This is a genomic window from Nocardioidaceae bacterium (assembly GCA_018672315.1).
In the GTDB taxonomy this organism is placed as follows: Bacteria; Actinomycetota; Actinomycetes; order Propionibacteriales; family Nocardioidaceae; genus TYQ2.
Genome location: CP076053.1, coordinates 3432398 through 3489178, shown reverse-complemented (window position 1 = coordinate 3489178; position 56781 = coordinate 3432398). Strand labels below are relative to the sequence as shown.

The 56781-nt window shown below is 73.2% G+C and carries 53 protein-coding genes and 1 riboswitch (1 of these 54 running past the window's edge); of the genes, 30 read left to right on the top strand and 23 right to left on the bottom strand.

The genetic code is table 11. From position 1 onward, the window contains the following. Window positions 1-19: 19 nt before the first annotated feature. Complete coding sequence (locus tag KLP28_16720; protein ID QWC85138.1) at window positions 20-1108, top strand: FAD-dependent oxidoreductase; 1089 nt, start codon at window positions 20-22, stop codon at window positions 1106-1108. 11 nt (window positions 1109-1119) lie between these two features. Here the strand turns inward: KLP28_16720 and KLP28_16715 are convergent, their stop codons facing one another. After that, a complete protein-coding gene (locus KLP28_16715) occupies window positions 1120-1947 on the bottom strand; it encodes an SDR family NAD(P)-dependent oxidoreductase (protein ID QWC85137.1) in 828 nt (275 codons plus the stop codon). 72 nt (window positions 1948-2019) lie between these two features. Here KLP28_16715 and KLP28_16710 point away from each other — a divergent pair, with 72 nt between their 5' ends. The 7 genes from KLP28_16710 to KLP28_16680 all read left to right on the top strand — a co-directional run bounded on the left by KLP28_16710 (window position 2020) and on the right by KLP28_16680 (window position 7710). Then, complete coding sequence (locus tag KLP28_16710; GenBank protein ID QWC85136.1) at window positions 2020-3270, top strand: NADH:flavin oxidoreductase/NADH oxidase family protein; 1251 nt, start codon at window positions 2020-2022, stop codon at window positions 3268-3270. Between the two features lie 20 nt (window positions 3271-3290). After that, window positions 3291-4121, top strand: a complete 831-nt coding sequence (locus KLP28_16705; GenBank protein ID QWC85135.1) for an alpha/beta hydrolase — start codon at window positions 3291-3293, stop codon at window positions 4119-4121. Window positions 4122-4143: 22 nt separating this feature from the next. Further along, window positions 4144-4545: a DUF2237 domain-containing protein gene (locus KLP28_16700; protein QWC85134.1), complete on the top strand. Its 402-nt coding sequence runs from the start codon at window positions 4144-4146 to the stop codon at window positions 4543-4545. Window positions 4546-4619: 74 nt separating this feature from the next. Next, window positions 4620-5063, top strand: a complete 444-nt coding sequence (locus tag KLP28_16695; GenBank protein QWC85133.1) for a MarR family transcriptional regulator — start codon at window positions 4620-4622, stop codon at window positions 5061-5063. A gap of 28 nt (window positions 5064-5091) precedes the next feature. Further along, window positions 5092-5778, top strand: a complete 687-nt coding sequence (locus KLP28_16690) for a hypothetical protein (GenBank protein ID QWC85132.1) — start codon at window positions 5092-5094, stop codon at window positions 5776-5778. Continuing rightward, window positions 5772-6794, top strand: coding sequence for a mechanosensitive ion channel (locus tag KLP28_16685; GenBank protein QWC85131.1), 1023 nt, complete (start codon window positions 5772-5774; stop codon window positions 6792-6794). Before KLP28_16690 ends, KLP28_16685 begins: the two co-directional genes overlap by 7 nt. A gap of 28 nt (window positions 6795-6822) precedes the next feature. Continuing rightward, window positions 6823-7710, top strand: coding sequence for an aldo/keto reductase (locus KLP28_16680; protein QWC85130.1), 888 nt, complete (start codon window positions 6823-6825; stop codon window positions 7708-7710). 56 nt (window positions 7711-7766) lie between these two features. Here the strand turns inward: KLP28_16680 and KLP28_16675 are convergent, their stop codons facing one another. Together KLP28_16675 and KLP28_16670 are read right to left on the bottom strand one after the other, a co-directional pair. Next, on the bottom strand, window positions 7767-9107 hold the full coding sequence (locus tag KLP28_16675; GenBank protein ID QWC87059.1) for an MFS transporter: 1341 nt from the start codon (window positions 9105-9107) through the stop codon (window positions 7767-7769). 151 nt (window positions 9108-9258) lie between these two features. Continuing rightward, complete coding sequence (locus tag KLP28_16670; GenBank protein QWC85129.1) at window positions 9259-10335, bottom strand: lipase; 1077 nt, start codon at window positions 10333-10335, stop codon at window positions 9259-9261. A gap of 108 nt (window positions 10336-10443) precedes the next feature. On the opposite strand from KLP28_16670, the gene KLP28_16665 reads away from it, so the two are divergent. Both KLP28_16665 and KLP28_16660 read left to right on the top strand, forming a co-directional pair. Then, window positions 10444-11184, top strand: coding sequence for an enoyl-CoA hydratase (locus tag KLP28_16665; GenBank protein ID QWC85128.1), 741 nt, complete (start codon window positions 10444-10446; stop codon window positions 11182-11184). Next, the gene (locus tag KLP28_16660) at window positions 11123-12520 is read left to right on the top strand and encodes a glycosyl hyrolase family 3 (protein ID QWC85127.1); all 1398 of its coding nucleotides are present in this window, start codon (window positions 11123-11125) and stop codon (window positions 12518-12520) included. The genes KLP28_16665 and KLP28_16660 overlap by 62 nt, the downstream gene beginning before the upstream one ends. A 426-nt stretch (window positions 12521-12946) precedes the next feature. Here the strand turns inward: KLP28_16660 and KLP28_16655 are convergent, their stop codons facing one another. Beyond that, entirely contained in the window at window positions 12947-15127 is a 2181-nt protein-coding gene (locus tag KLP28_16655; GenBank protein QWC85126.1) for a hypothetical protein, read from the bottom strand. A 290-nt stretch (window positions 15128-15417) separates the two neighbouring features. Here KLP28_16655 and KLP28_16650 point away from each other — a divergent pair, with 290 nt between their 5' ends. The 11 genes from KLP28_16650 to KLP28_16600 all read left to right on the top strand — a co-directional run bounded on the left by KLP28_16650 (window position 15418) and on the right by KLP28_16600 (window position 25643). Next, the gene (locus tag KLP28_16650; GenBank protein QWC85125.1) at window positions 15418-16245 is read left to right on the top strand and encodes a DUF881 domain-containing protein; all 828 of its coding nucleotides are present in this window, start codon (window positions 15418-15420) and stop codon (window positions 16243-16245) included. Continuing rightward, entirely contained in the window at window positions 16242-16574 is a 333-nt protein-coding gene (locus KLP28_16645) for a small basic family protein (GenBank protein QWC85124.1), read from the top strand. The genes KLP28_16650 and KLP28_16645 overlap by 4 nt, the downstream gene beginning before the upstream one ends. Further along, complete coding sequence (locus tag KLP28_16640) at window positions 16571-17266, top strand: DUF881 domain-containing protein (protein ID QWC85123.1); 696 nt, start codon at window positions 16571-16573, stop codon at window positions 17264-17266. The genes KLP28_16645 and KLP28_16640 overlap by 4 nt, the downstream gene beginning before the upstream one ends. Before the next feature lie 39 nt (window positions 17267-17305). Next, window positions 17306-17683, top strand: coding sequence for a glycine cleavage system protein GcvH (gcvH, locus tag KLP28_16635; protein ID QWC85122.1), 378 nt, complete (start codon window positions 17306-17308; stop codon window positions 17681-17683). A gap of 199 nt (window positions 17684-17882) precedes the next feature. Then, window positions 17883-18425 (top strand): zinc-ribbon and FHA domain-containing protein, encoded by a 543-nt coding sequence (locus KLP28_16630; GenBank protein QWC85121.1) that lies wholly within the window; start codon window positions 17883-17885, stop codon window positions 18423-18425. 9 nt (window positions 18426-18434) lie between these two features. Next, the gene (locus tag KLP28_16625) at window positions 18435-19193 is read left to right on the top strand and encodes a MerR family transcriptional regulator (GenBank protein QWC85120.1); all 759 of its coding nucleotides are present in this window, start codon (window positions 18435-18437) and stop codon (window positions 19191-19193) included. A gap of 35 nt (window positions 19194-19228) precedes the next feature. Next, window positions 19229-19699 (top strand): bifunctional nuclease family protein, encoded by a 471-nt coding sequence (locus KLP28_16620; GenBank protein QWC85119.1) that lies wholly within the window; start codon window positions 19229-19231, stop codon window positions 19697-19699. A 272-nt stretch (window positions 19700-19971) separates the two neighbouring features. After that, window positions 19972-20538 carry a MerR family transcriptional regulator gene (locus tag KLP28_16615; protein QWC87058.1) on the top strand — a complete coding sequence of 189 codons (567 nt, stop codon included), beginning with the start codon at window positions 19972-19974 and terminating at the stop codon, window positions 20536-20538. Window positions 20539-20623: 85 nt separating this feature from the next. After that, window positions 20624-20719, top strand: a riboswitch (glycine riboswitch). 85 nt (window positions 20720-20804) lie between these two features. Then, complete coding sequence (gene gcvP, locus KLP28_16610; GenBank protein QWC85118.1) at window positions 20805-23732, top strand: aminomethyl-transferring glycine dehydrogenase; 2928 nt, start codon at window positions 20805-20807, stop codon at window positions 23730-23732. Window positions 23733-23801: 69 nt separating this feature from the next. Beyond that, window positions 23802-25160, top strand: coding sequence for a beta-lactamase family protein (locus KLP28_16605; protein ID QWC87057.1), 1359 nt, complete (start codon window positions 23802-23804; stop codon window positions 25158-25160). A 9-nt stretch (window positions 25161-25169) separates the two neighbouring features. Continuing rightward, window positions 25170-25643 (top strand): SRPBCC family protein, encoded by a 474-nt coding sequence (locus tag KLP28_16600; protein ID QWC85117.1) that lies wholly within the window; start codon window positions 25170-25172, stop codon window positions 25641-25643. Window positions 25644-25697: 54 nt separating this feature from the next. Here the strand turns inward: KLP28_16600 and KLP28_16595 are convergent, their stop codons facing one another. The 5 genes from KLP28_16595 to KLP28_16575 all read right to left on the bottom strand — a co-directional run bounded on the left by KLP28_16595 (window position 25698) and on the right by KLP28_16575 (window position 34080). After that, window positions 25698-27098, bottom strand: coding sequence for a TldD/PmbA family protein (locus KLP28_16595; protein ID QWC85116.1), 1401 nt, complete (start codon window positions 27096-27098; stop codon window positions 25698-25700). Further along, on the bottom strand, window positions 27095-28615 hold the full coding sequence (locus KLP28_16590) for a TldD/PmbA family protein (protein ID QWC85115.1): 1521 nt from the start codon (window positions 28613-28615) through the stop codon (window positions 27095-27097). Before KLP28_16590 ends, KLP28_16595 begins: the two co-directional genes overlap by 4 nt. A gap of 29 nt (window positions 28616-28644) precedes the next feature. Next, a complete protein-coding gene (locus KLP28_16585) occupies window positions 28645-31752 on the bottom strand; it encodes an SMC family ATPase (protein QWC85114.1) in 3108 nt (1035 codons plus the stop codon). Further along, a complete protein-coding gene (locus KLP28_16580) occupies window positions 31752-32933 on the bottom strand; it encodes an exonuclease SbcCD subunit D (protein QWC85113.1) in 1182 nt (393 codons plus the stop codon). The genes KLP28_16585 and KLP28_16580 overlap by 1 nt, the downstream gene beginning before the upstream one ends. A 214-nt stretch (window positions 32934-33147) precedes the next feature. Beyond that, window positions 33148-34080, bottom strand: coding sequence for a formate dehydrogenase accessory sulfurtransferase FdhD (locus KLP28_16575; GenBank protein QWC87056.1), 933 nt, complete (start codon window positions 34078-34080; stop codon window positions 33148-33150). 99 nt (window positions 34081-34179) lie between these two features. On the opposite strand from KLP28_16575, the gene KLP28_16570 reads away from it, so the two are divergent. Then, complete coding sequence (locus tag KLP28_16570) at window positions 34180-34938, top strand: phosphatase PAP2 family protein (protein QWC85112.1); 759 nt, start codon at window positions 34180-34182, stop codon at window positions 34936-34938. A gap of 18 nt (window positions 34939-34956) precedes the next feature. Here KLP28_16570 and pepN read toward each other — a convergent pair whose 3' ends face one another. Then, on the bottom strand, window positions 34957-37416 hold the full coding sequence (gene pepN / locus KLP28_16565) for an aminopeptidase N (GenBank protein ID QWC85111.1): 2460 nt from the start codon (window positions 37414-37416) through the stop codon (window positions 34957-34959). Between the two features lie 3 nt (window positions 37417-37419). Then, a complete protein-coding gene (locus tag KLP28_16560; GenBank protein QWC85110.1) occupies window positions 37420-38466 on the bottom strand; it encodes an NADP-dependent oxidoreductase in 1047 nt (348 codons plus the stop codon). Window positions 38467-38545: 79 nt separating this feature from the next. Between KLP28_16560 and KLP28_16555 the strand changes: the two genes are divergently transcribed. Together KLP28_16555 and KLP28_16550 are read left to right on the top strand one after the other, a co-directional pair. After that, complete coding sequence (locus KLP28_16555) at window positions 38546-39370, top strand: hypothetical protein (protein QWC85109.1); 825 nt, start codon at window positions 38546-38548, stop codon at window positions 39368-39370. 108 nt (window positions 39371-39478) lie between these two features. Continuing rightward, window positions 39479-40624 (top strand): acyl-CoA dehydrogenase family protein, encoded by a 1146-nt coding sequence (locus KLP28_16550; GenBank protein QWC87055.1) that lies wholly within the window; start codon window positions 39479-39481, stop codon window positions 40622-40624. A 132-nt stretch (window positions 40625-40756) separates the two neighbouring features. Here KLP28_16550 and KLP28_16545 read toward each other — a convergent pair whose 3' ends face one another. Then, window positions 40757-41350, bottom strand: a complete 594-nt coding sequence (locus tag KLP28_16545; protein ID QWC85108.1) for a flavin reductase family protein — start codon at window positions 41348-41350, stop codon at window positions 40757-40759. A 64-nt stretch (window positions 41351-41414) separates the two neighbouring features. Here KLP28_16545 and KLP28_16540 point away from each other — a divergent pair, with 64 nt between their 5' ends. Beyond that, window positions 41415-42176, top strand: a complete 762-nt coding sequence (locus KLP28_16540; GenBank protein QWC85107.1) for a hypothetical protein — start codon at window positions 41415-41417, stop codon at window positions 42174-42176. Between the two features lie 141 nt (window positions 42177-42317). On the opposite strand, the gene KLP28_16535 is transcribed toward KLP28_16540, so the two are convergent. The 3 genes from KLP28_16535 to KLP28_16525 all read right to left on the bottom strand — a co-directional run bounded on the left by KLP28_16535 (window position 42318) and on the right by KLP28_16525 (window position 44748). Next, on the bottom strand, window positions 42318-42863 hold the full coding sequence (locus tag KLP28_16535) for a type 1 glutamine amidotransferase (protein ID QWC87054.1): 546 nt from the start codon (window positions 42861-42863) through the stop codon (window positions 42318-42320). Window positions 42864-42994: 131 nt separating this feature from the next. After that, complete coding sequence (locus KLP28_16530; GenBank protein ID QWC85106.1) at window positions 42995-43735, bottom strand: peptidylprolyl isomerase; 741 nt, start codon at window positions 43733-43735, stop codon at window positions 42995-42997. An 11-nt stretch (window positions 43736-43746) separates the two neighbouring features. Continuing rightward, the gene (locus tag KLP28_16525) at window positions 43747-44748 is read right to left on the bottom strand and encodes a S9 family peptidase (protein QWC85105.1); all 1002 of its coding nucleotides are present in this window, start codon (window positions 44746-44748) and stop codon (window positions 43747-43749) included. Window positions 44749-44824: 76 nt separating this feature from the next. On the opposite strand from KLP28_16525, the gene KLP28_16520 reads away from it, so the two are divergent. Then, window positions 44825-46324 carry a hypothetical protein gene (locus KLP28_16520; GenBank protein QWC85104.1) on the top strand — a complete coding sequence of 500 codons (1500 nt, stop codon included), beginning with the start codon at window positions 44825-44827 and terminating at the stop codon, window positions 46322-46324. Window positions 46325-46357: 33 nt separating this feature from the next. Here KLP28_16520 and KLP28_16515 read toward each other — a convergent pair whose 3' ends face one another. Next, window positions 46358-46840 (bottom strand): MOSC domain-containing protein, encoded by a 483-nt coding sequence (locus tag KLP28_16515; GenBank protein QWC85103.1) that lies wholly within the window; start codon window positions 46838-46840, stop codon window positions 46358-46360. 88 nt (window positions 46841-46928) lie between these two features. Here KLP28_16515 and KLP28_16510 point away from each other — a divergent pair, with 88 nt between their 5' ends. After that, window positions 46929-48554, top strand: a complete 1626-nt coding sequence (locus KLP28_16510) for a dihydroxyacetone kinase subunit DhaK (GenBank protein ID QWC85102.1) — start codon at window positions 46929-46931, stop codon at window positions 48552-48554. 33 nt (window positions 48555-48587) lie between these two features. Here the strand turns inward: KLP28_16510 and KLP28_16505 are convergent, their stop codons facing one another. Further along, complete coding sequence (locus KLP28_16505; protein ID QWC85101.1) at window positions 48588-49625, bottom strand: alcohol dehydrogenase catalytic domain-containing protein; 1038 nt, start codon at window positions 49623-49625, stop codon at window positions 48588-48590. A gap of 188 nt (window positions 49626-49813) precedes the next feature. On the opposite strand from KLP28_16505, the gene KLP28_16500 reads away from it, so the two are divergent. Beyond that, window positions 49814-50299: a DUF2695 domain-containing protein gene (locus KLP28_16500; GenBank protein ID QWC85100.1), complete on the top strand. Its 486-nt coding sequence runs from the start codon at window positions 49814-49816 to the stop codon at window positions 50297-50299. Here KLP28_16500 and KLP28_16495 read toward each other — a convergent pair. The 6 genes from KLP28_16495 to KLP28_16470 form a co-directional block, all read right to left on the bottom strand. Next, window positions 50230-50994, bottom strand: coding sequence for an SGNH/GDSL hydrolase family protein (locus KLP28_16495; GenBank protein QWC85099.1), 765 nt, complete (start codon window positions 50992-50994; stop codon window positions 50230-50232). The two genes, KLP28_16500 and KLP28_16495, sit on opposite strands and share 70 nt — an antisense overlap. A 25-nt stretch (window positions 50995-51019) precedes the next feature. After that, entirely contained in the window at window positions 51020-51967 is a 948-nt protein-coding gene (locus KLP28_16490; GenBank protein ID QWC85098.1) for a pirin family protein, read from the bottom strand. A gap of 84 nt (window positions 51968-52051) precedes the next feature. After that, a complete protein-coding gene (locus KLP28_16485; protein ID QWC85097.1) occupies window positions 52052-52849 on the bottom strand; it encodes an SDR family oxidoreductase in 798 nt (265 codons plus the stop codon). A gap of 81 nt (window positions 52850-52930) precedes the next feature. Further along, the gene (locus KLP28_16480; protein ID QWC87053.1) at window positions 52931-53563 is read right to left on the bottom strand and encodes a vitamin K epoxide reductase family protein; all 633 of its coding nucleotides are present in this window, start codon (window positions 53561-53563) and stop codon (window positions 52931-52933) included. Between the two features lie 62 nt (window positions 53564-53625). Further along, window positions 53626-54948: a competence/damage-inducible protein A gene (locus KLP28_16475; GenBank protein ID QWC85096.1), complete on the bottom strand. Its 1323-nt coding sequence runs from the start codon at window positions 54946-54948 to the stop codon at window positions 53626-53628. Window positions 54949-54957: 9 nt separating this feature from the next. Continuing rightward, complete coding sequence (locus KLP28_16470) at window positions 54958-56055, bottom strand: hypothetical protein (GenBank protein QWC85095.1); 1098 nt, start codon at window positions 56053-56055, stop codon at window positions 54958-54960. A 116-nt stretch (window positions 56056-56171) separates the two neighbouring features. Here KLP28_16470 and KLP28_16465 point away from each other — a divergent pair, with 116 nt between their 5' ends. Further along, entirely contained in the window at window positions 56172-56483 is a 312-nt protein-coding gene (locus tag KLP28_16465) for a Dabb family protein (GenBank protein ID QWC85094.1), read from the top strand. Then, window positions 56480-56781 carry the beginning of a hypothetical protein gene (locus tag KLP28_16460; protein ID QWC85093.1) on the top strand. It continues 532 nt past the right edge of the window, so 302 of the gene's 834 nt are visible here — the first part of the coding sequence; the start codon lies at window positions 56480-56482; the stop codon falls past the right edge of the window. Before KLP28_16465 ends, KLP28_16460 begins: the two co-directional genes overlap by 4 nt.

Genomic DNA, 56781 nt, shown 5'->3' with positions numbered 1-56781 from the left:
GCCCGGCAGGATGACCAGCGTGGACCTCCTCCTCGTCGGCGCCGGCCACGCGCACCTGCACCTGATCGACCAGGCACCACGGCTGCGGGCCGCGGGCTGGCGCCTGCGGCTGCTGTCACCGGCGACGTTCCACTACTCCGGCGTCGCCTCCGCGGTCGCGGCCGGTGCGCTGCCGCCGGACGCGGGGCGGGTCGACGTACGAGGTCTCGCCGCCCGGCGCGGTGTCCCGCACACGCTGGGACGGCTGACCGGGCTCGACGTGGGGTCGCGGGAGGCCCTCACCGACGCCGGTGACCTGCTGCGCTACGACGTCATCAGCCTCAACGTCGGCTCGGAGAGCGCCTCGCCGGGCGTCGCACCCGGGCACGACGACGCAGGCCTGCTGCGCGTGAAACCGCTCGCCGATCTCGACGCGTTGCAGGGGAGGATCCGCCGCGCCGCGCAGGGCCCCGGCGGCGCCACCGTCACCGTGGTCGGCGCCGGCTCCTCCGGGGTCGAGCTGGCCGCGCACCTGGCGACACGCACCGACGTGGCGCGCGTCCAGCTGCTCGAGGCCGGCGAGCAGGTCGTCCCGGGCCTGCCCGGTGGCGCCCGCCGCCACCTGCGGCGGCTGCTCGACCACCGCGGGGTCGACGTACGCACCGGCGCCTCCGTGGTCGAGCTGACCGGCAGCGTGGCCGTGACCGCGGACGGCACGACGCTGCGCCACGACGTGGTGCTGCTCGCCGCCGGACTCCGGGCGCCCGCCGTGGTCGCCGACGCCGGCTTGGGGGACACCGACGGCGTCCCGGTGCGCGCGACGTTGCAGCACCGCGACCTCGACGAGGTGTACGCCGTCGGCGACTGCGCACACTTCCTGCCGCGCCCGCTGCCCCGGGTGGGCGTCCACGGGGTGCGCCAGGGGCCGGTGCTGCTCAGCTCGCTGCTGGCGCGCGCGGCGGGTGAGCCGCTGCCCACCTACACGCCGCAGCGCCGATGGCTCGCCGTGCTGGACCTCGGCGGCGGCCGCGGGCTGGCGACCCGGGGCGGCTGGTGGTGGTCGGGCCGGTCGGCGTGGTGGCTGAAGCGGTGGATCGACCGGCGGTGGATCGCGACCTACCAGGGGTGAGGCGGCGGAGGTCAGCGTGGCCGGAACGGGAGCCCGATCGCCCGCCGCAGGGCGGCGTCGAAGACCGGCCGCGGGGCGAGGCGGTGGGCTGCCGCGGCGACGTGGGCCAGCCTCCCGGCGGGGAACCGTACGGTCCAGACGGCGCCGGTCGCGGCCTTCCACACCACCGCGGCGACCACCTCGGGGCTGTCGCCGGAGCGCAGGGCGCGCGTCAGGAACGCCTCGAGCGCCTCGACCCGGCGGTCGTACGCCCCGGTCGCCTCGGCCGGACGCAGCACCGCGTCGTCGAAGCCGGTGTCGGTGTAGCCGGGCTCCACGAGGAGCACCCGGACACCGTGCTCGCGCGTCTCGTGGTCGACCGAGACCGACCAGCCCTCCAGGGCGTGCTTGCTGGCGGCGTACGCGGCCATGTAGGGCGCGGGCACCAGTCCGACGGCCGAGGAGACGTTGACCACCCGGCCCGTGCCGCGGTCACGCATGCCGGGCAGCAGCGCCCGGGTGAGGCGGGCGACGCCGGTGAGGTTCACCTGCAGGACGCGCTCGAGGATCTCGACCTCGGTGTCCTCGGCCGCTCCGACGGCGCCGATGCCCGCGTTGTTGACGAGCACGTCGACGCGTCCGTGCGCGCCGAGCACCTCGTGCACGAACGACCGCACCGAGGCGGCGTCGGCGACGTCCAGGTCGCGCATGGCCACTCCCTCCGGCGCCGGCGCGGACGCGGCGTCGCGGCTCGTGCCCACCACGGTCCACCCCTCCCGGGCGAAGCGTCGACAGATCGCGGCGCCGATGCCGCCCGAAGCTCCGGTGACCACGACGACGCCCGGGGTGCTGCTGCTCACGGTGACTCCTGATGACGTGGGTGCGGCGCGGATAGTGTGCCGGGCACCAGCCTCCCCCGACAGGAGCCCTCCATGGCCCAGCTCGCCGACCCGCTCCGCCTGCCCGGTGGACTCACGCTGCCGAACCGGATCGCGAAGGCCGCGATGACCGAGAACCTGGCCGATGCCGACAACCAGCCCACCGAGGCCCTGCAGCGCCTGTACGCCCGGTGGGCCCGAGGCGGGGCCGGGCTGCTGGTCACCGGCAACCTGATGGTCGACCGGCGGTTCCTCGAGCGCAGCCGCAACGTGGTCGCCGACGACCACCTCGATGTCTCGCGTCTCGCAGCGGTGCGCGAGGCCGCGGCGGGCGTCCCGGTGCTGGCGCAGGTGAACCACCCGGGGCGCCAGACCAACCGCTTCGTCGCGTGGCAGCCCGTGGCCCCGAGCGCGGTCGACGCGGTGCCGATGATGGGACTGTTCGGCAAGCCGCGCGCCCTGGGTGCCGAGGAGGTCGAGCGGGTGGTCGCCGGCTTCGCCCGGGCCGCGCGCCTCAGCGTCGAGGCGGGCCTGGACGGCGTGCAGGTGCACGCCGCCCACGGGTACCTCCTCGCCCAGTTCCTCTCACCCCGCGTCAACCGGCGCTCGGACCGCTGGGGCGGCGGGGTCGCGGACCGGGCCCGTGCGCTCCTCGCGTGCGTGCGGGCCTCCCGCGAGGCGGTGGGGGACGGCACGGTGGCGGTGAAGCTGAACTCCTCGGACTTCCGGCACGGTGGCTTCACCGAGGACGACGCCGAGCAGGTCGTCGGGCTCCTGGTCGAGGAGGGCGTCGACCTGCTGGAGGTCTCCGGCGGAACCTACGAGGACCCGGCACTCTTCGGCCTGGAGAGCGGCGACCAGCGCAGCGACCGGGCCCGCGGTGAGAAGGAGGCGTACTTCGCCTCCTTCGCGCGTCGGGCCCGGGGCGCGGCCCCGGACACGCCCATCATGCTGACCGGCGGCATCCGTACGCGCAGCGTCATGGAGGAGCTGCTCGCCTCGGGTCACGTCGACGTGATCGGCCTCGGTCGTCCGCTGGCCATCGACCCCGACCTGCCGACGAAGCTGCTCGAGGGGCACGAGGGTGGCGAGCTGCCCTCCTACGACCTCCCGACCGTGGCAGGGATGGCGGGCGAGTCGGAGTGGTACGAGGCGCAGATCGGTCGCATGGGGCAGGGACGCGAACCCGACCCCGACCTCTCGGCGGTCAGGGCGGCCTCGGGGTTCGTGCTCGGTGAGATGGTGCGCGGCCTGGGCGGCCGTCGCCGTCGCGCCAAGCTGGTCGAGCGGAGCGAGGCGTCGTGACCGGGCACCGCGTCCTCTCCGTGGAACGGCCTGTCGGGACGCTGCCGCTGCACCTGTGGGGACCCGACGACGGCATCCCGGTGCTGCTCCTGCACGGCTTCCCCCAGACCTCGCGGTCCTGGCACGCCGTCGTGGACCGGCTGCTCGCTGCGCGGGACGACCTGCTCCTGGCCGCGCCCGACCAGCGCGGCTACGCACCGGACGCTCGACCCGACGACGTCGCGGCGTACGCCATCGGCGAGCTCACCGACGACGTGCTGGCCATGGCCGACGCACTCGGGGCCGGGACCTTCCACCTCGTCGGGCACGACTGGGGCGCCTCGCTCGGCTGGCACCTCGCCGCTCATCACGCCGAGCGGGTCCGCAGTCTCACCGCGCTGTCGATCCCGCACCTGGCAGCGTACGGCTGGGCGATCCGCCACGACCCGGAGCAGCAGCGGCTCGGCTCCTACCTGCGGGTGTTCCGCACCCCGGGCCACGGCGAGACCGCGCTGCTCCAGCACGACGCCCGCCGCCTGCGGGAGATCTACGACGGTCGGGTGTCGGCCGAGGACGTCGAGGCGTACGTCGAGCTGATGCGCGACGGTGCGCTCACACCTGCGCTCGGCTGGTACCGCGCGATGGGCGGCGAGCTCGCCCGCACTCCCGCGGTCGACGTCGCGACGACCTATGTCTGGGGCAGCCAGGACCAGGCCGTCTCCCGAGCGGCCAGCGACCGCTGCGGGGAGTTCGTACGCGGGGCGTTCCGCCACGTCGAGCTCGGCGGGGCCTCGCACTGGACGCCCGACGAGCGTCCGGACGACGTCGCCCGGGCCGTGCTCGAGACGATCGCCCGGGGGTGTCCGGGCTGACCGGGATGGGCACCGGAGCCCCGTGGTCGACGAACGCAATGTGCTCGGGGAGCGTCTGGCCGCCTGCCCGCTCGAGCCGCTCGCAGGGTCGGCCGACGCACGGTCCTGCGGGCACCCGGGTCCGGGGAACGGCGCTGCTCGGCCGATGGTCTGCGCGGTGATGACGCAGGAGTTCCTCCGGCACCAGCGCTCCGTCGGCAACGAGCTGTCCACCCCGCAGACCCCGTCGCGCTTCCCGGGGCTGGCCCCCGGGGACAGCTGGTGCGTGCCCGCCACCAGGTGGCGTCAGGCGTACGAGGCGGGGGTGGCCCCGCCGGTCCTGCTCGGTGCGACGCCGCGGCTGGCTCTGGAGCAGGTCGGTCTCGAGGCCCTCCTCGCGTACGCCGTGGACGTGCCTCCGGACCCCGGGACGCTCCTCGGCTGAGCCGGGTGGAGGCCGGCCGCGACGAACCTGTGCGCAGCGCTGCAACCGTGTGCGCCGTCAACTAGGGTGCGCCCATGGCTGCCGAGGACCAGATGACTCTGGAGGACCAGCTCTGCTTCGCGTTGTACGACGCGTCGCGGGCCGTGATGGGGCAGTACCGAGCCGGGCTGGCGGAGCTCGGGCTCACCTACACCCAGTACGTCGTGCTGCTCGTGCTGTGGGCGGACTCCGAGGCCACGGTCAGCAGCCTGGGGGACCGTCTCAACCTCGACTCGGGCACCCTGTCGCCGCTGCTGAAGCGCCTCGAGGCCCAGGGACTCGTCCGACGGGTTCGCTCAAGCACCGATGAGCGGGTGGTGCACGTGCACCTCACCCAGGCCGGCGCCGCCCTCGAGCACGACGTGAACCTGGTGCGGTGCGAGGTGGAGGCAGCGGTCGACATCGAGCCGGGGGAGATGGCACGGCTGCGAGAACAGCTGCACGACCTCAGCGCCCGGCTGCGCAGCGCGCAGGGCTGACCCCCGGCGGATGTGCCAGGCTCGAGCCATGCACGACGTCGCCGACCTCGATCCCGTCGCCGTGTGGGGGGAGACGCAGGAACGCGTGTGCGTGCTGGCGCTCGGACTCGACGCCGACGCCGCGGCGCGTACGGTGCCGGCCACCCCGGACTGGACCGTCCGGGACCTCCTGGCGCACATGGTCGGTGTGGGCGCCGACGTCCTCGCGGACGAGGAGGACCCCGACCACGCCCCGTGGTGGACGCAGAAGCACGTGACCGAGCGTGCAGGCCGTGACATCGGGCAGCTCGTCGGGGAGTGGCGCGACCTCGCCCCAGGGCTCATGGGCCACATGCGTGAGCACGGGGCGCGGCCCCTCGCCGACGTCACCATCCACGAGCACGACCTGCGCGGGGCCGTCGGCCGCCCCGGCGCCCAGCACGACCCAGGCCTCGCCTGGGTCACCGAGAGGATGCTCGAGCGCGTCCGGCCCGCCCTCGCGGCGGGTCCGTCGCTGGCACTCGTCTCCCCGACCGCCACATGGACCTCCCACGACGGCCCGGTGGAGAGCGCCGACGTCGAGCTGCACGCCGAGGACTTCGACATCGCCCGGGCCCTGACGACCCGTCGGACGGAGAGGCAGCTGCGCCGCTGGACGGTGCGGGGCGATCTCGACGACGTGCTCGCGGCCTTCACCCTGCTGGGTCCGCTGCCTGCGCGGGAGCTGCCGTGCTGACCACGCTCTTCCTCGGGCAGGAGCTGTTCCGGTTCGGACAGACGGTCATCACCACCGGCAGTGTCGCGGCCGCCCTGGTGGCGCTGCTCGTGACCGGCGTGCTGATCCTGGCGATGCGGCGCTCGATCCGGCGCTACCGACGCGGCCGCGGCCAGCAGTACCGCTCGACCCTCTACACGGTGCAGCGCATCGGCACCTACACGCTGCTCGCACTGGGCTTCTTCGTCGCGATCAGCCTGCTCGGCGTGCCGATCTCGCGGCTCGCGGTCGTCGCCGGCGCGCTGGGCATCGGCCTCGGCTTCGGTCTGCAGACGATCTTCTCGAACTTCATCTCCGGGCTCATCCTGCTCTTCGACAAGTCGCTGAAGGTGGGCGACTTCGTCGAGCTCGAGTCCGGGGTGACCGGCGAGGTCCGCGACATCAAGATCAGGTCGACCACCATCGTCACCAACGACAACATCGACATCCTGGTGCCGAACTCGGAGTTCGTGGAGGGACGTGTCGTCAACTGGACCTACCGCGAGGTGTCGCGTCGCATGCGCATCCCCTTCGGGGTGGCGTACGGCACCGACAAGGAGGTCGTGAAGGAGGCGGCGCTGAAGGCCGCAGGTGAGGTGCCCTTCACGCTGGCCCTGGAGGGGGCCCGCCGACCGCAGGTGTGGCTGAGCGAGTTCGGGGACTCCTCGCTGAACTTCGAGCTCGTCGTGTGGCTCAACGCCGAGGCGACCAAGCGACCGGCGGCGGTGAAGGCGGCCTACAACTGGGCACTGCACACCGCGCTGGCCGAGCGGGAGCTCGAGATCCCCTTCCCGCAGCGAGACCTGAACGTGCGCTCGTTCTTCGGGCTCGCGGAGGACGACGCGCTCGAGGCGCTGAACCTGGAGCGACCCGAGGAGACCGGGACGGGCACGACGGGACCTCCTGCGTCCGCCGCGTCCGAGGATCCGCCGGCCAACGACGCGATCGAGGACGTGAGGTCGGAGGCGGGGGACCTGCCGGCGTTCGAGAGCGAGTAGCCACCCCGGGTCGGGGGACGCTGCGCCCATGAGCGACATCGAGAACGGCGCCGCCGTCGGTGACGAACAAGGCGATCCCTGGGCCGTCCCCACCCACCAGCTGCTCGACGACCGCAGCATCCCCGCGATCGGGCTGGGCACCTACCCGATGCGCGGCGAGGAGTGCGTCGAGGCCGTGATGTCGGCGTTGAGCCTGGGCTACCGCCTGGTCGACACCGCGGTGAACTACGAGAACGAGGACGCGGTCGGACAGGCAGTACGCCGGTCGGGGGTCGCCCGGGAGGACGTGTTCCTCACCAGCAAGCTGCCCGGCCGGCACCACGCGTACGACGACGCCGTCGCCTCCGTGGAGGCGTCGCTGGAGCGGTTGGGCACCGACTACCTCGATCTGCACCTCATCCACTGGCCGAACCCGAGCGTGGGACGTTACCGCGAGGCCTGGCAGGCCCTGGTGGACTGTCGGGACCGCGGGCTCATCCGTTCCGTCGGCGTCTCGAACTTCACCGCCGAGCACCTCGACGCGATCATCGAGGACTCCGGGGTGGTCCCGGTGGTCAACCAGATCGAGCTGCACCCGCTCTTCCCCCAGGGGCCGCAGCGCGCCGACCACGAGGAGCGCGGCATCCGCACCGAGGCCTGGAGCCCGTTGGGCAAGCGGGACGCGCCGTTCGAGGAGGAGGCGGTCGCCCAGGCCGCCATGCGGCTCGGCGTCACCCCGGCGCAGGTCATCCTGCGCTGGCACGTGCAGCTCGGCACCGTGCCGGTGCCGAAGTCCGGCGACCCCGTGCGGCAGCGACAGAACCTCGACGTCTTCGACATCGAGCTCACCGAGCACGAGATGGCGGGCATCTGCCGGCTCGGCCGGGACGACGGGCGTCTCTTCGGGGGCGACCCCGACACGCACGAGGAGATGTAGAGCCGAGCCGAGCCGAGCCGGGCCGAGCGGGTCCGGCCGGGGCGGACCCCCACAGCTCAGCCGGGGGCCTCGTCGTGACGCCAGGCGCGGACGGCCACCACCAGCGCGAGCGCGAGCGTCGCGACGCCCACCCCCAGGGCCAGCCGCAGCGCCGTGTCGGGCGCGGTGCCGGAGACCGTCGTGGTGTAGACGGTGAGCAGCAGCGCGGTGCCGATCGCGCCGCCGACCCGGTTGCCCGTGAGCAGCGCGCCGCTGGCCGCGCCGCCCATCTCCGTGGGCACGTTGTCGAGCGTCAGGGTGGTGTTGGGGGAGATGAGGCAGCCGCCGCCGACCCCGGCGACGAAGAGCGGGACCCCCACCTGGACCCACCCCCAGCCCTCGAGCCGATCCGGTGCCAGCAGTCCGACACCGCTGAGGCCGACGATGATGATCACGAGGGCGACGATCGTCAGCGGGCGGCCCAGGCGCGACGTGGCCCGGCCGGCGAGGGGCGCCGCGATGGCGGCGCCGGTCGCGAAGGCGGCCAGCGCGGCGCCGGCACGCAGGGCCGTGGCGCCCAACCCCTCCTGCAGCCAGACGGAGAGCACCAGGATCACACCGGTGAAACCGGTGAAGTACAGCGCGGCGACGGTCATGCCGTCGCCGTAGCCGGGCGTACGCCGCAGCAGGTCGATGTCCAGCAGGGGCATGCCGCCGACCGCCTTGACCCGACGCTCCCAGTGCACGAAGGCCCACACCCCCACCGGTACGCCCAGCAGCAGGAGGAGGGGGAGCACGAGACCGGCCTCGACGCTGATGACGGGGAACATCAGGCACAGCACGGTGACACCGAGGATCAAGGAGCCCACCGGGTCCAACGACGTGTCGCCTGGGGGTTCGACGCGGCGCGGCACGACCCGCCAGATGGCGGCGAACCCGAGGACTCCGATCGGCACGTTGACCAGGAACACCCAGCGCCACCCGTCGGCCTCGCCGAGGGCGAAGATGAGCAGACCACCGAGCAGGGGCCCTGTGGCGGCTGCCAGCTCGGCGGTGAACCCGAAGAGCCCGAAGGCCTTGCCCCGCTCGGCGCCGGAGAACAGCGACTGGATCAGCCCTGCGTTCTGCGGTGCCAGCATCCCGGACCCGACGCCCTGCACCAGGCGCGCCGCGATGAGCATGCCCGTGGAGGTCGCGAGCCCGGCTGCCGCCGAGGCACCGACGAAGACGACGAGACCGATCAGGAGCAGGCGGCGTCTGCCGTACGCGTCCCCCAGACGACCACCCATGACCAGCGTGAGCCCGAAGGTCAGCGCGTAGCCGCTGACGACCCACTGGATGGTCGCGGGGCTCGCGTCGAGCGACTGCCGGATCGAGGGGATCGCGATGTTCACGATGGTGACGTCGAGCAGCGCCATGAAGATGACGAACAGGGTGACGGCGAGGATCCGCCATCGCCTCGGATCCGGGTCTTCGGCGGTGGCAGCCGTGCCCTGGGCGTGCTCGGGTCGTTCCTTCACCCGCTCCGACTACCCGTGCGGAGACCCCGTCACGTGGTGACGGGCGTCATCATCTGGCGTACGCCGGGAGCCGCGGCTCCCGACGCACCCGCGGGGCGAGCGCAACGGCCGAGGCGATCTGCTCGGTGACGCGGAGGACGTTCACCGGCAGCTGGACGCGGCGGACCCCCGGCATGACGTCGCGCAGGCACAACCGCGGGTCCCGCGACACCACGCGGTCCGGGTCGGCGGGCCCGCGGAAGCGCAGGGCGTCGGCGACCACCGCGTACCCCACGGGGTCGGTGGTGCCCATCGAGAGGTGCTCGGCCACGTGCACGGGACAGAGCTGCTGGACGGCGATGTTCGTGACGCGGTCGGCCGGGCCCCGCAGCTCCGAGGACGCCACGGGCGGCAGGTTCGGCGTCACCACCTCGTCGGTGATCGTGTAGACGACCGTGTAGTCGATGCCCGGGAATGTCTCGCGGCCCGCGTTGAGGGTCGTGATGAAGTCGCTGAAGCTGGCCTGCTGCCAGAACGCGGCGGGGCAGCCGACCAGCGGCTGGCAGATCAGCTGGGAGTCCAGGGTGCCGTGGTTGGACGGGTCGATGCCGACGACGTCGTCGACACGGTCGCGGGTGTCCGGCCAGTACGTCAGCGACCACCGGGGGAGCATGCCGCCCTGGCTGTAGCCGACGACGTCGACGAGGCGGTCGCTGCGCCGGTTCATGCGACGGATCGCGTAGGTGACGTACTCGGCGTTGTCGGCGACGTCGAGCATGCCGCTGCCGGGCAGGTCGACCGTGCACGTCACCCGTCCGAGGCGGCGGGGGAGTGCCCGCTCGTAGTTCCAGTCGAAGTTCACGTCCGCGGTGAACGCGGTGCCGTGGACCAGGAGCACCGGCTGGCGGTCGGCGCCGCGGAGGCGGCCACGGCAGCTGAAGGCCTCACGCAGCGTCGAGACGGGCACAGAGTAAGCGGGTCCGCGTGCCGTCCTGGCGGCCTGGGTGGTCGCGGTGGTCGCGGTGGCGGGAGAGGTGGTGGCGGGAGAGGCGGTGGCGGGGGAGGCGGACCAGAGCACCGTCAGCAGCGAGGCGGCGAGAGCCAGCACCGCGACGAGGACGCCGGGGACCCGAGCGGAGGAGACCATGTCGGACATCGTCCCACCGGGTGAGGCCTGTCACACGCCCCACCGGGCGGCGCGGTCCCGACACGCGCCGACGTGGCGCGAGCCGGTCCCGCTCCTAGAGTGGTGCGCATGCTCAGCACCCGGCGCGAGGACCGCGTCTCGATCCTGACCCTGCAGCGCGAGCACCGTCGCAACGCGTTGGACCTGGACCTGTGCACGGCCATCCACGAGACCGTGGACCGCGAGGTCGACGCCGGTGCCCGGGTGCTGGTGGTGACGGGGGAGGGCAGCTCGTTCTGCTCGGGCGCCGACCTCGGCGGTGTGTACGGCGACGCGTTCCTCGAGGCCCTGTACGGCATGCTCCACCGGCTCACGGCACTGCCGGTCCCGCTGATCGCGGCAGTGAACGGGCCCGCCATCGGAGCCGGCACCCAGCTGGCGATGGCCTGCGACCTGCGCGTGGCTGCTGCGACGGCGCGGTTCGCCGTGCCGACGGCCCGCAACGGCATGGCGGTCGACGCCTGGACCATCCGTACGCTCGCTGCCCTGGCCGGTCACGGTCCCGCCCGTCGGCTGATGCTCGCTGCTGAGCAGCTGGACGTCGAGGAAGCCACCGCCACCGGCCTGGTCGACCGGCGTGGCGACCTCGGCGACGCCGTCGCCTGGGCTCACGAGATCGCCGCGCTCGCCCCCCTGACGCTGGCCCACAACAAGCTGGTCCTGAACGCCGACCGCCGTGAGGACCGCAGCCCCTCCGAGCTCGACGACGAGATCGGACGGTCGTTCTCGCGCTGCTGGTCCAGCGCCGATGTCGCCGAGGCCGCCGCGGCGCGGTCCGAGAAGCGCGTCCCCGCGTTCGAGGGCCACTGAGGTGCGGCGTACGAGGATCGCGCTCGCGGTCGGTTCCCTGGCCCTGGCCACGGCCTGCGCGGGGACTCCCGCCGAGAGCCCCGGGGGCACGGCCACCCCGACGGGGGGCGACCCGACGGCGGCGACCGAGTCCGCCGGAGCTCCCGACGAGTCCGACGGCTCCGACGGCTCCGACGGTGAGGACGCGGCTGCCCCGGCGGACCCGGACGCGCCCACGGGGTGGGGCCCCACCGAGAGCGAGCTGGCGCAGGCCCGCGCCGAGGTCGCCGACTGGGAGCTCGACCGGCTCGCGGGCCAGGTGATCGTCGGTCGCTACTACGGCACCGACCCGAGCATCCCGGCCGAGATGGTCGAGCGGCTGCACCTCGCCGGGGTCTCGGTGACCGCCGAGAACGCCGTCGACGAGGCGCAGGTGCGGGCGACGACCGCTGCGGTCAGTGAGGCCGTCGCCGCCGACGGCCGCGACTTCCCTGCCGTGATCGGGGTCGACGAGGAGGGTGGCGTCGTCTCGCACCTCCGCGGCATCGCCACCGGCTTCCCCGCCTTCGCCGAGGCGGGGGAACGCATCGAGGAGCAGTCGCGGACGGGACGGCGCGTCGTGCGCGAGGCGGCAGCGGCGCTCGCGCTGGAGCTGCGCGACCTCGGATTCACGTGGGTCTTCGCGCCCGTGGCCGATGTGACGATCGGCTCCGGCGACGTCACCATCGGGTCGCGCTCACCCTCCACGGACCCCGAGATCGCCGCGGAGGCGGTCAGCGCGGCCGTCGCCGGCTACGACGACGTCGGCGTCGTCGCGACGGTCAAGCACTTCCCCGGCCACGGCGGCGTGACCGCGGACTCCCACCTGACGCTGCCCGAGCTCGGTCTCTCGCGCGCGGCGCTGGAGGAGCGCGAGCTGGTTCCCTTCCGGGCCGCGGCCGCGGACGGCGCGACATCGGTGATGATGAGCCACATCGCCGTCGACGCGCTGGCGCCCGGTCGTCCGGCGAGCATCGCCTCGAGGGTCTACCGCTTCCTGCGGGAGGACGTCGGCTTCGAGGGCGTCGCGATCACCGACTCGATGGGCATGGGGGCGGTCAGCAGCAGGACACGACCTGTCATGCAGGCCTTACGCGCCGGTGCGGACCTGGTGCTGATGCCCATCGACAGCGACGTGGCGCACGCGACGATCGTCTCCGCGGTCGAGGACGGCACGCTGTCGCGCGAGCGGCTCGAGGACGCGGCGGCCAAGGTCGTGGCCTTGCAGCGCTGGCAGCAGCGGGTGGCCGAGCAGGTCCCGGTGCCGGAAGACCTGGCAGCCCGCGTGCAGGAGGCGGCGGCCGCGCTCGACGGCTGACGCCGTCGGCTGCTGAGGCTTGCCGGGATCAGCCGGGGTCAGCCCGGGTGAGCCGGTGACTCAGCGACCGCAACGCGTGCAGCGCTGGTGACGGTTGTCGAGGGCCTGGCCGCAGCCGCAGGTCGCCGTCGCGTCGACGACGGAGGTGGGGCCCGGCTGTGCCGGGATGGTCGCGCGACCTGAGCGCGTGGTGACAGTGGTGTGCATGATCTCTCCCTGATGTCGTCCGTGACATCGCCGTGATGTGCTCGTGCTCCCGATGGAAGCGTGTGAGTTACATGACACGTCATCGGCCGGCATGCGTGCGGGATTTCGCGGCAAGTCGCGGTCCGCATGTCTCGGAATGATCACTAAGCAGTGTCGGCGGGCTGGTCTGGCCCACGGCCCGCACCACCCGTTGGGACTAGCACCCGGACTCGGGACGGTTCAGCGACGACGGACGCGACGCTTCTTCTCCACGGCCAGCTGGAAGCCGCCGACGACGGATGCGCCCGTCACGTCGGTGACGCGCAGCCGGAAGGACTGGACGCCCGCGCGGCGAGGACGGCCCTTGACGACCGCGAGCGTCCCGGCACTGTTCGTGCGCAGCCGCAGGCCGCGGGGGAGGCGCCCCTGCACGGTCCAGGTGCGCGCCTCGACGCCGCCGTCGACGGCGAGCAGCGCGCGGTAGCGGGTGCGCTGCTTCGCCGCGGGGAGCATCCCGGTGCGCCGCAGGGTCAGGGGCTCGGCCGCTTGCACGAGCAGACGCGAGGACTGCGTGCGTCGGGTGCCGCCGGCGTCGGTGACGGTCACGGCCGGGGTGTAGACGCCAGGCGCGGTCGGGGCGCCCCTCACCGTGCCGGCCGGCGTCATCGTCAGGCCGTCCGGGAGACCCGTCGCGGACCAGAGGTAGGGCGCCTCACCTCCCCAGGCTCTGCCGGCGGCAGCGTCGTACGCCTGGTTCTGGACGACCTTTCCGGGCAGCAGGACGTCGAGGCCCAGGGGGTCCGGTGCGGGGGAGGACCCGGGTTCGGGCTCGGTCCCCGGCTCGGGGCCGGGCTCGGTCCCGGGCTCGTTCACCGTGTTGTCGTCAGGGTCCGAGGAGGTGCCGGACGCCGGCGGTTGCGCGTCCTCGGGCTCGGGTTCCGGCGCCGGCGCAGGCGTCTGCGGCGCCTGGGTGGTCACGGTGAGGGCGTAGCGGCCCAGGGAGCCGTAGTCGGAGTAGCCGCCCTCGCGGCGGGGGTCGCCGTGGCCGACACCGTCCACCTGCGCGGTGAGCGTCGTACCTGCGGGTGCGATGTCGCCGGTCCAGGTCGCGCCGAGCCCGCCGGCGTCGCTGGCGGAGGAGCGGGCGACCGGTGGGTCGACCCGTGCGATGCGGCGGCCGTCGGCATCGAGCACGGTGAGCTCGATGTCGAGGTTGGCGAAGGCGGCGGCCGGGGTGACGCTGATCCTGGTGCGGCCGGCGGCCTCGATGCGGAAGGCGTCCACGTCGTCGCGGGTGGAGATGAGGCCGCGGACGGTGCTCGACAGTCCGGACAGCGGCGTGGCGGTCGAGGGGGTGCCGCCGTGGTCGTCGACGAGCAGGGGCGCGCCGGTGCCGATGATCTGGAGGTCGTCCTGGTCCTGGTTGGCGCCGCCGTACTCGCCTGCGGACCACTGGGACATCGGCTGGTAGTAGCCGACGCCCATCACGGGAGCCCACGGGTCCGCTCCGCCGTAGTAGCCGCGGTCGGACGTGCCGTCGTGGCTGAGCCCGAAGTTGTGACCGACCTCGTGCGAGATCGCCTCGCCCACGCTCTTGCCGCTGGTCCCGGTGCCGTTCGTGAAAACCCAGGCCGGCCCGTAGTACTCGCGCCGCGGTCCGGCGACGTTGAAGGTGTTGACGTACGCCACGCCACCGCAGCGACAGGCGTCGAAGATGGGCCCGCCGCCGGTGACCTGCACACGGACCCCGTACGCGAGGTCGGTCGAGGAGTCGCGACGCAGGGCGTCGGACGCCGGCTCACGGGTCGTGACGTTGACGTCGAAGGGGGCGTAGTCCTCCGAGACGACCTGCCAGGCGCGCTGGATCTCGCGGAGCTCGGCGTCGCTGAAGGCGTCGTCGGCACGGTCATCGAGGGAGTAGGCGCTCACCGCGATCGAGCTGCCGTAGCTCTCGTTCCACGCCGTCTCGGTGACACGGTCACCGCCGAAGTCGAGATAGATCGTGCGGGACGCACCCGGCCGTGACTGCAGGGTGAAGGTCGAGTCCAGCGGCGCGAGGGCCATGGGGGCACCGACGTCCGCCGCCCCGACCACCTCGGTCCGGTCCTCCTGGGCGTACGCGGGCGTCGCCTCGTCGACGTAGAAGGCGAGGCCGCAGCGGTCCGCCCACAGGGCCCCGACGTCGGCTCGCGCGCGCGAGTCCAGCGAGCTGACCGAGGTCCGGTTGGCACGAGCGAGCGCGCGGTCGTCGACCTGCGACGAGGCGAGGGCCTTCGCCATCGGCACCGGCCGGTCGAAGAGCGGGTCCTGGCAGGCCAGTGCCTCGCGCTCGGCCAGGGTCAGGGCTCCGGCGCCGGCGACCAGGGCGACCGGGACCGCGATGGCGAGCGTGCGCCGCGTCCGCCGCGCGACCTGACCCATGACCCCTCCTCCACGCGATCGACACGAGACCCGCGATCGACGTCTCGACGGTAGGCGCGCGACGGGGTCCCCCGGGCCGGATCGCGAAGGGTTTACCGTCCGATGCCCGTGGTCTGGTCCGCAGGGCTGCCGGCTCCTCCCGGTTCGTCCCACGACGTCGCGATGGTGAGCTCCGGGCGAGTGGTGCGGAGGATCCCCGGGTGTCCGGTACGACCCGGACGTCTCGGTGCCTACGCTGGTGACCGACCGGTCCCTCGACGCGCCGGGTCCGATCGACCAGGGAGGTGGCTGTGGAGTCTCCGTCCGCCACCCGGCACTCCCCGGCCCTGTTGGACATGCTCGCCGACACCGCCCTCGACGCCGACTACGCCAGGGCCGCGGATCAGGGTGGACGTCCGCCCCGGCCGGGGCTGCGGCTGCTCGTGGTGGTCCTGCTCGGCATCATGACCGCGGTCGGCATCGTGCAGACCGCCCGCAGCGAGCCGGCAGCCCGTCAGGGCAGGGCCGACCTCGTCGCGCAGCTCGCGGAAGGACAGGACGGGCTCGCGGCCCGGCGTACGCGTCTGGCGGGCCTCGAGCGGGACCTGCGCCGACTCTCCGACGATGCCTCGGCCCTCGCCGCCGACCGGCTGCGCGTCCTGACCCAGGAGCAGCGCGCGGAGCGTCTCGCAGCGGCCAGACCGGAGAGCGGTCCCGGGTTGCTCGTGGTCGCCGACGACGCGCCGGACGCGGACGCGGTGGAGCAGCGCGTCCTGGACAAGGACCTCCAGCGTCTGGTGAACGGTCTCTGGACGGCCGGCGCACGGGCGGTCGCGGTCAACGGCGTCCGGCTGAGCGCCCTCAGCTCGATCCGTACGGCCGGTGAGGCTGTCACCGTCGACTACCGCTCGGTGCGACCGCCGTACGAGGTGATCGCGCTCGGAGACGCGAACGAGCTCGAGACGGGCTTCGTGACCTCGACACACGGCAGGTACTGGTACGAGCTGGAGCAGGCGGTGGGTGTCATCCTCGAGGTCGAGCCGCGCGAGCGGCTGTCGGTCCCGCCCGCACAGCGGCTGGGACTGCGACAGGCGGTCGCCCTGACCGCACCCGGGCCCGTCGAGGGGAGGACACCGTGATCGCCGTGCTCGGGCTCGTCGTGGGCGTGGTGGTGGGCCTCGTGCTGCAGCCGGAGGTGCCGGCCGCCCTCGAGCCGTACCTGCCGATCGCCGTGGTGGCCGCGCTGGACGCCGCCTTCGGCGGCCTCCGCGCCCACCTCGACGGCATCTTCGACGACCGCGTGTTCGTGGTCTCCTTCGTCTCCAACGTGGTCATCGCGGCACTGATCGTCTTCCTCGGCGACCAGCTCGGCGTCGGTGGTCAGCTCTCCACGGGTGTCGTGGTGGTGCTCGGCATCCGCATCTTCACCAACGTCGCCGCCATCCGGCGCCACCTGCTGCACGCATGAGCGCCCACGACCCGTCCGAGGGGGCGTCCGGCCCGTCCGGCCCGCCCCGCTCCCGGGGGCGGCAGCTCGTGGTGGCGGTCCTGCTCGGGGCGCTCGGTCTGGCGGCTGCCACGCAGATCACTTCGCGCTCGGACGAGGCCGCCTACACCGATGCCCGCACCGACGAGCTCGTGTCGCTCCTGGCGGGCCAGGCGGCGGCGCGTGAGCGGCTCGAGACCGAGATCGCCGAGCTGGAACGCGACCGCGAGGCGCTGTCGAACAGCTTCGACTCCCGCGCCGCGGCGCTGCGGCGGTCCCGGGAGGAGGCGTACCGGCTCGGGGTGCTGGCCGGCACCGTGCCCGCGGTCGGTCCGGGCGTCCGCGTGAGCGTGGAGGACGCGGAGGGGGCCGTGGGCATCAACCAGCTGCTGAACGCGGTCCAGGAGCTGCGCGACTCCGGCGCCGAGGTCATCGAGGTCGACCAGCGCATCCGGCTCGTGGCGTCGTCGTGGTTCGAGGACGACCCCGAGGGCGTGGTGGTGGACGGGCAGCTCGTGAGGCCGCCGTACGTGCTCGAGGCCATCGGCGAACCGGGCACGCTGGCCGGTGGTCTGGACTTCACCGGCGGGTTCATCGACGACGTGCTGGCGCGCGGCGGCACGGTCGACGTCGAGCAGCTCGGTGAGGTCAGGGTCGACGCCGTCGTGGACTAGCCTGCAGAGGTCGACCGACACCCCGCACCAGGAGGCGCCGTGATCCCGCAGGACCTGTCCTACACCGAGGAGCACGAGTGGGTGCGCACGCCCGAGGGTGGGGGCAGCGTCCGCCTCGGCATCACCGACTACGCACAGGACTCCCTCGGCGACATCGTCTACGTCGAGCTGCCCGAGGTGGGCACCGAGGTCACCGCGGGCGAGGCCATCGGTGAGCTGGAGTCGACGAAGTCCGTCAGCGAGGTCTACGCGCCGGTGAGCGGCACGGTCACGGCGCGCAACGACCAGCTCGAGGGCACCCCCGAGCTGGTGAACTCCGACGCGTACGGCGAAGGCTGGCTGCTCGAGGTCGAGGTCGCCGGCGAGCTCCCCGCGATGCTCGACGCCGATGCGTACGCGGCACTCGTCTCGCACTGACCCCTCCACCCTGGACCTCGACGTGAGGTCGAGGGTTGTCGACGGACACGCGCCCCGGCACGCCGTGCGCCTGTGGTGAGCCGTCCTTTCACGTTGGTAGGTTGACGCGAACCATCAACCTCGACTGGCACGTGAGGGTGCCTGCCGTCGAGACGACGTCCGTCCGCGAGGGCCGGAAGGCCGGAGGAAGGTCCAGCGCATGCCGTTCTGCACCCAGTGCGGGAACCGCAACCCCGACGACGCGCGCTTCTGCGCCCAGTGCGGCACGCGACTCGTGACGCCGGACGCCGGGGCGGCCGCCGAGCAGCCGAGGGAGCCGGTGGGGCGGCCCTCGGAGAACACCGCGACGATCACCTTCGGCGAGCCCCAGAGCGTGACCGAGACCGGCGAGCGTGAGCTGGCACCCGCTGACGCGGCCGCGGTCGACGCGCTCCCACGCGGGTCCGCGCTGCTCGTGGTGCAGCGGGGGCCGGGCGCCGGCAGCCGGTTCCTGCTCGACACCGACACCGTCGCGGCGGGACGTCACCCCGACTGCGAGATCTTCCTCGACGACGTGACGGTCTCGCGGCGGCACGCGGAGTTCCTGCGGGAAGGGGACGGGTTCCGGGTCCGCGACGCCGGCAGCCTCAACGGCACCTACGTCAACCGGGACCGCATCGACGACGTCGTGCTGCAAGGTGGTGACGAGGTCCAGATCGGCAAGTTCCGGCTGGTCTACTTCGCCAGCTCGCGCCGGGGCTGAGGCGGTCGCATGAGTGAGGCGAGCGCCAGGGCGGCCCGGCCGACCGGCATGAGGCAGCGGGTGAGCATCGGTGAGGTGATCGCCGAGCTCGGGCCCGACTTCCCCGGGCTGACGATCTCCAAGATTCGCTTCCTGGAGTCCGAGGGGCTGGTCGAGCCCGAACGCACCTCCTCGGGCTACCGCAAGTTCAGCCGGGCCGACGTCGACCGGCTGCGGTACGTGCTGACCGCCCAGCGCGACCACTACCTCCCTCTGAAGGTGATCCGGGAGCACCTGGACGCCATGGACCGCGGGCTCGCCCCGCCGCCGCTGGTGGCCGGCGAGCCGCAGGTGCCGGAGGAGGCCCGTGACGCGGGTGCGGCGCTGACGGCGCCCGGCTCGTTCACCGGTGAACGCTCGCGGCTCCGGGTCTCGCGCAGCGAGCTGCTGCAGGCCGCGGCAGTGGACGAGGACCTCCTGCGTGAGCTGGAGGACACGAAGCTGGTGGTGCCCGGACCGGGTGGGCACTACGACTCCGACGCCCTCGACGTCGCCACGGTCGCCGGCGAGCTGGCGGCGTACGGCATCGGGCCGCGTCACCTGCGCATGTTCCGGACGGCCGCCGACCGCGACGTGGGCACGATCGACCAGATCGTCTCCACCGTCCGGCGTGGACGCGAGCCCGACGCGGCGGCGCGCGCCGAGCAGGCCACGGGCGAGCTCGCCTCGCTCATGGTGAGGTTCTACGGCGCCGTGCTGCGCGACAAGGTGCGGGACCTCGGCAGGTGAGCGTCGGATGACCCCGGCGGGGCTAGGCTGAGGGTGTGCGTGAGGTCGAAGTCGTCGGAGTGAGGGTCGAGATGCCCTCGAACAGCCCCGTGGTGCTGCTGCGGGAGACCTCGGGCGAGCGGTACGTGCCGATCTGGATCGGCGCCGTCGAGGCGACGGCCATCGCGTTCGCCCAACAGGGTGTCGTGCCGCCACGGCCACTGACGCACGACCTCCTCCGCGGAGTGCTCGAGGCCACCGGTCGCACGCTCGAGGAGGTGCGCATCACCGAGATGGTCGACGGTGTCTTCTACGCGACGCTGGTGCTCGACGGCGGCGTCGAGATCTCCGCGCGTCCCTCGGACTCGATCGCTCTCGCGCTGCGTACGGGCTCGCGCATCGTCTGCGCCGAGGACCTGCTCGCCGATGTCGGCCTGGCGGTGCCGGAGGAGCAGGAGGAGGAGGTCGAGAAGTTCCGCGAGTTCCTCGACCAGGTGAGCCCGGAGGACTTCGAGAGCGACTCCTGACCGTCAGGTCACAGAAGAGTCTCAACCTCAGGTTCAGGTTCCGACACGCCCCTCGAGGGTTCGTGATGTGATTGACCACCCCCACCCCCGCACCTACGGTGAGGGAGATGTCTTCGCTGTAACTCCACTGTCGTGACTCGCACACCCGTGCGGACCTCGATCTGCTTCCCCGGCACGGAGCGACCAGACGGAGCGAGACCAGGAGGACCGTGGTGAGCAGCTTCGAAGGACCCCGCGAGGGTGTCGGCGCCGAGGCCGTCGACGACGCCAGGGTGCGCGAGGAGGCCGCTGCCGCCGCGGCGGCAGCCGACGAGCAGGGTCTGCTCTTCGACGACGACGTCTCGCCGCTTCCCAGCGACACGGGCTACCGCGGTCCCACCGCCTGCAACGCCGCCGGCATCACCTACCGCCAGCTCGACTACTGGGCGCGCACCGGGCTGGTCGAGCCGACCGTCCGCGGTGCGAAGGGGTCCGGCAGCCAGCGGCTCTACTCCTTCCGCGACATCCTCATCCTCAAGGTCATCAAGCGGCTCCTCGATGCGGGCATCAGCCTGCAGCAGATCCGTACCGCGGTCGCCCACCTGCGCGAGCGCGGCACCGACGACCTCACGCGCGTCACCCTCATGAGCGACGGCGCCACGGTCTACGAGTGCACCAGCAACGACGAGGTCATCGACCTGCTCCAGGGCGGCCAGGGTGTCTTCGGCATCGCCATCGGCGGTGTCTGGCGCGAGATCGAGGGCGATCTCGCCTCGCTGCCGAGTGAGCGCACCGAGGACCTCGCGGGGGAGCCCACCGACGAGCTCTCCGCCCGACGTCGCGCGCGGACGGCGGGCTGACCGGCAGCTGACCGGGTGCTCACGCGCCGTCGTCCGCGTCGCTGTTCCGCGTACGCGCCACCGCTTGTTAGCCTGGGCGTGCCCGTGATCCCGCGCGGGAGAGACCGTGTCGCACCAGGCGCGGCGCCGACGGGGCAACTCCTCCCGGAACCTCTCAGGCACCCAGGACCGCGCGGACCAGGCAGCTCTGGAGGCCGCAGCGTCGCGACCGACTGAGGGGAGGCCGCCCCGGCGTGCGCCGGGGTCCCCCGACGGAAGGCCTCCTAATGACCGTGACGCGTACGCAGCCCAGTCGACCGCTCACCGTGCCTGACCCGCGCGACCTGTCCCACAGCCCGGCCGCCGCGGCGCGCACCTTCACCGAGCGTCACATCGGCCCCGACGCCGCGTCGGTCGCTCGCATGCTCGAGGCCGTGGGTCACCCCTCCCTCGACTCGCTGATGAAGGCCGCCGTGCCGCCGGCGATCGCGCAGGACACCTCGCTCGCGCACTCCGAGGCGCTGCCCGCGCCCCTGGACGAGCGCGCGACCGCGGCAGCGCTCCGTGAGCTGGCCGCCATGAACCGTCCCGCCGAGGCGATGATCGGCCTGGGCTACCACGCGACGATCACCCCCGCGGTCATCCGACGCAACGTGCTGGAGGACCCGGCGTGGTACACCGCGTACACGCCGTACCAGCCCGAGATCTCCCAGGGACGCCTCGAGGCGCTGCTGAACTTCCAGACCGTGGTCGGCGACCTGACCGGCCTGCCGACGGCCAACGCCTCGCTGCTCGACGAGGGCACCGCCGCGGCCGAGGCGATGACGCTGGCCAGGCGCGCGGACCGCAAGGCAGAGGGCCGCTTCGTGGTCGACACCGGGGTCCTGCCCCAGACGATCGAGGTGGTGCGTACGCGTGCGGAGGCGCTCGGCATCGAGGTCGACGTGCGGGACTGCTGGGCCGGGCTGGGGGAGGAGCCGGCATACGCGGTGCTGGTGCAGTACCCGACCACCGACGGGCCCGTGCGTGACCCGCGTCCCGTGATCGAGCAGGCGCACGAGCGGGGCATGACCGCCGTCGTCGCCGCAGACCTGCTCGCCCTCACGCTGCTCGAGGCACCGGGCACCATGGGAGCCGACGTCGTCGTCGGCTCCTCCCAGCGCTTCGGCGTGCCGCTCTTCTACGGCGGACCCCACGCCGGCTTCATGGCCGTCCGCGACGGCCTCGAGCGGCACCTGCCCGGCCGTCTCGTCGGGGTCAGCAAGGACGCCGAGGACCGGCCCGCCTACCGCCTCGCCCTGCAGACCCGCGAGCAGCACATCCGCCGCGACAAGGCGACCTCCAACATCTGCACCGCGCAGGTGCTGCTCGCCGTGACCGCCGCGATGTACGCCGTCTACCACGGTCCGATCGGCTTGCGGACGATCGCCGAGCGCATCCGCGGGCAGGCGTACGCGCTGCGAGACGAGCTCGCCGTGCTCGGCTGCACGGTCGACGACGCCCCGATCTTCGACACGGTCACCGTGACCGTCTCCAACCCGTCCGACGTCGTGGCTGCGGCGCGCGAGCGCGGGATCCACCTGCGGCACGCGGGGGTGGACCGTGTCGGCATCTCGATCGGGGAGTCGGCGACGGCCGCGACCCTGCTGTCGGTGCTCGACGCCTTCGGCGCCGAGGACGCCGTGGTGCCGAGCGAGGTCGCCGCGCCCGCCCTCCCCGAGCAGCTGGCGCGCACCACGGCCTACCTGACCCACGAGACCTTCTCGGCGTACCGCTCCGAGACCTCGATGCTGCGCTACCTCGCGCGGCTCTCCGGCCGGGACTACGCGCTCGACCGCGGCATGATCCCGCTGGGCTCGTGCACGATGAAGCTGAACGCGACCACCGAGATGGAGCCGGTCAGCCTGCCCGGCTTCGCCGACCTGCACCCCTTCGCCCCCGCTGAGGACGCCGCGGGCTACCTCCGCCTGATCGGAGACCTCGAGGGCTGGCTCTGCGAGGTGACGGGCTACGACAGCGTCTCGCTGCAGCCGAACGCCGGTTCCCAGGGTGAGCTCGCCGGCCTTCTCGCCATCCGGGGCTGGCAGCGCGCCCGCGGCGAGACCGGCCGCGACGTCTGCCTGATCCCGTCCTCCGCCCACGGCACCAACGCCGCCTCCGCGGTGCTCGCCGGGATGCGGGTCGTCGTGGTGAAGGCCTCCGACGACGGCACCGTCGACCTGGCGGACCTGCGCGCCAAGTGCGCGGACCACGCCGAGACCCTGGCCGCGATCATGGTGACCTACCCCTCGACCCACGGCGTCTACGAGGAAGGCATCACCGAGCTCTGCGAGATCGTGCACGAGCACGGCGGTCAGGTCTACGTGGACGGTGCCAACCTCAACGCGCTGGTCGGCCACGCGAGGCCCGGGGAGTTCGGTGGGGACGTCAGCCACCTCAACCTCCACAAGACCTTCTGCATCCCCCACGGCGGCGGCGGTCCCGGCGTCGGGCCGGTCGCGGTGCGCGCCCACCTCGCCGAGCACCTGCCCAGCCACGCCATGCACCCCGAGGAGCGGGGCCGCACCGGCATCGGCGCGATCAGCGCGGCACCGTACGGGTCGGCCGGGATCCTGCCGATCTCCTGGGCGTACGTGCGGATGATGGGCGGCGAGGGCCTGACCCGCGCGACGTCGGTCGCCGTGCTCGCGGCGAACTACGTCGCCCAGCGGCTCGCCGAGCACTACCCGGTGCTCTACACCGGTCGCGACGGGCTGGTCGCCCACGAGTGCATCATCGATCTGCGCGGCATCACCAAGGAGACCGGGGTGAGCGTCGACGACGTGGCCAAGCGGCTGGTCGACTACGGCTTCCACGCGCCGACGATGAGCTTCCCCGTCGCAGGCACGTTCATGGTCGAGCCCACCGAGTCCGAGGACCTCGCCGAGCTCGACCGCTTCTGCGACGCCATGATCGCGATCCGGGGTGAGATCGACGCCGTCGGTGACTCCTGGCCGCTCGAGGACTCGCCGCTGCGGCACGCACCCCACACCGCCCACGCGCTGGTGGGGGAGTGGGACCGGGCCTACACGCGTGAGGTCGGCGTCTTCCCGACCGGCATCGACCCCGACAAGTACTGGCCGCCCGTGGCGCGCATCGACCAGGCGTACGGGGACCGCAACCTCATGTGCAGCTGCCCGCCGCTCGACGCCTTCGAGGAGCAGCACACGACCTAGGGTTGCGGTGTGACCGAGAGCCCGCCACGCCCCGCCGCACCGCAGGTCGCCGCGACGACCGGCAGACACCTGCATGCGGTGATCGCGCACGCCCAGGTCGCCGGACGGCTGCCGTCGGTGGCCGCCGGGGTCGTACGCCACGGACAGCTGGTCTGGAACGGCGGCCACGGCCTGCACGTCGACGCCGAGCGCCGGTGGGCCGCGGGCCCGGACACCGCCTACCGGATCGGGTCGATCACCAAGACCATGACCGCGGTGCTCGTGATGCGGTTGCGGGACGACGGTCTGCTCGACCTCGGCGACGCCGTCGGACGACACCTGCGCGAGAGTCCGTTCGGCGACACCACCGTCCGCGGGCTGCTCGACCACACCGGCGGGCTCCCGGCCGAGCCCCGCGGGCCCTGGTGGGAGCGCGCCCCCGGCGTGTCGTGGTCCGACCTCGTCGAGACCCACCGTTCGGCCTCGACGGTGCTGCCGCGTGGCGGGCCCCACCACTACAGCAACCTGGCGTACGCCGTGCTCGGGGAGCTGGTCGCCCGCAAGCGCGACGCGACGTGGTGGGACTGCGTCCGGGACGAGCTGCTGGGCCCGCTCGGGATGACCGCCACGACGTACGCGCCGCAGCCGCCCCACGCCGACGGCTTCAGCGTCGACCCGTGGGAGGGCACCCTGCTGCGCGAGCCGCACGCCGACACCGGGGCCATGGCTCCGGCCGGCCAGGCCTGGTCCACGGTCGCCGACCTCGCTGTCTGGGCGGGCTTCCTCGCGGCCGGACACGACGACGTGCTCGGTGCGGCGTCGCTGCAGGAGATGCGCACCCCACCCGGTGGCCGGGTGAGCTCGACCGGCGCCGGCACGGGATCGGGCGGCTACGGGCTCGGGCTGCGGCTCCTCGACGCCGACGGTCGCCGGCTCGCCGGGCACACCGGGTCGATGCCGGGCTTCCTCGCCTCGCTGTTCGTCGACCCCGAGCGGCGCACCGGTGCCGTCGTGCTCGCCAACGGCACCCTCGGCCTGGCCACCGAGCAGGTGGCCCCGCGGCTGCTGGCGACGCTGCAGCAGCACGAGCCGCACGTGCCGACGCCGTGGCGGCCATCCGCCCCGGCGCCGGACTGGCTGCGCGAGGTGCTCGGCGTGTGGCACTGGGGCACCAGCCCCCTCGAACTCACCTGGGACGGGACGCGCGCCCTGCTGCACCGGGCCGGATCCGCCACCACGGCCCGCACCGAGTTCTCCGTGCTCGAGGTGGCCGGGCCCGACCGGCTGCGGGGCATCGGCGGCTACCTGCACGGCGAGACGCTCCTCGTACGCCGTGACGAGGACGGGTCCGTCAGCCACCTGGACGCCGCGACCTTCGTGTTCACCCGTCGCGCGTACGACCCGAGGCTGCCCGAGGGCACCATCCCCGGCGGGCTGCCCCCGGGCTAGCGTGCGGTCATGAACAGGGACCTGCCGCTCACCCACAGCGACTCCGTGCACGTCGACGCCGCACCGGCCGCGGTGTACGACCTCGTCAGCGACCAGACCCGCGTCGGGGAGTGGTCACCGCAGTGCGTGCGCTGCGAGTGGGAGGACCCCGCGCACGCCGGAGAGGTCGGCGCCGTGTTCGTCGGCCACAACGAGACCGCGGACCGGTCCTGGTCGACGCGGTCGACCGTGGTCGTGGCCGACCGACCGCGCGAGTTCGCCTGGGAGGTCGGGCCCGGGCTCGTGCGCTGGGCCTTCGAGATCGACGCGGACGGGCACGGGTCGAGGTTGACCGAGAGCTGGCGCTTCCTCGACGACGGGCTGGCGATGTTCCGGCAGCGCTACGGCGAGGACGCCGACGCCCAGGTCGCGGACCGGACGCAGGCCGCGCACGCCGGGATCCCGCGGACCCTCGAGGCGATCAAGCACATCCTCGAGCGCTGAGCCGCCCGCCGGCGCCCGTCACAACGCCTGACACAGGGCCTGTCACGAGGCCTGTCACAATGCCTGGGAGACGCTCGACATCGCGAAGTCGGGGATGCGCAGCGCAGGCATGCGCGTCCGCGAGAAGTAGTCGTCGCCCCACTCGCGGCTGAAGGCGGACACCGATTCCCCGGCCTCAGAGAACCGACGCAGCAGGCTCAGCGGGGACTCGTTGAAACGGAAGTTGTTGGCCATGCCCACCACCTCGCCGCCCTCCACCAGGTAGGTGCCGTCCCGGGTCAGTCCCGTCAGCAGCAGTCGCTGGTCGTCGACCATGCGGATGTACCACAGGCACGTCACCAGCACCCCGCGGTCGACGCCGCGCACCAGGTCGTCGGTGGAGCCCGACCCGCCCGCGACGTCGAGCACCAGGTTGTCGATGACCGGGGTGGGCGGCTGCCCGGTCAGCGACGCGGTGCGCCGCGACTGCAGCAGCGACGTGACCCGCCCGCCGCGGATCCAGTCCGTCGCCGAGAGCGGCAGACCGTTGTCGAAGACGCTCACCGAGCTGCCCGACGTACGCGCGACGTGGAAGGGCGAGGCGCCCAGACCGGCGGCACGGGGATCGGACCACAGGTGGACGCCGTCGTGCGCCATGCTCTCACCCAACCGGGTGCCGCCGCCCGGCCTGCCGAACGCAGTCTGGCCGTCGAGGGCCTCCCGCGCGCCCATCGACCAGTACGTGTAGATCATGAGGTCGGCCACCGAGGTCGGCGGCAGCACCGTGTCGTAGCGGCCGGCCGACAGGTCGACCCGGCGGCGCGACCAGCCCAGGCGGCGGACGAGCTCGTCGTCGACCGCCAGCGGGTCGACGTCGGTGAAGTCGCGGGTCGCGCCACCGACCCAGGCGCTCGCGGTCAGGTCCGCCGGCTTGCCGGTGAAGCCGTAGTGCCCGGTCGGCTGCTCGTGCCGCAGCCGCAGCCCGGTGCTGGACCCCAGGTAGGTCGTGTCGACCTCGTGGTTCACGAAGCCGTAGTGCACCCGGTCGCTGCCCTCCGCGCGCGAGAACGCCTCACCGAGGCGGGGTGCGACCTCGGCGTACACACCGACCGAGGTGCGACCCGGCGGCTCGTCCCACTCGGCTGCGGCGTCACCGGTCACCAGCGGCGCAGCGTCCTCGGCACGGCTCGCGGTCTCGCTCGCGGCGTCCGCGGCCGCCACGAGCCGTTCGACCTCCGCGACGGTGCCGACCGAGCCGCTGACCGACGCCGACCGGTCACCCCGGAGGGAGACGACCGTGACCTCGACACCCTGCATCTCGCCGTTCGTGGTCAACGTGTTGTTGGCCCACCGCAGGTTCGCCGAGCTCGACACGGTGACGACCACGACGCAGTCCGAGGCCGTGCTGGCGGCGAGGCCGCGCTCGACGAGGTCCTGGGGACGGGGCGCGGACTCGGTGCTGCTCACGGGGCTCACTCCGACTCGCTGGTGTTGAGGACGTTCACGTCGCGGAACCGCGCCACGGGGCACCCGTGGCTGACGGCCGCGACCTGGCCCGGCTGGGCCTTGCCGCAGTTGAAGGCCCCGCCGAGCTCGTACGTCGAGGGTCCCCCCACCGCGTCCATGGATCCCCAGAAGTCCGTGGTCGTGGCCTGGTAGGCCGCGTCACGGACCTGGCCGACGAGCTCGCCGTCGCGGATCAGGTGGAACTGCTGTCCGGTGAACTGGAAGTTGTAGCGCTGCATGTCGATGGACCAGGACCGGTCACCGATCACGTACAGGCCGCGCTCGACGTCGCCGATCAGGTCCTCGACGCCCAGGTCAGCCGTGCCCGGCTGGAGCGAGACGTTCGCCATGCGCTGGATCGGGACGTGCCCGGGGGAGTCGGCGTACGCGCAGCCGTTCGACCGGCCCTCGTTGAGCTCGGCCCCGTAGGTGTGGGCCATGGCGCGGTCGAGCTGGTAGCCCACGAGCACGCCGTCACGCACGAGGTCCCAGGACTGGCCCTCGACGCCGTCGTCGTCGTAGCCGATCGTGGCGAGCCCGTGCTGTTGCGTGCGGTCGCCCGTCACGTGCATCAGGTCACTGCCGTAACGCAGCGAGCCGAGCTTGTCGGGGGTGGCGAAGGAGGTGCCGGCGTAGTTCGCCTCGTAGCCGAGAGCCCGGTCGAGCTCGGTCGCGTGCCCGATGGACTCGTGGATCGTCAGCCACAGGTTCGAGGGGTGGACCACGAGGTCGTAGCTGCCCGCCTCGACGCTGGGAGCGGCGAGCTTGTCGCCCAGCAGGCCGGGCAGGGCGCTGAGCTCCCGGTCCCAGCGGTCCATCGCGTCGGGGGCCGACATGTGCTCCCACCCGCGGCCGACCGGTGGCGCGACCGTGCGCATCGAGTCCGCCACGCCGCGGGCCGTGTCGGAGCCGAAGACCTCGACCTGGCTCAGGAGGCGTACGCGCTGCTGCGTGGTCGAGGTGCCCGCGAGGTCGGCGTAGAACTTGTTCTCGTGCACCTGGGCGAGGTGTGCGACCGCGTGGGCGACCGGGTCGCTCGCCACGAGCCGCTCGGTCCAGCCCGTCAGCAGCGAGGTCTTCTCGTCCAGGCCGACGGTGAAGGGGTCGATGTCGTACGCCGAGACCCAGGTGCGGTCGGCGTGCACCGGCTCGGCGGCGAGGCGTACGCGTCGCGAGGTCATGGCGGCGGCGACCCGGGCGACCTCGAGGGCGCGCTGCGCGGTCACCGCGGCACGCTCGGTCGTGAGCACGACGTCGGAGGCGAAGCCCCACACGCCGTCCAGCAGGACGCGGACGGCGTAGCCGACCTCGGTGCGCTCCGCGACGCCCTGCACCTCACCGTCGCGCGCGGAGACGTCCTGGGTCCGCAGGCGCTCGAACCGGAAGTCGGCGTGCTCGGCCCCCGCCTGCTCGGCGACCGCCAGCGCGGACTCCGCGAGCGGACCGAAGTCCAACGCGAGGAAGGACGCATCGATGTCGTGGGGCATGCGGAGAACCTAGCGGGCAGGGGCGACGCTCAGACGAGCGCGCCCGGCGCGATCAGCGCTGTCGGCTCGCCCGCCGCGGCGAGGTCGGCGTGCACCGCGCGCACCTGCGACCCACGCGGCGTCTTGACCACGTGCAGCTGGTCGGGGATGCGATCCTTCAGCTCCGCCACGTGGCTCACGACGCCCACGGCCCGCCCTCCTGAGCGCAGGTCGTCGAGACAGTCCATGACACGGTCCAGGGTGTGGGGGTCCAGCGACCCGAACCCCTCGTCCACGAACAGCGTGTCGATCTCGGCGCCGCCCGCCTCGGCCGTGACGACGTCGGCGAGTCCCAGCGCGAGCGCCAGCGCCACGACGAAGGTCTCTCCGCCCGACAGGGTCGCCGGGTCGCGCGCCTCGCCGGTCCAGGAGTCGACGACGCGCAGCGACAGGCCACCGCGCCGGTCGCCGGCGCCCTTGAAAGCGGTGTGCTCGAGCTCGTAGCGCTGCTCCGCCATCGTCTCGAGCCGCGCGTTGGCGGCGGCCACGACCTGGCTCAGGCGCGAGGCGAGCACGTACGCCGAGAGGCGCATCTGCAACGGGTTGTCGGGTCCCTTGCCCTCCGCGGTCGCGGCGAGCTCGGTGACCGTCCGCAGCTGCTCGCGCACCGGCGACCACGACGCCAGGGCCGCACCCAGCTCGCTCTCGAGCTCGGTGAGGCGCTCACGTCGCTGCTCGGCCGCGACGAGGGCCGTGCTGAGATCGCGGGCCGTGGTCTCGGCACGGCGGAGGTGCTCGCCCGAGCGGTCGAGATCGGGTCGGGGATCCCGCCCGTCCAGCACGTGCCCGACCTCGGGCGGCATCTCCGCGAGCACGGACTCGGCGGTGTGACGTGCGCGGGCGGCCTGGTCGATCTGCTCGGCGGCGGCCTGCACGGCGTCGTCGTCCAGGGTGGCAGCGAGCGCTTCCTCCAGGGACGCGAAGCCGGACTCCTCGAGGCAGTCCGCGACCCGCGCGCCCGCGGCCCGGTGCAACGACGCCGCGGTCTCCTGGGCGAGGAGGGCCTCGCGCAGGGCGGTCAGGTCGCGCTCGTGGCGGGCGAAGACCTGCACCCAGGCCTCGACGTCGTGCGGTTCGTCGACGAGGCCCTCGGGGAATTCCGCCGCGGCGGCGTCGAGCCTCGAGCCGGCCGTCTGCGCCTGCGCCCGCGCCTCCTGGCGGGCGGCGACGCCGACCGCCGACCGCGACCGTGCGGTCGCGAGGTCGGCCTCGAGCTGTGCACGGCGCGCCTCGAGGTCGGCGAGGGAGGACTCCAGGGCCCTCAGGTCGCGCACCGCGTGCTCGGACTCGTCGAGGTCCTGACGGGCTGCGGCCAGCCTTTCGCGGGCCGCTTCGACACCGAGGCCGTCACTCGCGGCGCGTGCGGCGTCGCGGTGGGACCTGACGGCGACGAGCTCCTGCTCGGCGACCTGGTGGGCCAGGTCGGCGTCCTCCGCGGCGCGGCGCGCGACCTCCTCGCTCTCGGCCGTCTCCGCGGCAGCTGCCCTCGAGGCCGGGGAGGGGTGGTCGCACGACCCGCACACCGGACAGTCCTGCCCGACGACCAGCCGGTGCGCGATCTCCGAGGCCATCCCGGCGATGCGACGCTCGCGGCACGCCAGGTATTCCTCGCGGAGGTCCTGGGCGGTCTGGCGGAGCTGCTGCACGCGGTCGGTGCCGTGCCGCACCTCGGTCTCGCGCTGCTCCAGCTCGCGAGCCGCGCCGGACCGTGCCACCGCACGGTCGTGCTCGAGAGCGCGGGCGGTGCGCAGGTCGGCCACCGGGCGCAGCCGTGCCAGATCGGCGGTCAGCCGGCCGTGCTCGGCCGGGACCGAGGCGCTGGCCGCCGTGAGCGCCTCGACGGTCTGCTCCAGCCCCTCGATCTCCGCATCGAGGGCTGCGACCCGGGACAGCGCGGTCTCGCGGTCCCGGCTGACGTCACGGAGGGCGAGGGCCCGGCCGCGTCGGTCGGCCAGGCGGCGCAGGGCTCCCTCGACCTGATCGCGGCGGGGCGGTGTGGAGAGCGACGGCTGCTCGCCGTGCACCTGCACCGCGACCGAGGCCTGGACGCCGGTCCGGAGCACGAGGTCGTCGGCCTCCTCCTGTGAGCTCACCGCGGCGTCGAGCCCCCGGGCGGCCTGTGCCACCGGGCGCGCGCGCAGCGCCGCGTCACGTCGGGCGCCGAGGGCGAGCAGCTGCGCCGCGCGCGCGTCCAGCTCGTCGAGGCGACGCCGGGCCCGCTCGGCCCGTTCGACCTGGTCGGCGAGTCGGACGGCCCGGTCGTGTCGTGCCCGGACCGCCAGCAGGGTCTCCTCGGCGTGCGTGGCCCGGCGCGCGCACGTGGTCGCCGTACGCGCGGCCGACTCCACGACCTCCGCGACGTGGTCGGTCAGCTCGCCCGAGGCCGTCGGGGCCGACAGGTCGTCGTCGGTCCAGTGCTCGGGGGCGGCCGCGCCCGCCGACTCGGTGACGCGCGAGAGCAGCGTCCGGGCGCCGTGGTGGTGCACCTCGGACCGGCGACGCGTCTGCTGCCGACGGTCGACGAGCCACCGCTCGACGTCGGCGAACCGGCTGGCCGCGAAGATCTTCTGCAGCAGTCCCCGCCGCTCGTCGGACCCCGCCCGGAGGAATGTGGCGAACTGGCCCTGGGGCAGCAGCACCACCTGGCAGAACTGCTCCGCGGTCAGCCCCGTCAGCTCGCCGAGGAGGTGGTTGGTCTCGTCGATGCGGCTGGAGAGATGGACCCACTGACCCGCGACGCACTCCTGCAGCGTCACCGACGCCTGTGCGGTCGTCGTGCCCGACCCACGCTTCTTGGGGCGCTGCCACCGGGGCGTACGCGTCAGGCGCAGCCGGCGCCCTCGCACCGTGACCTCGAGGTCCACGCGCGGTTCCGCGTCAGGTGGGGCGTGGTCGCTGCGCAGGTGCCCGGCGCCCTGCCGGACGCCGGGGACGACGCCGTACAGCCCGAAGCAGAGCGCGTCCAGCACCGTCGTCTTGCCGGCGCCGGTCTCACCGTGCAGCAGGAAAAGGTGCTGCGCGGCCAAGGCGTCGAGATCGATGACCTGCCGCTGCACGAACGGTCCGAACGCCTCGATCTCCAGGCGGTGCACCCGCATCAGGCACCCCCGGCCGCGACCTCGGCGCCGACGAGCGTGTCGGCCTCACCACCGCAGCACGACTCGACGGCCTCACGGAGCAGGGCGGCCTCCGCAGGGTCCGCGCCGCTGCCGCGGACCTCCGCGAGGAAGTCGAGGGTGACGTCGTGGTCGCTGCGACCGGCACCCAGGCGCGCCGCGGGCACACCCGTGACCACGCGCGTCGGTGGGTCGAACGCCAGCACCAGCGTGTGGGGGAAACGGCGCCGGAGACGCTCCATGGCGCCACGCGGCCGCGTCGCGTCGGTCAGCGTGACGTGGCACCAGGCCTCCTCGGCCTCCCGCAGCGAGGGGTCCGCCAGCAGGTCGTCGATCTCGCCGCGCAGCCGCCGCAGCGGACGGCGTACGGGGGCGTCGACGAAGGACACCGCGGCCGTGCCGTCGGCGTCGAGGTCCACCAGCCACGAGCCCTTGCGGTGCGTGGCCTCGGAGAAGGAGTACGCGACCGGCGACCCGGAGTAACGGACCGTCGGTGACATCTCGTGACGGCCGTGCAGGTGCCCCAGCGCGACGTAGTGCGCGCCGTCGAAGGTGCTCGTGGGCACCATCTGCACCCCACCGACGCTGATGTCGCGCTCGGACTCGCTCGGCTCCGCACCCGAGACGAAGGCATGGGCCATCACCACCGACCTCGTGCCCGGTGCCCGACCCGACAGGTCGGCGCGCACCCGCGTCATCGCCTCCCCGAGCGCCGCCTGGTGGCTGCGTGCGCCGAGACCCCACGGACCACGCAGCGCCTCGGGATCGAGGTAGGGGATGCCGTACACCGCCACCGGGCCGTGCGTGTCCTCCAGCAGCACCGGCTGGTCGCACCGGGAGGCCACCGTGCGGATGTGCACGCCGGCCGAGGCGGCCAGCCCGGCGTTGAACCCCAGACGCTGCGCCGAGTCGTGGTTGCCGCTCGTGACCACCGTCGTCGCCCGCGAGGCAGCCAGACGCGCGAACGCCTCACCGGCGAGCCCCACCGCGTCGACCGGGGGCAGCGCGCGGTCGAAGACGTCACCGGAGACGACCACGAGGTCGACCTGCTCGGACTCCACCACCTCGATCAGGTGGTCCACGTACGCAGCCTGGTCCTGCAGCAGCCCCTCGCGGTGGAAGGAGCGGCCCAGGTGCCAGTCGGAGGTGTGGAGCAGTCGCATGCAGAGGACGCTAGGAGCCACCACCGACAGAACGTGGGTTGGCGCGCCGGGTTGTCTGGAAGACAGCGACCACAGGAAGAGGTCCGCCGGTCCCTTCTCGCAAGGAGCGAGCACGGACGTCGCCGAGGTACGAGGTGGCGTGCGCGCGCAGGGACGGCGAGAAGGTGACGGGCCGGCGACACGCGAGCGGAGCGAGCCAGACAACACTGCTGCCCTACAGCTCCAGTCTCTCGCTCCTCGCGTAGCAGACCAGGCGCTCGTCGCGGGCGAACCCGACCAGGCACAGGCCGGCCTCCTGGGCAAGCCGCACCGCGAGGCCGGTCGGCGCCCCCACCGCGACGACCGCGCCGACACCGGCGACCACGGCCTTCTGCACCAGCTCGAACCCGATCCGCCCGCTCAGGCACAGCACCGGCTCCGCCGTGGGCGACCCGGCGAGGATCCGGGCGCCGGAGACCTTGTCGACGGCGTTGTGGCGCCCGACGTCCTCGCGCACCACGAGGGGCTCGCCGTCGGCGTCGAAGAGACCGGCCGCGTGCACGCCGCCCGTGCGGTCGAAGAGGGACTGGGCCTCGCGCAACCGGTCCGGCAGCGCGGCGAGCACGCCCGGGTCCAGGCGCAGGTCGGACCAGTCCGCGCCGGCCGAGTCGTCGTGGCAGGCAGCCGGTGCGAGGGCGTCCCCGATGCTCGTCGTGCCGCACACGCCACAGGCCGCGCTGCCGGCCGTGGGTCCGTCGTAGCGCTCCCTCACCTCGCGCAGCGCCGGGCCGAGAAGGTCGACGGTGACGACGTTGAACTCCTCCTCGGGCTCCAGGGAGGCCTCGGTGCAGTAGGCGATGCCGCGGATCAGCTGCGGCAGCAGGATGCCCTCGTGCAGGCACAGACCGGCTGCGAGCTCGAAGTCGTGCCCGGGCGTACGCATCGTCGTGAGCATCCGGAACGCCGGGCGGCCGGGCCACGCGAGCCGCACCTCCAGCGGTTCCTCCCCGATCACCCGGTCCTCATGCCGGCTCACCCGGTCGCCGACCACCTCCACCACACGTACACGCGTCGACGGACCGGGCCGTCGCGCGCGTGAGACACGGCCGGACGGGGCAAGGGGGGGCCGACCGGCCGATGCGCCGGCGGGCGTCGATGAGCGGGACATCACCACGGTGGCGACTGTAGCCAGCGGCCCCGCCGTGCAACCCTGGTGAGGACGACCCTCGGCGGAGGTCGCGCGAGAACGCAGACGAGGAGGGTGCCGATGAGCCTCCTCCGTGCCCCGCGGTCTCCCCGGGAGCCCCGCGCGAGTGGTCTGCAACGCCTGGACGTGGCCGGCGAGGGCGACGTGCGGCACGAGATCGTCTCCGGCTACATGCTGGCGGTCTTCCTCGGCTTCGTGCTGGCGGGCTTCACCGCCCTGGCCGCGGGCCCGTTGGTGCGCATCGACACCTACTTCAACCTGGCGCCGCCCCCACCGGAGTGGCGACCGGTGCTGCAGGTGGTCGACCGCATCGGCCAGCGGGCGGTCTGCCTGCCGATCCTGGCGCTGGTGGTGCTGTGGTGCGTACGCCGCACCCGCTCCTGGCGGCCGATGATCGTGGCCGGTGTCTCGGTCTTCATGCTGAACCTGACCGTGCTGATCCTCAAGATCGGGCTCGGGCGCGCCGCCCCGGCGACCGCGGACCCGTACTTCTTCCAGGGCGGGCTGGGCGCGTACCCGTCCGGCCACACGTCCAACATCGTGCTGGTCTACGGCCTGATGGCCTACCTCGCGCTGCGCTACGGCGGAGTGCCCCGAGGCCGGGTCTGGACGCTCGCGCTGGCGGTCACGGTGCTGTCGGTGGTCATGGTCGGCACCAGCCTGACGCTGAACTGGCACTGGTTCGCCGACCTCGTCGCCGGGCTGCTCGTCGGCGGCCTCGTCCTCGAGCTGACCGCCACCATCGACCTGCACCTCGCCGCGTCGGGGCCACGCCGCCTGCGCGACGCCGAGCTCGTACGCCGCGTCGCCGCGACGTAGCCGACCTGCCGGGGCGGATCAGAGGCCGTCGACCGCCCGCGCCGCGACGCCGCGCCGCAGCACGTCGAGCCGCTCACGCAGGCGCCGTGCGACCGCCGGGTCCAGGTCGTCGTGGTCGAGCCCGGCCGCGACCGCGTCGACGAGCTGCGGGTCGAGCCGGTCACTCGGGAAGAACGCGTCCGCCGCGTCGGGCAGCAACCACCCCTGGAAGTGGTGCTGCAACCGGCCCACCTCCTCGAGGTAGCGCGGCACGTACGCGTCGGTCAGGTCACGCTGCGACGGTCGCCAGAAGCCCTGCCCGGTCGCGGTGAGCTCGTAGTTGGGCACGGACACCTCACCGGTGACACGGCGCCAGGCCCACTGCTTGGCCTCGGCCGTGGGGAGCGACGCGCGCGCACGGGCGTGCTCGACCCGGGCGTCCGCGGCAGGATCCTCGTCGAGGGCGGCGTCGAGCCGGCGCTGGTCCAGCTCGCCGAGCACCGCGCCACGCACCAGCAGACGCCAGCGCAGCGCCCGGTCGACGGTCAGGCCACGGGGCACGTCCACGGCGTCGAGCCAGGCGTGCACCAGGCTCGGCGGAGCGGTGGCGACCGCGGTCTGGGCGAGGGCCAGCTGTCGACCCGTGCCGGGGCCTGCTGAGCCGAGCCCCAGCATCGCGGCGGTGTGCAGCCGGCGCGCGGCGTCCTCGGGGTCCACCGACCACGGCAGGACGCGCTCGAGCGCGAACCGGCTGATCTCGGCCACCCCGGCGTCGTCCGCCTCGTGCGGCAGCGCCCTCTCCAGCAGGTCGAGCGCCTCGGCGGGCCCGAGCACGGCGTTGTGGAGGCCGTCGCGCACGGCGTTCCAGACCACCGCGCGCAGCAGGGGGTCCGGGGTCGCCGGGAGCAGCGTCGGGAGCAGGTCGCGCGTCCGCCGGTCCAGCCGTACGCGCGCCCAGGTCTCCTCGGCGCTGTCGGGCACCACGGCGGCGTCGGGCGGCACCTCGACGGGTGTCGCCGCCCCGGTGACCGTGACGGGCTGCGCGCGCCACACGGTGCCGTCGTGCGCCGCGAGGTGCAGCTGGTGCTCGCGCTCGGCCGGGTGCTCGCGCGGAGGCGTGCGGCGCAGCAGTCCCGCGTCGCGGTCGTAGGAGATCTCGTCCACCCCGGCCGTGCGCAGCCAGCCCGTCACCCAGTCCGTCAGGTCGTTGCCGGAGGCCGCTTCCCAGTGGGCGACCAGGTCGGCCATCCGCGCGTTGCCGAACCTGCTGTGGGCGAAGTGGCGGCGTACGCCCCCGAGGAACGCCTCGTCGCCGAGCCGCGCCGCCAGCTGCCGCAGCGCCGAGGACCCCTTGACGTAGGAGATGCCGTCGAAGTCCGCGAGAGCGGCCAGGGCGTCGGGTGCACCGTTGCCGGCCACCGGGTGGGTGGCTGGCCCCTGGTCGGTGACCAGGCCCCACGTACGCCGTCGGAAGGCGGTCTGCACCCACGCGTCGTCGTAGGTCGTGGCCTCGGCGGTGACGCGGTTGCCCATGTACTCCGCGAAGGACTCGTTGAGCCACAGGTCGTCCCACCAGCGCGGGGTCACCAGGTCGCCGAACCACTGGTGCGCCATCTCGTGGGCGATCGTGGTCGCACGGCTGATGTGCTCGGAGCGGGTGACCTGCGAGGTGAAGATCATGGGGTCGCGGAAGGTGACGCAGCCGGGGTTCTCCATCGCTCCCGCGTTGAACTCCGGCACGAAGGCCTGGTGGTAGTCGCCGAAGGCGTACCGCACGTCGAAGAGCTCGTGGAAGCGGTCGAAGCACTGCCGGGTGATCGTCAGGATCTCCTCGGCGTCCCGCTCGAGCTCGCGGGCCAGCGAGGCCCGCGCCGAGAGCCCGAGCGCGATGCCGTCGTGGGAGTCCTCGACCAGGTGGTACGGCCCCGCGACCAGCGTCGTGAAGTACGTCGACAGCGGGGGAGTGGTGTCCAGCTCCCAGCGTCCCGGGGCGACGTGCTCGGCGTGGCCGTTGCCGCGCACGACCCAGTCGGCGGGGGCCGTGACGTGCAGCGTGTACGGCGCCTTGAGGTCGGGCTGGTCGAAGCAGGCGAACCAGCTCGGAGCGGCGTCCATGAAGGACATGCCGTAGACGTAGTGCCGCCCGTCGGCCGGGTCGACGGCTCGGTGCAGGCCCTCGCCGTCGGTGCGGAAGGCCATCTCGGCCTCCACGACCAGCTCGTGCTCGCCGCCCAGCGCCGGCAGCGCGATGCGTCCGTCGACGAGACCGTGCTCGCCGTCGAGGTCCAGGTCGCGACCGTCGAGCCGCACCCGGTGCAGGGCGCGCGGCTTGACGTCGAGGAAGGTCGCCCCCGCGTCACACCGCGCCGCGGTGAAGGTGACCCGCGTCGTCGAGGAGAAGGTCTCCTCGCCGCGGTCGAGGTCGAGCGTGATGTCGTACGCCCCGACCTGGAGCAGCGCGGCGCGGGCCTCGGCCTCCGTACGCGTCAGGCTGGGCACGGCTCAGCCCTGGGCGGCGTCGCCGAGGCGTACGAGCATCTTGCCGGTGTTGGCGCCGGCCAGCAGGTCGAGGAAGGCCTGGGGAGCGGCGTCGAGGCCGTCGACGTAGGTCTCCTCGGTCGTCAGCGACCCCTCCTGCAGCCACCCGGCGGCGGTGGTGATCCACTCGCGGGTCTGGTCGGCGTGGTCGGAGACGATGTAGCCGCGCATCGTCAGGCGCTTGCCGATGAACTGCATCATGCCGCGGGGGCCGGGCTGCAGCTCGGTCTCGTTGTACTGGCTGATGGCGCCGCAGGCGGCGATGCGCCCGTAGGTGTTCAGCGCGAAGATCGCGGCCTCGAGGTGGTCGCCGCCGACGTTGTCGAAGTAGACGTCGATGCCATCGGGTGCGGCCGCCCGCAGGGACTTCGAGACGGGCCCGTCGTGGTAGTCGAAGGCGGCGTCGAAGCCCAGGTCCTCGGTCAGCCAACGCACCTTCTCGGGGGTGCCCGCGGACCCGATCACCCGGGAGGCCCCCAGCTTCCTCGCGATCTGACCCGCGACGCTGCCGACCGCGCCGGCGGCTCCGGAGACGAACACGACGTCGCCCTCCTTCACCGGTGCGATGGTCGTCAGGCCCGCCCAGGCGGTCAGGCCGGTGAGGCCGAGGACGCCCAGGTACGCCGACGCGGGGGCGATCGTCGTGTCGACGACGCGCGCCTCCTTCTCACCCACGACGGCGTGCTCGCGCCATCCCTGCTGGTGCATGACGGTGGCGCCGACCGGTGCCTTCTCGCTGCGGCTGGCGATCACCTGGCCGACCGCGCCACCCTCCAGCGGCTCGTCGACGGCGAAGGGCGGGACGTAGGACTTCACGTCGTTCATGCGACCCCGCATGTACGGGTCGACGCTCATCACGTGGTTCGCGACCAGGATCTGACCGTCCCCGAGCTCGGGCAGCGCCACGTCGTCGAAGCGGAAGTTCTCCGACGTCGGCTCGCCGTGGGGACGGGAGGCGAGCACCACGGCGCGGGTGGAGGTGGGCAGGTTGTCGGTGGTCTGCGAGGTCATGTCCAGCACTCTGCCAGCCGGAGGCCCGTGGTGCTCGGCTGGACCGGCGGGCGTCGGGTCGGCCGGTAGCGTCGCCGACGTGTCCGCCCGTCGCCGCCTGCCCGCTCTGGCCGCCGTGCTCTCCGTCCTGGCCCTCGGGGCGTGCTCGCCTGCCGACGGCCCGGCGGACCCCGGGACGAGGCCGACGGCTCCGACCACGCTGCCCTCGTCGCGTCCCTCCGCCACCCCGAGCGAGTCGATCCGTGACGACGAGGTCGTCCCGGGATGCCCCGATAAGCTGGCCGAGGAGCTCGGTGACGTCGTCGGCGGCGTCGACGTGGACGGGGACGGCGAGCTGGACGTGATCCGCTACATCCAGGGCGACGACGGCGCCGCACCCGGTGAGGGCTGCGCTCGCACCGTCGTCGCCTACCTCCCGGGCGGTCAGCTGGCCGGCTTCACGCTTCCCCAGACCGAGGAGATGCCCGACGGCGTCGAGTCGCTGCAGCCGCGCACACCGTCGAGCTCGGCGTACGTCTCCTTCCGCACGCTCACCTCCGACGGTGGGGCGCAGCCCCACCTGCTCGCCCTGGCCGGCGGGTCCCCCGACCTGAGGCTGAGCGAGGTGAGCCTCGACGGCGACGGCGTCCCCCTGCTGCCGTCCTCACCCGCGGGGACACCGACCGTGCGCGCAGGCTTCCTCTGCGCCGACGGGGACCTCGTGGGACAGGTCGGGGCGCCGCGCGCCGAGGGTGGGACGACGGTCTGGGACATCACGACCACGACGTACCGCCTCCAGAACCGGGAGGGAGGCGACGTCGCGGTCCCGGTCGACGAGCTGACGCAGACCGGTGTGGCGGACGATGCGCTGCGTTTCGGCTACCCGGCGCTGCTGCCGGAGTCGAGCGCGAACCTCTGCGCCTGACGCCCGCGTCGGTGCGTGAGCGGTCTCATCCTCGACGCAGCACCGGCGGCGCGAGGCAGGTGGGACGATGTCGGCAGCAGCCGTCGTACGCCCCGAGAGGACCCAGCAGTGAAGCGCGAGATCTACAACGAGGACCACGAGGCGTTCCGCGACTCCGTACGCGAGTGGCTGAGGCGCGAGGTCGAGCCGAACCTCGAGACCTACCTCGAGCAGAAGTCCTTCGGACGCGACTTCTGGCTGAAGGCCGGCGAGGCCGGGATGCTCGGTCTGGAGATCCCCGAGGAGCACGGCGGCATGGGCGCCGAGGACTACCGCTTCAACGCGGTGCTGACCGAGGAGCTCAACCACGTCAACGCCGCCCTCGGCTCCTGCGTGGGCATCCACGCCGACATCGTGGCACCGTACCTCGTCGAGCTGACGACCGAGGAGCAGAAGAAGCGCTGGCTGCCGGGCGTGGCGGCCGGTGAGCTGCTGTGCTCGATCGGCATGACCGAGCCCTCGGGCGGGTCCGACCTCGCCGCGCTGAAGACGACCGCGAAGCGCGACGGCGACGACTGGGTCATCGACGGGTCGAAGACCTTCATCACCAACGGCTACTCCGCCGACATCGTCGTCACCGCGGTGCGTACGAGCCCGGAGAAGAAGGCGAAGGGCATCACGCTGTTCGCCGTCGAGACCGACAAGGAGGGCTTCAGCCGGGGCCGCAAGCTCGACAAGGTCGGGCAGGACGAGTCCGATACGGCGGAGCTGTTCTACGAGGGCGTGCGCTGCACCGAGGACGACATCGTCGGTGAGGTCGACAACGGCTTCATCCACATGATGCAGAACCTCCCGCAGGAGCGGCTCGGCTGCTCGATCTCCAACCTCGCCCACGCCAAGCAGATCCTGCTCGAGACGGTCGAGTACGCGACCGAGCGCAAGGCGTTCGGCCAGTCGATCGGCTCCTTCCAGCACCTGAAGTTCCTGCTCGCCGAGCAGGTCACGAAGATCGACGTCACCCAGGCGTACGTCGACCAGTGCGTGGTCGCACACGACAAGAAGCAGCTGACGCCCGTCGACGCGGCGAAGGCGAAGTGGTGGACCTCGCAGGTGCAGAACGACGTGCTCGACGTGTGCGTGCAGATCTACGGCGGCTACGGCTACATGAACGAGTACCGCGTCGCCCGTGCCTGGCGCGACGCCCGCGTCTCGAAGATCTGGGCCGGCTCGAACGAGATCATGAAGGAGCTCATCGGGCGCGACCTGGGCTTCTGAGGCCGAGCCCCTGAACGCCCGCATATGCGGGCGTTCAGGTGCTTGCGCGGGTCTGTACGCCCGCAGGAGCACCGAGACACCCGCGTACGCGGGCGTTCAGGGGCGCCCGGGCACGCGTGAGCCGCGGCGGTGTCAGCGGGGGCGCTGGACCTCGACCACCCGGGGCGGCAGTCCCCACTCCGACCCGCCGAGCCGACTGACCGGACGCAGCACGTCCATCGACGGCAGCCCGGTGGTCAGCGCCTCCTCGGCGACCGAGAACGAGACCACGCGTCCCATCACCACGACCGAGTTGCCCACTCGCACCGTCTGGTGCAGCCGGCACTCGATGGCGGCGGGGGAGTCCGCCACGCGCGGCACGGCGACGACGGTGCTCGGCTCCATGCGTACGCCGAACTCCTCGGCCTCGTCGACGTGCGGGTCGACCGAGGCCGACGTGGCGTTGACCGCCTCCATCTGCGCCTCACCGGCGAGGTTGACCACGAACTCACCGGTCGCCTCGACGTTGGCGAGCGTGTCCTTCTCGCCGACCGAGGTGAACGCGACGACCGGTGGGTCCGCGCTGACGACCGTGAAGAACGAGTGCGGCGCCAGGTTGCCGACCCCGTCGGCGCCGAGGGTGGACACCCAGGCGATCGGGCGCGGCACGACGAGCGCGGTGAGCACGGCGTACGAGCTGCCTCCCTGGGCCTCGGGGACGGACTCGGGATCGATGTCGGTGCGCACGCTGAAGAACCTAGGCACCGACCGAAGCGGCGTACGCGCCACCCCCGGTGGGCAGGGACTCCACATGAGCGAGACGACCCAGGATCCCGGTGGCGAGCAGCCGTACGACCTGCGCTTCTACTTCGACCCCGTCTGCCCGTTCTGCTGGATGACGAGCCAGTGGGTGCGGCAGGTGCGCGAGGCGAAGAGCTACCGCGTGGAGTGGCGCTTCATCTCCCTGCGCATCGTCAACAAGGACGTCGACTACGACGCGCACTTCCCGCCGGAGTACGAGGACGGCCACACCGCAGGCAAGAAGCTGCTGCGCATCTGCGCTGCAGCCCGGGAGGCCGGGGGCAACGACGCCGTCGATGCGCTGTACGAGGCGCTCGGCACGCAGGTCTGGGAGACCGAGCCCACCGACTGGACCGAGCAGATCGACCGGCTCGCCGACTGGGCACGTCCACTGCTGCAGGAGGCAGGCCTCGACCCGACCTGGGTCGACGCGATCGACGACGACGCGTGGGACGCCCAGCTCGGGCGCGAGACCGAGGAGGCCCTCGACGCGGCCGGCCGCGACGTCGGCACTCCGATCATCCAGGTCGACCCGCCGGACGGCCTCGCGTTCTTCGGGCCCGTCATCAGCCGCAGGCCGACCGACGAGCAGGCGGCCGAGCTGTGGGACCACGTCACGGCGCTGATGCGGTTCGGAGGTTTCGCCGAGCTCAAGCGGTCACTGCGGGAGCTGCCGCAGCTGCGGGGCCTGGGCGTCGGGAAGGACGAGGTCGGCAAGACCGAAGACTGGCACGGCGGGTCACGCCGTCTGAAGTCCGACCGCGACGACTGACGCCGAGAGGGCAGGAAATGACGCCGAGAGGGCAGGAAATGACGCCGAGAGGGCAGAGAATCACGTGATTCTCTGCCCTCTCGGCAGAACTTTGTGCCCTCTCGCGGGAAGTGACCCCTCGCGAGAAGTGACCTCTCGGCGTCAGGCGGGCATGTCGGAGTCGGTGTCGGCGTTGCGCGCGGTGTCGACACCGTGGTCGAGCGAGGACATCAGCGCCGAGATGAAGGCGGGGATGTCGTCGGGGTTGCGGCTGCTGATCAGGTTGCCGTCGACGTTGACCCGCTCGTCGACCCAGGTGGCGCCGGCGTTGCGGATGTCGGTCTGCAGGCTCGGCCACGAGGTGAGCGTGCGGTCCTTCAGCACGTCGGCCTCCACCAGCGTCCAGGGCGCGTGGCAGATCGCGGCCACGGGCTTGCCGGAGCGTACGAACTCGCCGACGAAGGAGACCGCGTCGGAGTTCATGCGCAGGGCGTCGGGGTTGGCGACGCCGCCGGGCAGCACGAGGGCATCGAAGTCGTCGACGGAGACGGAACCGACGACCTGGTCGACCTTCTGCGTCGAGGCCTCGGTGAGGTGGTCGAAGGTCTGCACCTCGCCGGTGTCGGTGCTGATCAGGACAGCCTCGTGACCGCCGTCGGTGACGGCCTCCCAGGGCTGCTCGAGCTCGACGCGCTCGATGCCCTCCATGGCGACGAGGAATGCAACCTTCTTGGTGCTGCTGGTCACGGGGAACCTTCCGTTGGGGTCTGAGATCGGTCTGACCCCTGACGGTTACCCGATGCCGGGCGCCCACACGCGTGGGGCGGCCCAGCTCACCCTCAGGCGGCCGGCTCCGAGACCGACTCGATGATCGTCTCCTGCGCCGGCGGTCCGTCGTCGGGGCTGGCGCCCTCGACGGTGCCGGCGGCGGCGATCTCCTGCACGACCTCGAGCCCTGCCGGGGACATCTGGCCGAAGACCGTGTAGGCCGGCGGGAGCGGGGAGTCCTCGTAGACCAGGAAGAACTGCGAGCCGTTCGTGCCGGGGCCCGCGTTGGCCATGGCCACGGTGCCCGTGGGGTAGATGCACGCGTTGCCCGAGCACTGCAGCTCGTCGGTGAGCTGGTCGACCTCGTCGTCGAACTGGTAGCCCGGTCCGCCGGAGCCCGACCCGGTCGGGTCGCCGCACTGCAGCACGAAGATGCCGGCGTTGGCCGTGGTCAGTCGGTGGCACGGGGTGTCGTCGTAGTAGCCCTGCTCGGCCAGCGAGAGGAAGCTCGCCACGGTGCACGGGGCCAGGTCGGTGTCGAGGTCGACGGGGACGTCGCCCTGGTTGGTGCTCAGCGTCACCCGCGGGTTGCCGGTGGCCTCCTCGCCCGAGGGCAGGTCGACCTCGACCGCCGCGGCGCCGGTCTCGGTGTAGGTGCACGGGCCGCTCGGCGTCGCCGAGGCCGACGGCTCACCGGCGGAGCTCGTCGCGCTCTGGGAGTCGGCGGGTGCGGAGGCGTCCTGCACGGTGCCGGAGCAGCCGGTCACGAACAGGAGGCCCAGGGTGGCCAGGAGCGAGGCAGTCGTACGCACGAGGGGCGATGCTACCCGGCTGCCCGGCCCCGGGAGTCGGTCGGTGCGATGCCGTCCAGCACCGTGAGGGTGCGTCGCCAGGCGTCGCTCCCGGTGTCGATGAGCGTGAAGTGGTCCCCCTCGACGCGCACCAGCTCAGCGCGCCCGCCTGCCCGCCGGGAGGCGGCGACGTAGGCCTCGGACTGCGAGAGGGGCACGTTCGCGTCCGCGTCCCCGTGGACGCACCACACCGGCACCCGGAGCGGCACCTGCTGCACCGGGTCCACCGCGGCGCCCGCGGAGGCGGCCGGCGCGCCCAGGAAGCCGTCGACGGCCCCGCTCCCGAGCGCCTGCTCACCGGCGAGACGCAGGTCGAGGACGCCGGCCTGGGAGACCACGTGGGTCACCGGGGCGCGTACGGGTTGCCAGCGCGACAGCGCATCCTGGGCGCGGGCGGCCGCCCAGGTGGCCAGGTGCCCGCCGGCGCTGTGGCCGAGCGTCACGACCGTGGTGAGGTCGAGGTCGTCGACCTCGCCGAGGAGGTCGATGCCCGCGGCGACGTCGTCGAGGGTCGCGGGCACCCCGCCGCCCCCGCCCGTGCCGGTACCCACACGGCGGTACTCCAGGTTCCAGGCGGTCCAGCCCCGGGCGGCCAGGTCGGCGGCGAGCGGGGCGCCGAGCGAGAGGTTGTACGCGTCGCGCCAGAACCCCCCGTGCACCACCACGACGACGCCGCGGCCCGGGCCGCCGCCCACGGGACGGTACAGGTCACCGAACTGCGACGGGTCGTCGCCGTAGGTCAGGCGCTCCGGTGAGGGCACAACGGTCTCCTCGGTCTCCTCCGTGGTCCCGCTGCCCCCGGTCTCGCTGGGCGCGGCGGCAGTGCCAGCTGTCCGGCCGCCGCACGCGGCGACCCCTCCCGCGGCCGCCACGGCCAGCAGCGAGGCCAGGACGTCGCGACGGTTCACATGCCCGAGTATGCGCGGCGTGAGTGACGGCCCCGGCCGGTCGTCCTGGTCCGGTCCGGGGTGCATCGTCCCGCTCCGCGCGGTTACGGTCACCCAGCCCGTGACGCTCGTCACGTGCATCACCTGACCGAGAGGCACCCCTGTGACCCGCCGCCACCGCCCCTCCCGCGCCGCCGTCCTGGTTGCCGGGCTGGGTCTCGCACTGCTCGCCACCTCGGTCCCCGCGCGGGCCGATCGCGGGGGAGCCCCGGCCGATCCCGGAGGTGCCGCAGGCAGCACGCCGCTCCCCGGGTACGAGGTCGTGCTGCCGGACCTCGAGCCGGTCACGGTCGACGGCGAGGAGTCCCGGGTGACCACCGGTGTCCGCGCCAACGCCGGCTACGCGATCGAGAAGCCGGCGCGGTGGAACGGCGAGCTGGTCATGTGGGCGCACGGGTACCGCGGCACCGGCACGACGCTGACGGTCGATCCTCCCGGCTTCGGGCTGCGCGAGCGTCTGCTCGAGCAGGGGTACGCCTGGGCGGCGTCGTCGTACGCCCGCAACGGGTACGACGTCGGCACCGGCGTCACCACCACCCACGACCTCGCCCGCTTCGCCCGCTCGGTGCTGGGTGCGCCGCCCTCACGCACGTACGTCGCCGGCGTCTCGATGGGAGGGCACGTGATCGGGCGGTCGCTCGAGGAGTACCCGAACTTCTACGACGGCGCCCTGCCGATGTGCGGGGTGCTCGGGGACGTCGAGCTGTTCGACTTCTTCCTCTCCTTCAACCTGGCCGCCCAGGAGCTCGCCGACGTCGACGCCTATCCGTTCCCGGCGGACTACTACCCGACCGTCTCGAGCGGGATCCAGACCGAGCTCGGCCTCTCCGCGGTCACGCCGAACACCCCCTTCGCGCCGGTCACGGACCCCCGCGGTGCGCAGCTGCGCGCCGCGACCACCGAGCTCTCCGGCGGCGAGCGACCCGGCGCCCTGGTGGGCTTCGCGGCCTTCCAGGACTTCCTGTTCACGCTCGGACAGGCCGACGACGGCGGCTCGCTGGCGCTGAACCCCGGCCGCGTGGCCCAGAACCTCGACACGACGTACGCGCCGAACCGACCCGTCGACCTCCAGGACGGCATCGAGCGGGTCGCCCCCGCCGACCCGGCGGCGCGGACGACGCGGCGCCTCGACGCGGTGCCGGTCATCGACGGTCGCCCCAAGGTGCCGACGCTGACGCTGCACGGTCTCGGTGACCTCTTCGTGCCGTTCTCGATGGAGCAGGCCTACGCCGAGGACGTCGCCGACAACGGTCAGCAGGACCTGGTGGTGCAGCGGGCGATCCGCTCGGTCGAGCACTGCGAGTTCACCCCCACCGAGGTGGGGACCGCCTGGGACGACCTGACGACGTGGGTGGAGTCGCTGGACAACAGGCGCGCCCGCGGCCCCGTCGGCACGCGCGGCGGGCCGAGGGGCAGGGCCGAGACCCCCAGGGGACGCACCGTGGCCCGGCCGGCCGGTGACGTCGTGCTCGACCCGGCCGTCGTGGCCGAGCGGACCTACGGCTGCACCTTCACCGACCCGACCTCGCAACGCTCGAGCCGGCTCGCGCTGCAGGCGGTCTCGGGGCCGTGCCCGGCCGGCTCCTCGGTCTACGACGACTGAGGTGCTGCGGGAGAGACGAGGAGTCCGGTCGCGTCAGCCGCGGACGGGCTCCTCGCCCCACCGGACCGCATCCCCGAGTGAGATCTCGCCGCCGACGAGCACCCGGAAGCACGTGCCCGCGCGGCGACGCAGTGCCGCCGCGGCGCCCGGTGCGATCTCGTCGTCGAGGATCCGGCAGGGAGCGGCGACGCGCACGACCTCGAGCTCGACCTGCCCGATGCGGACGCGTGTGCCCGGCGTGGTCGGCACCGCTCCGTGGGAGAGCGTGACGTTGCGCCGCGTGCCCTCCGGCGGCACCGGATGCCCCAGCTGCTCGGCGGCCTCGTCGAGCAGCGGCGCCGACTGGATCGTCACGTGCCGGTGCCTCGCCCCGTGGTAGCGGTCCCCGACCAGGCCCTTGCCGGCCTCCGCGACCACCATCTGCTGCGCCCTCATCGGCAGGCGCCGGCCGGGAGCGGTGAAGATCGCGGTGACCACGGGCAGCGTCGGCGGCCCCTGCCCGGCTGGCTCGTCCACATCCGCGAGCGTACGCGTGCCCGCGCAGCCGACGGGCAGGCTGCCCGTGCCGCACGTCACGTGCGGGACCCGACCCGAGGAGGACCCCATGGCCACCGCTGCCTTCTTCGACGACCCGTCCGGCACCGTCGCCGCGATGCTCGAGGGCCTCGCCCGCACCCGCCCCCTGCGGCTGTGCGTCGACCAGGGTGTGCGCGCGGTCGTACGCGCCGAGGTGCCGGGGGACCAGGTCGCGGTGGTGTCCGGCGGAGGGTCGGGGCACGAGCCGGCGCACGCGGGCTTCGTCGCGGACGGCATGCTGACCGCGGCCGTGGCCGGTGACTTCTTCGCCTCCCCCTCCGTCGAGGCGGTGCTGGCCACGATCCGGGAGGTCACCGGCGAGGCCGGCTGCCTGCTGGTGGTCAAGAACTACACCGGCGACCGCCTCAACTTCGGTCTCGCGGCCGAGCGCGCCCGGGCCGAGGGCCTGGAGGTCGAGATCGTCACGGTGCAGGACGACGTGGCCCTGCCCGACAACCCCGAGCCGCGCGGCCTGGCCGGCACCGTGCTGGTGCACAAGGTGGCGGGGCACCACGCCCGCAACGGTGCCTCGTTGGACGACGTCGCCGCGGCGGCACGCTCGGTCGCCGAGGGACTGGCGACGATCAGCCTGTCGCTGTCCTCGGCGCGACTGCCCGGCGCCGACCGTGAGCGACGGGACGCCGAGCTCGGTCTTGGCATCCACAACGAGCCGGGCGCCCGCGAGATCGATCCGGCCTCGGCCGGCGAGGCTCTCGACCTGGTGCTCGACCCGCTGCTGACCGCGGTCGCCGACCGCCACGGCGGGGTGACCCCGCTCGTGGCGCTGCTCAACGACACCGGAGGCTGCTCCACCCAGGAGATGGCGGTGCTGGCACGCGGTCTGCTCGACAGGCTGGGTGATCGGTGCCGGGTGCTCGTGGGGCCCGGACCGGTGATGACGAGCGTGGACATGCACGGCTTCTCCGTGACCTTGCTGCCCCACACCGACGACCTCACCGAGGCGCTCCTCTCGTCCGTCGACACGCCCGATTGGCCCGGCGCGAGCGAGCCCCACGCGGTCGAGCACTTCGAGCCGCGGCGCTCGGAGTCCCTGGAGCTCGGTCGCGGCGACCGCGACGCCGAGGTCGGTCGTCGGCTGCGGGCCGCGTGCGAGGCGCTCGTCGACGCCGAGTCCGAGCTCGACGAGCTCGACGCGAGGACCGGCGACGGCGACGCGGGCGCGACCGTCGCCGCCGGCGCCCGGGGTGTCATCGAGGCACTCGAGGACGACGCACTGTCCACCGGGAGCACCGACGTGCTGGCCCGTGAGATCGCCCAGGTCGTCGGGCGCACCATGGGTGGCTCCTCCGGTGTGCTGCTCTCGATCCTGCTCAGCGGCACGGCCGCCGCCCTCGAGGACGGCGCCGCGATGCCGGCCGCCCTGCGGCAGGGCCTGGAGACCGTCGAGCAGAACGGCGGTGCCGGCACCGGTCAGCGCACCATGGTCGACGCGCTCTCGCCCGCGGCGGACGCTCTCGACGACGGCCTCGACGCGGCCGCGCGGGCCGCCCGACAGGGCGCCGATGACACTGCGAGCATGACCGAGGGCATCGCCGGGCGGTCCAGTTACGTGCAGGCCAAGGACCTCGACGGCACCGTCGACCCCGGCGCCGAGGCGGTCGCCCGGGCGATCGGAGCGTACGCGGACGCCTGACCCTCCCGACCCTCCTGGACTCCGGCGCGACCGTCAGGGCACGAGCACGACGATGCCGCCGGACTCCGAGGCGACGTCCATCGCCGTCAGCTCGGCAGGACCGTCCTCGAGCCCCGTGGTGCGCGCGATGAGCGCAGCGGGCTCGATCGCGCCGCGGGTGACGAGCTCGAGCAGGTCGGGATAGCTGCGCGACGGCATGCCGTGCGAGCCCAGCACCTGGATCTCGCGGGAGACGACGACGTCCATAGGGATCGCGTACGCCGCCTGACCCAGCAGCAGGCCCACCTGCACGTGCTTGCCCCCGGGTCGCAGGCACCGCACCGAGCCGGCGGCCGTGGCGGGATGGCCGACCGCGTCGAGCGAGACGTCGATCTCGGCCATGTCGCGCAGGTAGCGCGCGGTGCCGTCGGGGCCGTCGTACGCGTGGGGGTCCACCGCCTCCCGGGCTCCCAGGCGCAGCGCCCGGTCCCGCGCCGCCGGCGACGGGTCGACGACGACCACGGAGGCCCCCAGCGCGGCCGCGACCATGACGGCCGACAGCCCGACCCCGCCGGCCCCGTGGACGGCGACGACGTCCCCGGTGCGGATGCCGCCGCGGTCGACCACGGCGCGGTGGGCGGTCGCGAGGCGGCACCCGAGCGAGGCAGCAGCCTCGGCGGAGAGCTGGTCGGGCAGGTGCACGAGGTTGGCTTCCGCGGCCGGCACCGCCACGACCTCGGCCCAGGACCCGTCGAAGGTGAAGCCCGGCTGCGCCTGGTTCGGGCACACCTGGCTGTCGCCCCGCGCGCAGGTGGCGCATCGACCGCAGCCGAGCACGAACGGGGCGGTGACGCGGTCCCCGACCTCCCAGCCGTCGACCTCCGGACCGATGGCGCTGATGCGACCGGCCCACTCGTGCCCAGGCACCATCGGCACGGGCACGGGGTCGTGACCACGCCACGCGTGCCAGTCCGACCGGCAGACACCGGTGGCCTCGACCGCGACGAGGACGCCGTCGCGAGGACAGGCGGGCTCCTCGACGTGGCGCAGCTCGGGGGGCGAGCCGTACGCGTCGTAGACGACCGCGCGCATCAGACGGCTCCGCGGCGGCCGGCGACCGTTCGGGCGGGTGACTGGGCGGGTGCCTGGGCCGGTGACTGGGTGGCGTGACGGGTGGACACGATCGACGACCTTCCCACACCCGCGGTCGGGGCGCCTCGTCCCCAGGGGTGGGAGCCGTGTCGGCGCGGCTGTCGGTGGGGGCGCGTACGAAGGGGGCCATGGCACCCACCACGCGACCGCCCGAGCCCACCCTGCCCCCGATGGTGGACCGTCGTGAGCGTGCACGGATCGCGCTGTCGTCGCAGACGCCCGAGCCGATCGAGGGGGAGTGCCTGGCCTGCTTCCTGGTGCGCTCGGTCGAGGCGTACGGCTGCGGCGGCGACCTGGCCCTCGTCGAGGCCTTCCGCCGGGGGCGGGCACCCGCCGCCGTGGGCGTCGCCGACCGGCTGGTCCGGCTGGGCGCGGACTGCGCGTGCCAGGTCGCGCCCGCCGGGGTGTGGGTGCTGGCCCGCGAGCACCGGGTGCGCGACCTGCGCACCGACCGCCTCGAGGTCCCCTCACCGATCCCTGCGTGCCACGGCGTCGGTCCCGGCTCGGCCCGGCCGTGTGCACTGTGGGAGCGCCGTGGGCGGCGTCAGCCCGGGGCAGCGGCCTCCCAAGCGCGCAGCACCTGCGGCGCGAACGCCTCCGCGATCGCCGAGTAGCCCCGGTCGTTGGGGTGGAAGAAGTCGGCCGCGGTCTTCCCGACCCAGGACCCGGGGCCATCGCGGCCCATGTCGACCAGGGTCACCGCCCCCTCGCGGGCCGCGCTGCGGAGCATCGCGTTGACCTGGCCGGCCTCCCCGTGCGGTTGGATCAGTGTCGAGACGACGCTGCCGTGCGGCAGTGCCTCGAGCATCTCTGCGAAGGCCGAGGGCAGACGGTCCCGGTGCTCGCGACCGGCGTACAGGTCGTTGGAGCCGATCAGGACGACCACGACGTCGCCGCTGCGGACACCGACGGGGTCGCCCGTGACGGGGTCGGGCAGCCGGTGCATCACCGGCACTTGCTGCTCCAGCAGGTCCGGCACGCGCGCGCCCGTCGCCGAGAGGTTGACCAGCCGCGGGTCGGCCCCGACGCCGCGCAGGTCACCGACGACGCGGTCGACCCACCCCGCGTCGTACGCCGAGGCACCCACCGCCTGTGCCATCGAGTCGCCCAGCACGATCAGCCGACGGCCCGGGCGGGCGAGCTCGTCGGCGTTGCGCACCGACCAGGCGTCGGCGTACGGCCCGACCTGTCCCCACACCCGTCGGACGCCGGGCAGCACCCACCGCAGCGTCCGTACCGTGCGGCCTGGCCCCCGACCTGTGCGGTTGTCGTACGCCAGGGGCACGACCGACGACGGCTCGGACGTCACGGGCTGCTCACGCTCCTCGGTCTCCTCAGGCCGGCACGTGCCCGAAGCGGCCGCGCTGGAAGTCCTCGTACGCGGTCATCACCTCGGCGCGGGTGTTCATCACGAACGGACCGGCCCAGGCCAGCGGCTCGCGGATGGGACGCCCGCCGACGACGATGACCTCCATCTGCGGCGTACGCGACTCCTGCCGTGTGCCCGCCGCGAGGGTGAGGTAGTCGCCCGCGCCCATCACCGCCGTCTGGCCGAGGCCGATCGGACGGTCGTCGGGTCCGACGGTGCCCTGTCCCTTCAGCACGTAGACCAGCGCGTTGTGCTCGACCTCCCACGGGAGCTCGACGCGGGCGCCGGGCTCGATCGTCAGGTGGGTCAGCGTCATCGGGGTGTGGGTGGATCCCGGGCCTTCATGGCCGTCGACGGAGCCGGCGATCACCCGCACCAGGGCGCCTGCGTCGGCGGAGCTGACCAGGGCGACCTCGCGGGAGCGGATGTCCTGGTAGGCCGGTGCGGTCATCTTGGCCTCGCGCGGCAGGTTCACCCACAGCTGGATGCCGTGGAAGAGCCCGCCGGAGGTCACCAGGCTCTCCGGCGGTGTCTCGATGTGGAGGATGCCGCCGCCGGCGGTCATCCACTGGGTGTCGCCGTCGGTGATGCGTCCACCGCCCCCGTGTGAGTCGGAGTGGTCGAAGATCCCGTCGATGATGTAGGTGACGGTCTCGAATCCGCGGTGGGGATGCCAGGCGGTGCCCTTGGGCTCTCCGGCGCCGTAGTCCACCTCGCCCATCTGGTCCATCATGATGAACGGGTCGAGGTGGCGCATGTCGATGCCCGCGAACGCGCGGCGCACCGGGAAGCCCTCACCCTCGTAGCCGGACGGTGCCGTGGTCAGCGACACCACGGGGCGTGGCTGGTCGCCGAGACCCGGCGTGCGCAGGCGGGGGAGGACGGTCAGGTCGTCAACGGTCACAGCAGGCATCGGAGGCTCCTCGGTCGGGTCGGTGACCGCACAACGGTCGTTGACCGTTCAACATTCCCGCGCGCGAGGCGCCTCCCACGGCCGTCACTCCACGTGCGCCTGACCGGTCGAGGCCATGGTGCCGCCGTCGACGTTGAGGAACGTGCCGGTGACGTACGCCGCGTCGGTGCTCGCCAGCCACAGCACGGCCGGAGCGATGTCCTCGGGCTCGGCGATGCGTCGCAGGGCGACGCGGTTGACGGCGGCGGCGTGCACCGTCGGGTCGTCGACCATGTCGGCCGTGAGGGGGGTGCGGGTCATGGCCGGCACGACCGCATTGACGCGTACGCCCGCGGGGCCGTGGTCCAGCGCCATCGACTTGACCATGTTCATCACCAGGGCCTTCGTCGAGTTGTACGGCGCCTGCCCCCAGTCCCCGGCGATGCCGGAGACCGAGCCGACCACGACGATGTTGCCGCGGGTCTTCTCCAGCTCGGGCACGGCCGTCTTGGCCAGCGCGATCCACCCGTCGACGTTGATGGCCCGGATCCGGTCCCAGTCGTCCCACTCCAGGTCGGGGATCGGTCCGCCGACGAAGGCGGCCGCGTTGTGCACGAGCACGTCGAGGCGGCCGAAGTGGGCGACGGTGTCGGTCACGGCCCGCGCGGCGGCCTCGCGGTCGCCGAGGTCCGCCTCCAGCACGAGGCAGTTCTCGGCGGACTCCGGCACGGCCTTGGCGACGGCGTCCACGGCCTCCTGCAGCTGCTCACCCCGCCTGGCGACGAAGGCGACTTTCGCGCCGTTGCGGACGAAGGCCTGCGCGGTGGTGCGCCCGATGCCGGAGCTGGCGCCGGTCACGAGGACGACGCGGTCGGTGAGGTCGTAGCGGTTGTGGGTCTCCATGGCCCTTCCCTACCCGGTGGACGACCATGGTCAAGCCAGATTCCTCCGAGGACCACGCGAGCCTGGTCACGTGTGCCGGTCTCAGATCAGCGAGAGCCAGTAGTCGCTGAACCGCAGCCCGATCGCCACGACCACCACGAGGTAGGTCAGCGTCGCGAGGAGCACCGCGTAGTCGGAGACCGCCCGAGCGACCGGCCCGCCGCGACCCAGCACACCGCGGTCGATGTTCGAGGAGGTCAGGGCCCAGAAGACGGCGACGACCATGGCCCACACGACCATGCAGTACGGGCACAACGCCCCGATGCGGTACAGGCTCTGGAAGGCCAACCAGCCCATGAAGCCGAGCGCCAGTGTGGTGCCGACCTGCAGCCCGAGCCACCAGAAGCGCGGCAGCGGCACGCGCGCCAGCACCAGGGCGCCGGTCGCGACGACCACGGGGAACCCGGCGATGCCGAGCAGCGGGTTGGGGAAGCCGAAGACCTCCGCCTGCTCGGTGACCATGATCGACCCGCAACTGAGGATCGGGTTGATGCTGCAGGAGGGCACGTAGTCGGGGTCGATGAGGATCTGGATCTTCTCGACCATGAGCGTGAAGGCGGCGACGAAGCCGATCAGTCCACCGACGGTCAGCAGCCATCCGAACGCGCGACCGGGCAGCGGGGCCTGTCGCTCGTCCTCGATCGGGTCGAGGTCGTCGGAGTCGTGGTGCTCCATCGGCTCGGCGGTCGTGCTGGCCATGCGCGCTCCTGGTCGCCGGGGTCTCTGGGCCCATCGTCTCATCCGGGACGGCGGCGGTCGGCCAGCTCCTCACGCAGCAGGTGCAGGCACACCGTCACCGTGCGGCCGCGGACGAAGGCGCGGTCACCGGGCAGGTCGAGCTGTCGCTGACGGACGCCATCGGGCCCTGCCAGGGCCACGTGCACCCGGCCGACGGGTTTGTCGGGGGTGCCCCCGCCTGGGCCGGCGACCCCCGTGGTGGAGATGCCGTACGTCGTGCCCAGCCGTGCCCGCGCGCCCAGAGCCATCGCCTCGGCGACCTCGCGGCTGACGGCACCGTGCTGCTCGATGGCCTCGGTGGGCACGTCGAGCTCGACGGTCTTGGCCTGGTTGGCGTACGTCACGAACCCCCCGAGGAGGTACGCCGAGGAGCCCGGCACGTCGGCGAGTCGTCCTGCGAGCAGTCCGGCGGTGCAGGACTCCGCCGTGGCGACGGTCGCCCCCGCAGAGGTGAGCGCGTCGGCGACGATCCGGTCCACGGGGTCGCCGGCCGGGCTGAACACCTGGTCGCCGAAGCGGGCGAGGAGTGCTCGCACCAGCTCCTCGTGCACGTCGAGGTCCTCGGGGGAGAAGCGGGTGACGACCTCGAGCTCCCCGTCGCGCAGGCAGGTCGTGATCTCGAGCCGCGCGAACCGTGCGGACCCGACCGTCGCCTCGTGGTCGCGCAGCAGGCCGGCGAGCTGCGCCTCGGGTGGGCCCCAGATGCGTACGGTGCGCTGCTCGAGGTCGCTCGCGTCGGCGAGCACGCGGCGTACGCGGTCGTCCGCGACGGCGTCGTCCCACATGCCCTGCAGCTCCCGCGGCGGACCGGGGAGCACCAGCACCGGGGCGCGGTCGCCGGACGCGGGAGGGACCACGAGACCAGGAGCGGTGCCCACGGGCGCCAGCACCGAGGCACCGGCGGGCACCATCGCCTGCTTGCGGGTGCCGGCGCGCACCTCCTCGGTGTCGCGCTCCCAGCCCCGGGCGGCCATCAGGCCGTCGACGATCTCCGCGATCTGCTGCTCGAGGGCCGCGTCGTGGTGCAGGGGACGTCCCTGGACCTCACCCACCACCTCGGCGGTGAGGTCGTCGGCGGTGGGGCCGAGCCCGCCGGTGGTGATGACGAGGTCGTGGCAAGCGACGAGGTGCTGCACGGCGTCGACGAGGTCGGCGCGCCGGTCGCCCACGACGGTGACCGTGCCGATCTCGACGCCGAGAGCCAGCAGTCGCTCGGCCAGCCACGGGCCGTTGGCGTCCGGCACGCGGCCGGTCAGCACCTCGGTGCCGGTGACGACGACGGCGGCGGACGTACGCCCGCGCGGGGTCTCGTGCTCGGTCATGCTCCGAGACTAGGTGCCCGTGGCAGGACCGGGCGGGGCGAGCAGCGCCGCGACCTCGGGCGACTCCCAGAACGGCGTGAGGCGGGCTCTCACCAGTCGCTCCAGGGCATCGTCGGCGCGCAGCGTGGCCAGCAGCGGCGTGAGGGAGGCGACCACGTGCGCGACGACGGCCTCCTCGGTGAGACCGAGACGGGCGAGGAGGTCGACGACCTCGTGGTCGGAGTACGCGTCGAGGAAGGCGTCGACCTGGTCGTCGACGAACGGGGTGGCCCCCTCGGCCCCGGCAGCCGCCGCGAGGAGGCCGTGGGTCCGCTGCGCCAGTGCGGCCACCTGCTCGTCGGCCGCGGTCGGCCGCAGCTCGGCCACGGGACGATCCGCCGAGGCGTCGTAGAGCTCGAGCGTGATGGCGCGGACGACGTCGTCGGTGAGGGTGTCGTGGATGATGGCCGAGGTGCGACGGATCGTCACGCCGGCCCCGGCGCCCAGCGCGTCGCTGATGACCTTGTCCAGTCCCGAGCCGCCCGCCACGGCTTGACCCAGTCGTCCGGCGCGGTTCAGCGCACCCGTGCCGAGAGAGATGAGTCCGCCGACGCCGGGGACCTTCTCGGCGAGGGTGCGGTTCTGGGCCAGCACGTCGGCCACGATCCGGCCGACGGCGCGTACGCCCACGGTGACGGCCGTGGGACTCGCGAGCAGGTGCTGGGTCAGCTGACGGCCGTCACCGCGCAGGGTGAGCAGGGCGTCGGTGAGAGCGGCGACGTCGTCGCGGCCGAGCACGTCGCGCAGACGGTCGGGGGAGTCGGCCAGCGAGTGGTGCGCGGTGACCGCCCCGCGGCCGACAGCGTCCGTGACCAGCGCGGAGCGGGGGCCGCCCAGCACGCACGCGCGGACGAGCGCCCGGACCGCAGCGGGGTCGGCGACCTCGCTCAGCGTGCGGCCGCGCAGGCTGGTCACCAGGGCGCGTACGTCGGGCGCCAGCACGGCACCCAGGCGCTCGGGACCGAGCTCGCGCAGCGTCCACGCCACCTGCGCCTCCAGGAGGCGGGCGGCGGTGTCGGGGGCCCTGGGGGAGTCCAGCGGGGCGTCGGGCGGCGGGTCGGCCATCACCTCCGCAGCGTAGGTGAGCGAGGCCACCGGCACGGGCGGCGGACGCCAGGCGACGAAGCGGCCCGGGCCGACTACCGTCGTCCGCGCACCCCCCGACCCCGGCCCAGGAGAACTCGATGATCCGCAACGTCGTCCTCTGCCGCCTGCCCGACGACGCGTCCCCCGACGTGCGCGACCGTCTCGACCTGGCGCTGGACGGCATCGCCTCCCTCGACCTGCCGGGCATGCTCGCCAACCACGTCGGTCCCGACGCGGGTCTGCGTGAGGGTGGCTGGACGGCCGCGATCACCAACGACTGGACCGACGAGGCCGCCTACCGCGGCTACGACACGGACGTCGAGCACAACCGGCACCGCTCGGTGATCGTGGAGGTCTGCGAGCAGGTCGCCAGGGTGCAGCTCGACCTGCCCGACGAGCCGGGTCGATGACAGCGGGCGGCGGGGTGAGCGGTCGGACGACGAGGTCCGGCACCGAGCGGGGCCGTGCGCCCTCCGACAGGGTGCTCGACCTCTTCGCGGTGCCGCCGAGCGCCGCGCCGCTGGTCGGCAGCCGCGGGGCGTACGTGGCCGGTGACCTCGTGCTGAGTCCCCTCGCACCGGGCGACGACGTCGACCGCAGCTGGCTGGCCCCGACCATGGCGCGTCTGGCGGTGCGGCTCGACGAGGACCCCGGTCGGGTGACCGGCGCGCTGCGGCTGGCTGTGCCCGTGCCGGCGCGCGACGGTTC

Coding starts and splice junctions, on each gene's coding strand:
- KLP28_16585 (QWC85114.1), bottom strand. CDS start 31,752: ATGCGGGTGCACCGCCTGGAGATCGAGGCGTTCGGACCGTTCGTGCAG.
- gcvP (QWC85118.1), top strand. CDS start 20,805: ATGACCGTGACGCGTACGCAGCCCAGTCGACCGCTCACCGTGCCTGAC.
- KLP28_16535 (QWC87054.1), bottom strand. CDS start 42,863: ATGGAGGGCATCGAGCGCGTCGAGCTCGAGCAGCCCTGGGAGGCCGTC.
- KLP28_16560 (QWC85110.1), bottom strand. CDS start 38,466: ATGACCTCGCAGACCACCGACAACCTGCCCACCTCCACCCGCGCCGTG.
- KLP28_16575 (QWC87056.1), bottom strand. CDS start 34,080: ATGTCCCGCTCATCGACGCCCGCCGGCGCATCGGCCGGTCGGCCCCCC.
- KLP28_16690 (QWC85132.1), top strand. CDS start 5,092: ATGCACGACGTCGCCGACCTCGATCCCGTCGCCGTGTGGGGGGAGACG.
- KLP28_16490 (QWC85098.1), bottom strand. CDS start 51,967: ATGCCTGCTGTGACCGTTGACGACCTGACCGTCCTCCCCCGCCTGCGC.
- KLP28_16675 (QWC87059.1), bottom strand. CDS start 9,107: ATGGCGCTGCTCGACGTCACCATCGTGAACATCGCGATCCCCTCGATC.
- KLP28_16580 (QWC85113.1), bottom strand. CDS start 32,933: ATGCGACTGCTCCACACCTCCGACTGGCACCTGGGCCGCTCCTTCCAC.
- KLP28_16465 (QWC85094.1), top strand. CDS start 56,172: ATGATCCGCAACGTCGTCCTCTGCCGCCTGCCCGACGACGCGTCCCCC.
- KLP28_16625 (QWC85120.1), top strand. CDS start 18,435: ATGAGTGAGGCGAGCGCCAGGGCGGCCCGGCCGACCGGCATGAGGCAG.
- KLP28_16505 (QWC85101.1), bottom strand. CDS start 49,625: ATGCGCGCGGTCGTCTACGACGCGTACGGCTCGCCCCCCGAGCTGCGC.
- KLP28_16590 (QWC85115.1), bottom strand. CDS start 28,615: ATGCCCCACGACATCGATGCGTCCTTCCTCGCGTTGGACTTCGGTCCG.
- KLP28_16475 (QWC85096.1), bottom strand. CDS start 54,948: ATGACCGAGCACGAGACCCCGCGCGGGCGTACGTCCGCCGCCGTCGTC.
- KLP28_16480 (QWC87053.1), bottom strand. CDS start 53,563: ATGGAGCACCACGACTCCGACGACCTCGACCCGATCGAGGACGAGCGA.
- KLP28_16485 (QWC85097.1), bottom strand. CDS start 52,849: ATGGAGACCCACAACCGCTACGACCTCACCGACCGCGTCGTCCTCGTG.
- KLP28_16665 (QWC85128.1), top strand. CDS start 10,444: ATGCTCAGCACCCGGCGCGAGGACCGCGTCTCGATCCTGACCCTGCAG.
- KLP28_16680 (QWC85130.1), top strand. CDS start 6,823: ATGAGCGACATCGAGAACGGCGCCGCCGTCGGTGACGAACAAGGCGAT.
- KLP28_16710 (QWC85136.1), top strand. CDS start 2,020: ATGGCCCAGCTCGCCGACCCGCTCCGCCTGCCCGGTGGACTCACGCTG.
- KLP28_16500 (QWC85100.1), top strand. CDS start 49,814: ATGGCACCCACCACGCGACCGCCCGAGCCCACCCTGCCCCCGATGGTG.
- KLP28_16540 (QWC85107.1), top strand. CDS start 41,415: ATGAGCGAGACGACCCAGGATCCCGGTGGCGAGCAGCCGTACGACCTG.
- KLP28_16600 (QWC85117.1), top strand. CDS start 25,170: ATGAACAGGGACCTGCCGCTCACCCACAGCGACTCCGTGCACGTCGAC.
- KLP28_16670 (QWC85129.1), bottom strand. CDS start 10,335: ATGGTCTCCTCCGCTCGGGTCCCCGGCGTCCTCGTCGCGGTGCTGGCT.
- KLP28_16640 (QWC85123.1), top strand. CDS start 16,571: ATGAGCGCCCACGACCCGTCCGAGGGGGCGTCCGGCCCGTCCGGCCCG.
- KLP28_16655 (QWC85126.1), bottom strand. CDS start 15,127: ATGGGTCAGGTCGCGCGGCGGACGCGGCGCACGCTCGCCATCGCGGTC.
- KLP28_16660 (QWC85127.1), top strand. CDS start 11,123: ATGTCGCCGAGGCCGCCGCGGCGCGGTCCGAGAAGCGCGTCCCCGCGT.
- KLP28_16695 (QWC85133.1), top strand. CDS start 4,620: ATGGCTGCCGAGGACCAGATGACTCTGGAGGACCAGCTCTGCTTCGCG.
- KLP28_16525 (QWC85105.1), bottom strand. CDS start 44,748: ATGCACCCCGGACCGGACCAGGACGACCGGCCGGGGCCGTCACTCACG.
- KLP28_16510 (QWC85102.1), top strand. CDS start 46,929: ATGGCCACCGCTGCCTTCTTCGACGACCCGTCCGGCACCGTCGCCGCG.
- KLP28_16570 (QWC85112.1), top strand. CDS start 34,180: ATGAGCCTCCTCCGTGCCCCGCGGTCTCCCCGGGAGCCCCGCGCGAGT.
- KLP28_16630 (QWC85121.1), top strand. CDS start 17,883: ATGCCGTTCTGCACCCAGTGCGGGAACCGCAACCCCGACGACGCGCGC.